The 57,671-nt window shown below is 59.9% G+C and carries 50 protein-coding genes (2 of these 50 cut by a window edge); 29 read left to right on the top strand and 21 right to left on the bottom strand.

What is annotated here, in order from left to right:
- Positions 1 to 160, bottom strand: the 5' end (the start) of a protein-coding gene (locus VSX58_RS18580; RefSeq protein ID WP_327619392.1) for an ABC transporter substrate-binding protein. It extends 1,433 nt beyond the left edge of the window; the window shows 160 of its 1,593 coding nt (coding positions 1-160); it begins with the start codon at positions 158 to 160; its stop codon lies beyond the left edge, outside the window.
- A 235-nt stretch (positions 161 to 395) separates the two neighbouring features.
- Between VSX58_RS18580 and VSX58_RS18575 the strand changes: the two genes are divergently transcribed.
- The 7 genes from VSX58_RS18575 (at position 396) to VSX58_RS18545 (ending at position 9,658) form a co-directional block, all read left to right on the top strand.
- Complete coding sequence (locus tag VSX58_RS18575) at positions 396 to 1,910, top strand: M81 family metallopeptidase (RefSeq protein WP_327619391.1); 1,515 nt, start codon at positions 396 to 398, stop codon at positions 1,908 to 1,910.
- Positions 1,911 to 2,376: 466 nt separating this feature from the next.
- Complete coding sequence (locus tag VSX58_RS18570) at positions 2,377 to 4,365, top strand: sigma-54-dependent Fis family transcriptional regulator (RefSeq protein ID WP_327619390.1); 1,989 nt, start codon at positions 2,377 to 2,379, stop codon at positions 4,363 to 4,365.
- Between the two features lie 157 nt (positions 4,366 to 4,522).
- Positions 4,523 to 5,602, top strand: coding sequence for an ATP-NAD kinase family protein (locus tag VSX58_RS18565; RefSeq protein WP_327619389.1), 1,080 nt, complete (start codon positions 4,523 to 4,525; stop codon positions 5,600 to 5,602).
- A gap of 147 nt (positions 5,603 to 5,749) precedes the next feature.
- Positions 5,750 to 6,676, top strand: coding sequence for a thiamine pyrophosphate-dependent dehydrogenase E1 component subunit alpha (locus VSX58_RS18560; protein ID WP_327619436.1), 927 nt, complete (start codon positions 5,750 to 5,752; stop codon positions 6,674 to 6,676).
- A 30-nt stretch (positions 6,677 to 6,706) separates the two neighbouring features.
- Complete coding sequence (locus VSX58_RS18555; RefSeq protein ID WP_327619388.1) at positions 6,707 to 7,726, top strand: alpha-ketoacid dehydrogenase subunit beta; 1,020 nt, start codon at positions 6,707 to 6,709, stop codon at positions 7,724 to 7,726.
- A 1-nt stretch (position 7,727) separates the two neighbouring features.
- Positions 7,728 to 8,849, top strand: coding sequence for an acetoin dehydrogenase dihydrolipoyllysine-residue acetyltransferase subunit (locus tag VSX58_RS18550; RefSeq protein WP_327619387.1), 1,122 nt, complete (start codon positions 7,728 to 7,730; stop codon positions 8,847 to 8,849).
- Between the two features lie 17 nt (positions 8,850 to 8,866).
- Positions 8,867 to 9,658 carry a lipoyl protein ligase domain-containing protein gene (locus tag VSX58_RS18545; RefSeq protein WP_327619386.1) on the top strand — a complete coding sequence of 264 codons (792 nt, stop codon included), beginning with the start codon at positions 8,867 to 8,869 and terminating at the stop codon, positions 9,656 to 9,658.
- A gap of 30 nt (positions 9,659 to 9,688) precedes the next feature.
- Here VSX58_RS18545 and VSX58_RS18540 read toward each other — a convergent pair whose 3' ends face one another.
- Both VSX58_RS18540 and VSX58_RS18535 read right to left on the bottom strand, forming a co-directional pair.
- Positions 9,689 to 10,468, bottom strand: a complete 780-nt coding sequence (locus tag VSX58_RS18540; RefSeq protein WP_327619385.1) for an acetoin reductase — start codon at positions 10,466 to 10,468, stop codon at positions 9,689 to 9,691.
- A 59-nt stretch (positions 10,469 to 10,527) separates the two neighbouring features.
- A complete protein-coding gene (locus tag VSX58_RS18535) occupies positions 10,528 to 11,583 on the bottom strand; it encodes a 2,3-butanediol dehydrogenase (RefSeq protein WP_327619384.1) in 1,056 nt (351 codons plus the stop codon).
- Positions 11,584 to 12,004: 421 nt separating this feature from the next.
- Between VSX58_RS18535 and VSX58_RS18530 the strand changes: the two genes are divergently transcribed.
- The gene (locus VSX58_RS18530) at positions 12,005 to 13,606 is read left to right on the top strand and encodes an EAL domain-containing protein (RefSeq protein WP_327619383.1); all 1,602 of its coding nucleotides are present in this window, start codon (positions 12,005 to 12,007) and stop codon (positions 13,604 to 13,606) included.
- A 41-nt stretch (positions 13,607 to 13,647) separates the two neighbouring features.
- Here the strand turns inward: VSX58_RS18530 and VSX58_RS18525 are convergent, their stop codons facing one another.
- The 7 genes from VSX58_RS18525 to VSX58_RS18495 all read right to left on the bottom strand — a co-directional run bounded on the left by VSX58_RS18525 (position 13,648) and on the right by VSX58_RS18495 (position 19,598).
- Entirely contained in the window at positions 13,648 to 14,187 is a 540-nt protein-coding gene (locus VSX58_RS18525) for a HutD/Ves family protein (RefSeq protein ID WP_327619382.1), read from the bottom strand.
- Between the two features lie 83 nt (positions 14,188 to 14,270).
- Positions 14,271 to 15,077 (bottom strand): N-formylglutamate deformylase, encoded by an 807-nt coding sequence (hutG, locus tag VSX58_RS18520; RefSeq protein WP_327619381.1) that lies wholly within the window; start codon positions 15,075 to 15,077, stop codon positions 14,271 to 14,273.
- Between the two features lie 16 nt (positions 15,078 to 15,093).
- Positions 15,094 to 16,476, bottom strand: a complete 1,383-nt coding sequence (locus VSX58_RS18515; protein ID WP_327619380.1) for a formimidoylglutamate deiminase — start codon at positions 16,474 to 16,476, stop codon at positions 15,094 to 15,096.
- 43 nt (positions 16,477 to 16,519) lie between these two features.
- Positions 16,520 to 17,266, bottom strand: a complete 747-nt coding sequence (locus VSX58_RS18510) for an amino acid ABC transporter ATP-binding protein (protein ID WP_327619435.1) — start codon at positions 17,264 to 17,266, stop codon at positions 16,520 to 16,522.
- A gap of 32 nt (positions 17,267 to 17,298) precedes the next feature.
- Positions 17,299 to 17,970 carry an amino acid ABC transporter permease gene (locus tag VSX58_RS18505; protein ID WP_327619379.1) on the bottom strand — a complete coding sequence of 224 codons (672 nt, stop codon included), beginning with the start codon at positions 17,968 to 17,970 and terminating at the stop codon, positions 17,299 to 17,301.
- A 64-nt stretch (positions 17,971 to 18,034) separates the two neighbouring features.
- On the bottom strand, positions 18,035 to 18,784 hold the full coding sequence (locus VSX58_RS18500; protein WP_327619378.1) for a transporter substrate-binding domain-containing protein: 750 nt from the start codon (positions 18,782 to 18,784) through the stop codon (positions 18,035 to 18,037).
- Between the two features lie 52 nt (positions 18,785 to 18,836).
- Positions 18,837 to 19,598 (bottom strand): IclR family transcriptional regulator, encoded by a 762-nt coding sequence (locus VSX58_RS18495; protein ID WP_327619377.1) that lies wholly within the window; start codon positions 19,596 to 19,598, stop codon positions 18,837 to 18,839.
- A 442-nt stretch (positions 19,599 to 20,040) separates the two neighbouring features.
- Between VSX58_RS18495 and VSX58_RS18490 the strand changes: the two genes are divergently transcribed.
- From VSX58_RS18490 to VSX58_RS18460, 7 genes are all read left to right on the top strand, one after another.
- On the top strand, positions 20,041 to 20,901 hold the full coding sequence (locus tag VSX58_RS18490) for a MurR/RpiR family transcriptional regulator (protein ID WP_327619376.1): 861 nt from the start codon (positions 20,041 to 20,043) through the stop codon (positions 20,899 to 20,901).
- Positions 20,902 to 21,080: 179 nt separating this feature from the next.
- Entirely contained in the window at positions 21,081 to 22,418 is a 1,338-nt protein-coding gene (locus tag VSX58_RS18485; protein ID WP_327619375.1) for an aspartate aminotransferase family protein, read from the top strand.
- Between the two features lie 10 nt (positions 22,419 to 22,428).
- Complete coding sequence (locus tag VSX58_RS18480; protein ID WP_407654893.1) at positions 22,429 to 22,977, top strand: carboxymuconolactone decarboxylase family protein; 549 nt, start codon at positions 22,429 to 22,431, stop codon at positions 22,975 to 22,977.
- A 285-nt stretch (positions 22,978 to 23,262) separates the two neighbouring features.
- Positions 23,263 to 24,015, top strand: coding sequence for a glutamine ABC transporter substrate-binding protein GlnH (gene glnH, locus VSX58_RS18475; RefSeq protein ID WP_327615401.1), 753 nt, complete (start codon positions 23,263 to 23,265; stop codon positions 24,013 to 24,015).
- Between the two features lie 61 nt (positions 24,016 to 24,076).
- Positions 24,077 to 24,733 (top strand): glutamine ABC transporter permease GlnP, encoded by a 657-nt coding sequence (gene glnP, locus VSX58_RS18470; protein WP_327615402.1) that lies wholly within the window; start codon positions 24,077 to 24,079, stop codon positions 24,731 to 24,733.
- A gap of 2 nt (positions 24,734 to 24,735) precedes the next feature.
- Positions 24,736 to 25,458 carry a glutamine ABC transporter ATP-binding protein GlnQ gene (gene glnQ, locus VSX58_RS18465; RefSeq protein WP_327619434.1) on the top strand — a complete coding sequence of 241 codons (723 nt, stop codon included), beginning with the start codon at positions 24,736 to 24,738 and terminating at the stop codon, positions 25,456 to 25,458.
- Between the two features lie 34 nt (positions 25,459 to 25,492).
- A complete protein-coding gene (locus tag VSX58_RS18460) occupies positions 25,493 to 26,521 on the top strand; it encodes a C45 family peptidase (RefSeq protein ID WP_327619373.1) in 1,029 nt (342 codons plus the stop codon).
- 37 nt (positions 26,522 to 26,558) lie between these two features.
- On the opposite strand, the gene VSX58_RS18455 is transcribed toward VSX58_RS18460, so the two are convergent.
- The 3 genes from VSX58_RS18455 to VSX58_RS18445 all read right to left on the bottom strand — a co-directional run bounded on the left by VSX58_RS18455 (position 26,559) and on the right by VSX58_RS18445 (position 31,775).
- Positions 26,559 to 27,989 carry a carbohydrate porin gene (locus VSX58_RS18455; RefSeq protein WP_407654891.1) on the bottom strand — a complete coding sequence of 477 codons (1,431 nt, stop codon included), beginning with the start codon at positions 27,987 to 27,989 and terminating at the stop codon, positions 26,559 to 26,561.
- 45 nt (positions 27,990 to 28,034) lie between these two features.
- Complete coding sequence (locus tag VSX58_RS18450; protein WP_327619372.1) at positions 28,035 to 29,291, bottom strand: MFS transporter; 1,257 nt, start codon at positions 29,289 to 29,291, stop codon at positions 28,035 to 28,037.
- 357 nt (positions 29,292 to 29,648) lie between these two features.
- Complete coding sequence (locus VSX58_RS18445) at positions 29,649 to 31,775, bottom strand: alpha-galactosidase (protein ID WP_327619432.1); 2,127 nt, start codon at positions 31,773 to 31,775, stop codon at positions 29,649 to 29,651.
- 327 nt (positions 31,776 to 32,102) lie between these two features.
- On the opposite strand from VSX58_RS18445, the gene VSX58_RS18440 reads away from it, so the two are divergent.
- Positions 32,103 to 33,035 carry a LysR family transcriptional regulator gene (locus VSX58_RS18440; RefSeq protein WP_327619371.1) on the top strand — a complete coding sequence of 311 codons (933 nt, stop codon included), beginning with the start codon at positions 32,103 to 32,105 and terminating at the stop codon, positions 33,033 to 33,035.
- Here VSX58_RS18440 and VSX58_RS18435 read toward each other — a convergent pair.
- A complete protein-coding gene (locus tag VSX58_RS18435; RefSeq protein WP_407654892.1) occupies positions 33,023 to 34,051 on the bottom strand; it encodes an ABC transporter substrate-binding protein in 1,029 nt (342 codons plus the stop codon). The genes VSX58_RS18440 and VSX58_RS18435 overlap by 13 nt on opposite strands.
- A 418-nt stretch (positions 34,052 to 34,469) precedes the next feature.
- Here VSX58_RS18435 and VSX58_RS18430 point away from each other — a divergent pair, with 418 nt between their 5' ends.
- From VSX58_RS18430 to VSX58_RS18395, 8 genes are all read left to right on the top strand, one after another.
- The gene (locus tag VSX58_RS18430; protein ID WP_327619369.1) at positions 34,470 to 36,047 is read left to right on the top strand and encodes an ABC transporter permease; all 1,578 of its coding nucleotides are present in this window, start codon (positions 34,470 to 34,472) and stop codon (positions 36,045 to 36,047) included.
- Positions 36,044 to 36,853 (top strand): ABC transporter ATP-binding protein, encoded by an 810-nt coding sequence (locus VSX58_RS18425; protein WP_327619368.1) that lies wholly within the window; start codon positions 36,044 to 36,046, stop codon positions 36,851 to 36,853. Before VSX58_RS18430 ends, VSX58_RS18425 begins: the two co-directional genes overlap by 4 nt.
- 13 nt (positions 36,854 to 36,866) lie before the next feature.
- The gene (locus tag VSX58_RS18420) at positions 36,867 to 38,672 is read left to right on the top strand and encodes an aryl-sulfate sulfotransferase (RefSeq protein ID WP_327619367.1); all 1,806 of its coding nucleotides are present in this window, start codon (positions 36,867 to 36,869) and stop codon (positions 38,670 to 38,672) included.
- A 223-nt stretch (positions 38,673 to 38,895) separates the two neighbouring features.
- Positions 38,896 to 39,699, top strand: coding sequence for an ABC transporter ATP-binding protein (locus VSX58_RS18415; RefSeq protein WP_327619431.1), 804 nt, complete (start codon positions 38,896 to 38,898; stop codon positions 39,697 to 39,699).
- Entirely contained in the window at positions 39,696 to 40,538 is an 843-nt protein-coding gene (locus tag VSX58_RS18410; protein ID WP_327619366.1) for an ABC transporter ATP-binding protein, read from the top strand. Before VSX58_RS18415 ends, VSX58_RS18410 begins: the two co-directional genes overlap by 4 nt.
- A 24-nt stretch (positions 40,539 to 40,562) precedes the next feature.
- The gene (locus tag VSX58_RS18405) at positions 40,563 to 41,810 is read left to right on the top strand and encodes an MDR family MFS transporter (RefSeq protein ID WP_327619365.1); all 1,248 of its coding nucleotides are present in this window, start codon (positions 40,563 to 40,565) and stop codon (positions 41,808 to 41,810) included.
- Between the two features lie 9 nt (positions 41,811 to 41,819).
- Positions 41,820 to 43,340 carry an ABC transporter substrate-binding protein gene (locus tag VSX58_RS18400; RefSeq protein ID WP_327619364.1) on the top strand — a complete coding sequence of 507 codons (1,521 nt, stop codon included), beginning with the start codon at positions 41,820 to 41,822 and terminating at the stop codon, positions 43,338 to 43,340.
- A gap of 33 nt (positions 43,341 to 43,373) precedes the next feature.
- Complete coding sequence (locus VSX58_RS18395) at positions 43,374 to 45,152, top strand: ABC transporter permease subunit (protein WP_327619363.1); 1,779 nt, start codon at positions 43,374 to 43,376, stop codon at positions 45,150 to 45,152.
- A gap of 28 nt (positions 45,153 to 45,180) precedes the next feature.
- Here the strand turns inward: VSX58_RS18395 and VSX58_RS18390 are convergent, their stop codons facing one another.
- Complete coding sequence (locus VSX58_RS18390; protein ID WP_327619362.1) at positions 45,181 to 46,485, bottom strand: LLM class flavin-dependent oxidoreductase; 1,305 nt, start codon at positions 46,483 to 46,485, stop codon at positions 45,181 to 45,183.
- Between the two features lie 558 nt (positions 46,486 to 47,043).
- Between VSX58_RS18390 and purB the strand changes: the two genes are divergently transcribed.
- Genes purB through VSX58_RS18375 form a run of 3 tightly spaced genes read left to right on the top strand, consistent with a single transcriptional unit; the run spans position 47,044 to position 50,402 of the window.
- Positions 47,044 to 48,426, top strand: a complete 1,383-nt coding sequence (gene purB, locus VSX58_RS18385; RefSeq protein WP_327619361.1) for an adenylosuccinate lyase — start codon at positions 47,044 to 47,046, stop codon at positions 48,424 to 48,426.
- Positions 48,423 to 48,965, top strand: coding sequence for a GNAT family N-acetyltransferase (locus VSX58_RS18380; protein ID WP_327619360.1), 543 nt, complete (start codon positions 48,423 to 48,425; stop codon positions 48,963 to 48,965). The genes purB and VSX58_RS18380 overlap by 4 nt, the downstream gene beginning before the upstream one ends.
- A 42-nt stretch (positions 48,966 to 49,007) precedes the next feature.
- Positions 49,008 to 50,402, top strand: a complete 1,395-nt coding sequence (locus VSX58_RS18375) for an MmgE/PrpD family protein (protein ID WP_327619359.1) — start codon at positions 49,008 to 49,010, stop codon at positions 50,400 to 50,402.
- 6 nt (positions 50,403 to 50,408) lie between these two features.
- Here the strand turns inward: VSX58_RS18375 and VSX58_RS18370 are convergent, their stop codons facing one another.
- Genes VSX58_RS18370 through VSX58_RS18360 form a run of 3 tightly spaced genes read right to left on the bottom strand, consistent with a single transcriptional unit; the run spans position 50,409 to position 52,982 of the window.
- Entirely contained in the window at positions 50,409 to 51,170 is a 762-nt protein-coding gene (locus tag VSX58_RS18370) for an amino acid ABC transporter ATP-binding protein (protein ID WP_327619358.1), read from the bottom strand.
- Positions 51,163 to 52,089 carry an amino acid ABC transporter permease gene (locus VSX58_RS18365; protein WP_327619357.1) on the bottom strand — a complete coding sequence of 309 codons (927 nt, stop codon included), beginning with the start codon at positions 52,087 to 52,089 and terminating at the stop codon, positions 51,163 to 51,165. Before VSX58_RS18365 ends, VSX58_RS18370 begins: the two co-directional genes overlap by 8 nt.
- Positions 52,089 to 52,982, bottom strand: coding sequence for an ABC transporter substrate-binding protein (locus VSX58_RS18360; RefSeq protein ID WP_327619356.1), 894 nt, complete (start codon positions 52,980 to 52,982; stop codon positions 52,089 to 52,091). Before VSX58_RS18360 ends, VSX58_RS18365 begins: the two co-directional genes overlap by 1 nt.
- A 249-nt stretch (positions 52,983 to 53,231) precedes the next feature.
- Between VSX58_RS18360 and VSX58_RS18355 the strand changes: the two genes are divergently transcribed.
- Positions 53,232 to 54,692 carry an AMP nucleosidase gene (locus VSX58_RS18355; RefSeq protein ID WP_327619355.1) on the top strand — a complete coding sequence of 487 codons (1,461 nt, stop codon included), beginning with the start codon at positions 53,232 to 53,234 and terminating at the stop codon, positions 54,690 to 54,692.
- A gap of 32 nt (positions 54,693 to 54,724) precedes the next feature.
- Here VSX58_RS18355 and dksA read toward each other — a convergent pair whose 3' ends face one another.
- Positions 54,725 to 55,144 carry an RNA polymerase-binding protein DksA gene (gene dksA / locus VSX58_RS18350; protein ID WP_327615695.1) on the bottom strand — a complete coding sequence of 140 codons (420 nt, stop codon included), beginning with the start codon at positions 55,142 to 55,144 and terminating at the stop codon, positions 54,725 to 54,727.
- Between the two features lie 75 nt (positions 55,145 to 55,219).
- Between dksA and VSX58_RS18345 the strand changes: the two genes are divergently transcribed.
- Positions 55,220 to 55,459: a hypothetical protein gene (locus tag VSX58_RS18345; RefSeq protein ID WP_327619354.1), complete on the top strand. Its 240-nt coding sequence runs from the start codon at positions 55,220 to 55,222 to the stop codon at positions 55,457 to 55,459.
- Here the strand turns inward: VSX58_RS18345 and VSX58_RS18340 are convergent.
- Positions 55,456 to 56,661 (bottom strand): CobW family GTP-binding protein, encoded by a 1,206-nt coding sequence (locus VSX58_RS18340; protein WP_327619353.1) that lies wholly within the window; start codon positions 56,659 to 56,661, stop codon positions 55,456 to 55,458. The genes VSX58_RS18345 and VSX58_RS18340 overlap by 4 nt on opposite strands.
- Positions 56,662 to 57,213: 552 nt before the next feature.
- Positions 57,214 to 57,671, bottom strand: partial view of a glycine betaine/L-proline transporter ProP gene (proP, locus tag VSX58_RS18335; protein WP_327619352.1) — the final stretch only. 1,045 nt of this gene lie beyond the right edge of the window; 458 of the gene's 1,503 nt are visible here — the last part of the coding sequence; its start codon lies off the right edge, out of view; it ends in the stop codon at positions 57,214 to 57,216.

The following is a 57,671-nucleotide window of genomic DNA, read 5'->3' as shown; positions in this document are numbered from 1 at the left end:
CGATATAGGCCGTGGTGATATTGGGATCCAACGCGCGCAGGCTGGCGTGCATCACGGCATTAACGGTTTCGGCCTGAACTACTGTCGAACTGAACCCTAGCGATGCAGCCATTAACGCATAACGGACATAACGCCGTAGCGGTAATCTCGAACTGGTCATGTAAAGCTCCTGGATCAATTGATGGAAATGGCGTTATCCTCTGACAGGACATTGTCGACAATCGACGATATAGACAAAAGCAATTATCGTTCCAGCTTTCAAACCTGATTCCTGCCGATAATTTGCGCGCTACCGGTGCAATTTTGCTCACCTGATTTCGCTATTGCGCACCGGCGCGGTGCAACCGCGCCGCCACATCGGGCGGGTATCAATCCAATACTGCGAGGAGAAGACATTGCGTATCGTATATGGCGGTTTTGAGCATGAAACCAACACCTTTGCCCCCAGCCCCGCCGACTGGCGGATGTTCGAGCAGGGCGGCGGCTGGCCGGGGTTGACGCAAGGCGATGCGGTATGGCCGGCTATACGCGGCAAGAATATTCCCGCCGCCGGCTTTGTCGCCCAGGCGCTGGCGCACGGCGATGAAGCGATCCCGACGGTATGGGCGGCGGCCAGCCCTTCCGGTCCGGTCACCCGCGACGCTTTTGAAGGGATATCCGATCTGATTCTTGCCGGTATCCGTTCGGCGCTGCCCGTCGACGCCGTTTATCTGGATCTGCACGGCGCGATGGTGGCCGAACACCTCGATGACGGCGAGGGCGAGCTGCTGCGACGGGTGCGGGCGCTGGTGGGGCCGGACGTTCCCGTGGTGGCCAGCCTGGACCTGCATGCCAACGTCACTCAGGCCATGCTGGATAACGCTGATTATCTGGCGGCCTTCCGCACCTATCCTCATGTGGATATGGCCGACACCGGCGTGCGCGCCTGGGATCTGCTGATGCGTCATCTGGCGACGGGCGGCAAGCCGGCCAAAGCCGTACGCCGTATCCCGTTTCTGATTCCCATTAGTTGGCAATGTACCGATATTGCGCCTGCCCGCGAGCTGTATCAGCAGTTGGCGGCGCTGGAAACGGCGCAGACGCATCTCTCCTTCGCCATGGGCTTTCCGGCGGCGGATTTTGCCGAATGTACGCCGGCGATCTGGGCCTATGCCCCGGATCGGGCGCAGGCGGAACGGCTGGCCGATACGCTGTTTCAGGCGGTGTGCGCAGCCGAATCCCGCTTCACAGATAAAACCTACACGCCGGATGAGGCGGTGCGCTATGCCATGAGTCAGGCGGCGCAAGGGGCGCGTCCGATAGTGATCGCCGATGCCCAGGACAACCCCGGGGCGGGAAGCAATTCCGATACCACGGGAATGCTGCGGGCGCTGGTGCGGAACAAAGCGAACCACGCCGCCATCGGTCTGATGGTGGACCCGGCGGCGATGAAGGATATCGAGGCTGCCGGCGCCGGCCATAGCGTCACCCTGACGCTGGGGGGACACTCTGGCCTGAAAGACGACGAACCCTTTACCGCGGATTTCTTTATTGAACGCATTATGTCCGGCCGTTTCAAGGCCACCGGCCCCTATTTCGGCGGCTTCGATATGGATCTCGGCCCCAGCGCCTGCTTAAAGATCGATAACGTCCGTGTGGTGGTCGCCAGCCACAAGGCGCAATTGGCCGATCAGGCGATGTTTCGTTTCGCCGGTATCGAAACCACCGAGCAGGATATTCTGGTGGTCAAAAGCGCGGTGCATTTCCGGGCCGATTTTTCCACTATTGCGGCGCAAATTATCGTCGCCGCCGCGCCGGGTTTTATGCCCGTGGATCTGACGACGTTGCCCTGGCGGCATCTGCCCGACGGTTTGCGGTTAATGCCGATGGGCCTCCCCTTTAACACGGGAAAATCCCATCAACCCGGATAAATAATTTCTGTCAGCACCGCAAGGATTTTGCGCATATCCGCCATCGTCGAGTTCGGCGACGGTCGTCGCCTGCGCCCGACATGGAGCGGTTCACTCGCCGCCGCGCCATATCTCGGCGCGGGGTCGCGCAGGTAAAGCGCTCGGGCGAATGACGCCGCATCCCATCCGCGCCTAATGAAGACGCGCCGACGTCAATAGAGAAAATCATACGGCGTCACGCCGTTTTACCAGAGAATATTCTGCTTCCCGAGCGTCCGCCCCCCCGGTTCAGGCACATTAGTCTGAGCTGCATCACGTCGTTTCCCGCCCGCTGTTCCACCCTTTGCATTCGATCACAGAAAAAATGGCGCAGATGAAATAGGCTTAGTGTTAATTTTTTGTTAACAGTCTGTACGATAACGATCGCCGCGGCCGCCGTTATTAGCGCATACGGCGGGCGAAGCGGTAAATTCAGGAGTACAGGACGGTGAACCAGCATCAGCGCAAACATATCGATACGGTGGTCGAAACCACTAGCGGCAAGGTCTCCGCCAGCGCTACGCGGCGCTACGATCAAAGGATCCGCGAGTCATGGCGGCGCTGCGTCGACGACTATGGCCTGGACCCCTGCCGCATGCAGGATGCGCGTATCCTCACGACCGGCGAACTGCGCGCGCACCAGGAGAACCTCGAGGAGTTCCGGCGCATCGCCCACCACGGCATAGAGCGGCTGTTTCACCAAATCGCGCCGGCCGGCTACGTCGTGCTGTTAAATAACGCCAAGGGCATTACCGTTGACTATCTCGGCGACGCCAACGCCGAAATCAGCCTGCAGCGCGCGGGGCTGTTTCTCGGCGCCGAATGGTCGGAAACCTATGCCGGCACCTGCGCCGTGGGAACGGTTTTAGCCACGGGAGAGGCGCTCACCGTTCATCAGGATGACCATTTCGACGCCACCCACATTCCGTTGACGTGCACCGCCGTACCGCTGTTCGACCCAAAAGGGCCGCTGCACGCCGTGCTGGATATTTCGGCGCTCAGTTCGCCTCAGCCTAAATCCAGCCAACAGTTGGCGATGCAAATCGCCGGCATCTACGCCGGCCAGATTGAAAACGCCTATTTTGAACACCTGCACCGCGGAGACTGGATACTGAAGCTCAGCGCCGGCTATCCGTTCGTCAATATCAGCCCGGACTATTTGATCGCCTTTGACGACGACGGAAAGGTCGTGGGCCACAATCATCATGCCCAGCGCCTACTGCTGGATGAGCTGCAACTGCCGCCTCCGCCGCCAGACGGCGCTAGCCCGGCGCTGGGCCGGACTTTCGAGCAAATTTTCGACCTCGATTTCGACCGGCTGCCGCACTATATCAATACCCGCGGCGCGCAACAGCGCACCATCCGTCTGGCCAACGGCCGTCGCCCGCTGTTCCTCACCGCGCAGCAGCCCGCCGGCCGCCGTCACGGACGTGCGGCGACGCCGTCCGCCGCGACGGCGCTTCCCGCGCCGTTAAGCGCGCTCAGCGGCGGCGATCCGGCGCTACAGGTGCAGTTGCAGCGCGCGATGAAGCTGGTCGATACCGCGGTTAATCTGTTCATCCACGGCGAAACCGGCTGCGGCAAAGAGTATTTGGCCAAAGCGCTGCACCAGTCCAGCCGCCGCCGCCAGCGCCCTTTTATCGCCGTTAACTGCGCCGCCATTCCCGCATCGCTGATTGAAAGCGAACTGTTCGGCGCCATGCCGGGCAGCTTCTCCGGCGCCGGCCACAGGCCCAGACGCGGTCTGATTCAGGAAGCCGACGGCGGTACCCTGTTTCTGGATGAAATCGGCGATATGCCGCTGGAAATGCAAACGCGCCTGCTACGGGTGCTGGCGGAACGCGAGGTGCTGCCCGTCGGGGCGACGCGTCCGGTTCCGGTCGATATCCGAGTGATTTCCGCCTCGCACCAGGCGCTGGAGCGGCTGATTGCCGAGGGGCGCTTTCGCGAAGATCTCTATTACCGCCTGCACGGGGCGCGCATTACCCTGCCGCCGCTGCGCGAGCGCCGCGACGCGGACTGGCTGATCGACACCATTTTGTCGGACGGGCGCTGCGTGATCTCCGCCCAGGCCAGAGAGCGCCTGCATCAGCACCGCTGGCCGGGCAATCTGCGCGAACTGCGCAACGTGCTGGAGTACGCCTGCGCCGTCTGCGACAGCGGCTGCATCAATCCGGACGATCTGCCGGAAGAGATTTGCCTGCCCGCCCGCGCCGCGCCGCCGGCGATGATGGCCGATGAAACCGGCGAAACCGCTGACGCGGAAAAAACGCCCGTCTCTCCCGAAGGCATGCTGCTGATGCAATACCTGCGGGCCGCCCGGTGGAACCACAGCGCGGTGGCGCGTCAACTGGGGATCAGCCGCATGACGCTTTACCGCCGTATGCAGCGTTTAGGCATCCGTTCGCCCAATCAGTCGGCGTCCTCCCGCGGCTAATACTGTCTCAGCCGGACGGGTGACACCTGTATCATTCCCGCGCCCGCTAACCTTTCCCCGATGGCGAAAATCAAATAATGCATTGATTTTATTAATTAATTAAAGTTGGCCCACTATTTGCCATAGCCATGGTAATTGATGACAAGAGGTTTTCCCCATGTCTGATTACGCCAATGCGCCTACGGCTGACGCCTCCCCATCGGCGGGCTGGGTCGGCATTATCGCCAACCCGGCCTCCGCCCGCGATGTCCGGCGCGTGGTCGGCCATGCCGGCAGCCTGACGCTATCCGATCGCGCCAATCTGCTATTTCGCCTGCTGGCGGCGCTGGGCGCCTGCGGGATCCGCGAGGCGCGCATGATGCCAGACCGGGAGGGGCTGCAGGCGACGATGACCCGCATGCTGAGCCGGCGCTGCGACTTCCCGCTGCCCCGGCTTAGCTGGCTGGCGATGGAGCCCAGGTCCACGGTGAACGACACCTTCCAGGCCGCGCGCCTGATGCGCGCCTCCGCGGCCAGCGCCATCCTGGTGCTCGGCGGCGACGGCACCCACCGGGCGGTAGCCAGGGAGTGCGGCGCGGTACCCATCGCCGGGATCTCCACCGGCACCAATAACGCCTGGCCCGAACCGCGCGAATCGACGATCGTCGGCCTGGCGATCGGCCTGTACGTCAGCGGCAAGGTGCCGCCGGCGCGGGCCTTGCGCTGGAATAAATGGCTGGATGTCTCCATCAACGCCAACCGGCCGGACGCGCGCCGCGATATCGCCATCGTCGATGCCGCCATTCTGGCGGAACGCCTGGTGGGAAGCCGTTCGATCTGGCATACCGACCGGCTGTCGCAGCTCTACCTCAGTTTCGCCGAACCGCACGCCGTCGGACTCTCCGCCATCGGCGGCCTGCTGATGCCGGTGGCGCGCGATGAGCCCGGCGGACTCAAACTGACGTTCGGGCCGGGCGGGACGGTGGTTAACGCGCCCGTCGCGCCGGGCGTGCTGCGCCCGATTCCCGTCGCCCGCTGGCGGCCTATCGCCGGCGGCGCGGCGGATTCCCCGCTATTGCGGCGCGGCGTTATCGCCCTTGACGGCGAGCGCGAACTGCTGTTCGGCCCGCAGGATAAGGTCCGGGTGTCGCTGCGCGAACAGGCTTTCCGCGCCATCGACGTCAACGCCTGTCTGCATTACGCCGCCGCAAACGCGCTATTGCGGGACGCCGCCGGCGATAAAGGCAGCCCGCTTTAACCCCCCACTGTTTGGAGATTGACTATGAGCAATTCGTCTATAAGCAATCCATCGATAAACGACCCGGCGCTAAACGGCGCGGATACCCCTCCTCGCTCGGCGTCCCCGCCGCTGACCCGCGAAGCGCTGCTGGGCGCCTACCGCCTGATGCGCACCATTCGCGAGTTTGAAGAGCGCCTGCACGTCGATTTTTCACGCGGCGATATCCCCGGTTTCGTCCATCTGTACGCCGGCGAGGAGGCCACGGCGGTGGGCATTTTGTCCCAGCTGAGCGACGGCGATCGCATCGCCAGCACGCACCGCGGCCACGGCCACTGCATCGCCAAAGGCGTGGATGTCGGCGCCATGATGAAAGAGATCTATGGCAAGTCCGGCGGCGCCTGTAACGGCAAAGGCGGATCGATGCACATTGCCGATCTCGGCAAAGGCATGATGGGCGCCAACGGCATCTTGGGCGCCGGCGCGCCGCTGGTTTGCGGCGCGGCGCTGGCGGCCAAATTTCGCGGTAAAGGGGAGATCGGCATCTCCTTTGTCGGCGACGGCGCCGCCAACCAGGGCATGTTTCTCGAAAGCCTGAATCTGGCCGCCGTGTGGAACCTGCCGGCGATCTTCGTTATTGAGAACAACGGCTACGCCGAAGCCACTTCACGCCACTACGCCACCGCGGTGGACAGCTACGTGGATCGCGCCGCCGGCTTCGGCATTCCCGGCGTCACCGTCGACGGCACCGACTTCTTCGCCGTGTATGAAACCGCCGGCGAGCTTATCCGCCGCGCGCGCGAAGGCGGCGGCCCCTCGCTGCTGGAGTGCAAGATGGTGCGCTTCTTCGGCCACTTCGAAGGCGATGCGCAAACCTATCGGGCGCCGGACGAGCTGGAGTCGATTCGCAAAAATCAGGATTGCCTGAAACATTTCATCGCCCATGTGCGGCAGAGCGGAACGATTACGGCCGAGGAGCTCGGCGCCATCGATGGCGAAGTGGCCGCGCTGATCGAACAGGCGGTGCAGGCGGCCAAATCCGCCCCGGATCCCGGCGATCGCGACCTGCTGACCGATGTTTACGTCAGCTACTGAAGATGACTTTCACTCAACAGGAGAACGGATATGGCTCGTAAACTGAGTATGAAACTCGCCATTAACGAGGCAATCGATCAGGAAATGGCCCGCGATCCCAGCGTCATTATGCTTGGCGAGGATATTATCGGCGGCATGGGCGCCGATGGCGAAAAAGACGCCTGGGGCGGCGTGCTCGGCGTCACCAAAGGACTGTACGCCAAACACGGCGAACGCCTGCTGGACGCCCCGCTGTCGGAATCCGCCTATGTGGGCGCGGCGATAGGCGCCGCCGCCTGCGGCATGCGCCCCATCGCCGAACTGATGTTCATTGATTTTATGGGCGTCTGTTTCGATCAAATCTTTAATCAGGCCGCCAAGTTCCGCTATATGTTCGGCGGCAAAGCGCAAACGCCGGTGGTGATCCGCGCCATGGTCGGCGCGGGCTTCCGCGCCGCCGCGCAGCACTCGCAAATGCTGACGCCGCTCTTCACCCACATTCCGGGGCTGAAAGTCGTTTGCCCCAGCAATCCCTATGACACCAAGGGGCTGCTGATTCAGGCTATCCGCGACAATGACCCGGTGATCTTTTGCGAACATAAGAATTTATACGGTTTTGAAAGCGAGGTGCCGGAAACCCCCTACGCCATTCCCTTCGGCGAAGCCAGCATTCTGCGCGACGGCCGCGATGTCTCCATCATCGCCTACGGACTGATGACGCATCGGGCGCTGGACGCGGCGGCGCAGTTGAGCAAACAGGGCATCGATGCCGAGATCGTCGACCTGCGCTCCCTCTCTCCGCTCGACCTCGATACGATTCTGGAGACCGTGGAAAAAACCGGCCGGCTGGTGGTGGTCGACGAGGCGCACCCGCGCTGCAATATCGCGGCCGATATCGTCGCCCAGGTGGCGCAGCAGGCGTTCGGCGCGCTGAAAGCCCCGCCCGAAATGGTGTGCGCGCCCCATACGCCGGTGCCTTTCTCGCCGGCGCTGGAAGATCGCTACCTCCCCAGCGCGGCGCGCATCGTTGACGCCGTACAACGTACCCTCAGCCATAAAGGACGACATTGATATGAACGATCACGCTATTATTCCGCTCGTCATGCCCAAGTGGGGGTTGTCGATGCGCGAAGGCACCGTTAACGAATGGCTGGTCGACGAAGGCAGCGGCATCACGCCGGGCATGCCCATTCTCAATGTGGAGACCGATAAAATCGCCAGCGCGGTCGAGGCCACGGATAGCGGCGTGCTGCGGCGTAAGGTGGCGCAGCCCGGCGATGTACTGCCGGTAAAAGCGCTATTGGGGGTGCTGGCCGCGCCGGAGGTCGACGATGCGGCGATCGACGCTTGGATCGCCGCCTGGATCCCGCCGGCCGATAGCGGCGAGGATGACGAGAGCGAACGGGAAAGCGCCGCGTTCATCGAGGTCAACGGCCTGCGCATCCGTTACGCCAGCCGGGGAGAAAGCGAACAGACGGTGCTGTTTATCCACGGTTTCGGCGGCGATCTGGATAACTGGCTATTCAATATGGACGCGCTGGCCGAAGATTACCGGACGGTGGCGTTCGATCTGCCGGGACACGGCCAGTCCGCGACGACCCTGCCGGGTACGCAACTCGCGCCGCTGGCCGACTTCGTCGCCGCGTTTATGGACGCGCTGGCGATCCCCTCGGCCCATCTGGTCGGCCACTCGCTGGGCGGCGCGATTGCCGCGCAATGCGCGCTGCAGCACCCTGCCCGCGCTCGCTCGCTGGCGCTGATCGGCAGCGCGGGCTTCGGCGAGGAGATCAATCCGCGCTACGGCGAGGGATTTATCAACGCCCAGTCGCGGCGCGAACTGAAACCGGTCATCGAACTGCTGTTCGCCGACCCGTCCCTGGTCAGCAGACAGATGCTGGACGATCTGCTGAAATACAAACGGCTCGACGGCGTCGCCGAGGCCCTGAACGCGCTGCACCGCAGCCTGTTCGCCGACGGCCGGCAGTCGACGCTGCCCGGCCGACGGCTGGACGCATCCGCCGCTCCGTTGCTGTTGATTTGGGGCGCGGAAGATCGGATTATTCCCGCTCGGCATGCCGCACAGGCGCCGGCCAACGCCCGGATCGAAATTCTCGACGGCGCCGGCCATATGCCGCAAATGGAAAAAGCGGCCGAGGTCAATCAGCTGCTTTTGCAACATCTGCGTAGCCTGTAAGGAGATGGAGGTAAAGAATGCAGGAATCCTCGACCGCGGCGCAACGCTGCGGTCATTTTCACTGGCTGCGCCATGAGCTCTTAACCTGCGACGATCCGACAAGCGCGGAGAGCGACCTGCTGACTCACGCCGATGCCGGCGCGGCCGTCGCCAAGATTTGGCAGGCGCCCCGCTCGCTGGTGATCCCGAGAAGCTATACCCGTTACCCGCGGCTGGAGCAGGTGCGTCAACGATTCGCCGAACGGGGATGCCCGGTCTTTCTGCGCCGCTCCGGGGGCGGCCTGGTGCCGCAGGGGGCCGGCATCATCAATCTCAGCCTGGCCTACCCGTTGCGGCAAAGTCTGGGCGAGGCGGCTATTCCGGTCTATCTCCACCTGTGCGACATTCTGCGCGCGGCCCTGCGCTCTTGCGGCGTGCGCGCGCATTGCCAGGCGGTGAGCGGTTCATTCTGCGACGGCCGTTTTAACCTGGCCTGCGGCGCGGGCGCCGCCGCGCGCAAAATCGCCGGCACCGCGCAATATTGGCAGCCGTTGCCCCCGGGCGACGACGGGCCGCGGCGCCACCGGGTACTGGCGCACGCGGTGCTGCTGGTGGCGGTGGATCTGCCCGAAGTGCACCGCTGGTGCAACGATTTCGAACGCCTGCTGGGCAGCGGACGCGTTTACGATGCGTCGAAAACCATCGATATGGCCCGGATGCGCCGGGATGAGATTTCGCCGCCCGACCTTTGCCTGCGGGTGGCGCAGGCGCTTGGCCGCTGCGTCAGCCGGCGGGCGGCGCCTTTTGCCGAGCGCCGCCCGCGTCCGTAGGCCGCGTTCGGCGCCCTGCGGTCGTCCGGCTCAGCGGTAAACCATGCCGCCGTCGCTCAGGATCGACTGCCCGGTGATGTAATCCGCGTCTTCGCCGGCGAGAAACGCCGCCAGCGCGGCGACATCCTCCGGCGTTTGCGCCCGCCCCAGCGCAATGCCGTCAATAAACTTGCGATAGGTTTCGCCCTGGGCCGCCCCGGTTATTTCCGCGAACCGGCGGTCTATCTCCACCCACATATCCGTACCCACCACGCCGGGACAATAGGCGTTCACCGTAATGCCGGCGCCGGCGTACTCTTTCGCCGCCGACTGCGTTAGCGCCCGTACGGCGAACTTTGTCGCGCAGTAGACGCCCAGCATGGCGAACCCTTCATGCCCGGCGATGGAACAGGCGCTAATGATTTTCCCTTTGCGGCCCAGCGCCTGAAATTTCGCCGCGGCGGCCTGGATCCCCCACAGCACGCCATTAATATTGACGCCGATGATGCGCGCGACCTCCTCTTCGGTGACGCTCGCCAGCGGATTCACCTGGGCAATCCCCGCGTTGTTGATCATGACGTCAAAACCGCCGAGGACGCCGGCCGCATGATCGATGGCGGAGTAAACCTCATCGCGACGGCTGACGTCGGCGACAAAGAGGGACGCGTCCCGGCCCAGCGCGCTAATCTCCCGCGCCACCCGCTCCAGCTTTTCCTCATTCATATCGACGAGCGCGATCCCGGCTCCTTCGGCCGCCAGCCGCAGGGCGATGGCGCGCCCGATGCCCTGCGCCGCGCCCGTTACCAGCACCACTTTGTTGTTCAGTTTCATCGTTAGCTTTCTCCTGTGCAATCGTGCAAACAAACGGTGAGAGACATGGCGCACGCGCGCTACGCGGGCGGCTGCACCAGAATTTTCACATGCTGCTTTTCGCGCACCAGCGCCTCAAAGCCCTGTTCCACGATATCGTGCAACGGAATTTTCCGGCTCACCAACCTGTCGGCCTGAAAATAGCCGCGGGTCATCAGCTCCATCACCGCCGGAAAAACGTTGCGATAGGCGATAATGCCTTTCACCGAACGCTCGCTGAGCACCAGGGTATTGGGGTGGAACGACGCCGCCTGTTCCCAGATGGAAACCACGATGGTCTCCCCTTCATAATGGGTGCTGTTGATGCATTGCGAGAGCACCTCGGAGACGCCGGTCACTTCAAAAGCCACATCGACGCCGCCCGAGGTCAGCTCGCGCAGGCGGGCCACCGCATCCTCGCGGGCGGGGTCGATAACCACTCTGGCCCCCAGTTCGACGGCCTTGGCGGCCCGCTGCGGCGAAAGCTCGACGGCGAATATTTCGCCGGCTCCGGCGGCCCGCAGCGCCTCAACGATCAGCAGGCCGATCGGCCCGGCGCCGAACACCGCGGCTTTATCCCCGGCCTTCAGGCGGCTCATGCGCACGGCGTGCAGCGCCACCGCGGCCGGTTCAACCAAGGCGCCCTGTTCGTATGACAGGGAATCGGGCATACGATGCACCCGCTGCGCTTCGACCACCGTATAGGTTGCGAATCCGCCGCCGCCCCCGGAGAGGCCGTGAAAGCCTAACTGGCTGCAAAGGTTATATTTATTCTCCCGGCAGGCCGCGCACTGTCCGCAGGCGAGAATCGGCTCCACCACCACCCGATCGCCGGGCCGGCAGTTTGTTACGTCGCCGCCGACCTCAACGACTTCGCCGGAAAACTCATGGCCGAGTACGATCGGCGCGCGATCGCGGCTTAACGGATGGGGATCATCGGTCGGAATGAAAATCGGACCGGCGACATATTCGTGCAGATCGCTGCCGCAAATGCCGGTCCAGGCCACTTTTATCTTCACCTTTCCCGACGCGACAACGGGCTCCTCAATGTCTTCGACCCGGATATCACGGGCCTGATACCAACGCGCTGCTTTCACATATGCCTCCTGTCGAATAGAAATAGCCTGAAAGGCCGACATCACCGGCGTCATGCCGTCGGACGGAAACCGACTTACGCCGAGAGTGCGAAAGGCGTGCCAGATTTTATCTGATAATATTATTTGTTTTAAATCAAATGGTTGAAATCAATTCCGGCAATAAACGGCAGGCCGCAGGCGGGGTAATGGAACAGGTGTAACAGGTTACAGCGGCAGCAGGCGTGTGACAGGCGAGATCCGCGGAACAGCACGCCGGAAAGAGGCTTAACGCGCGCCGTCCACGGCTTTTCCAGCCAGGCATGTTATAATATTCACCATCTGAGGCCGTATGGTCCTTGCCGGGCGGCTATTTCGGCCGGCTCTGCGCGCCATCGGGACGGATCGCTCCCGACGACGCAAAAAACGAAACAGTCGAGATATAATGGAAATCAACGATCGCCAGCGCCCCCCCGGAAATGCGTTTCTGCTTATCGCCGCTTGGCTACTCCCCACTCTGCTGGGCATTGTCTTCAGCTACATCACCGCCAGACAAGATGTAACGCGAGATCTGCAAATAACCAACCAAATCATCATGCATCAGGCGGAGTCGATCAGCCGGCAGGCCTGGGATATGGTGAACGAACTGATGGTATTAGAGGGGCAGCCCTGCGAGCGTATTTTCCCCGACCTGATATACCAGGGCACGCTGTCCGCCTACTTTCGCTCGGTGGGGCTGATGCAAGGCCCGCAGATGTATTGCTCCTCCGTTTCCGGCGACCAATCCATCCCGCTGAGCCAGATTATTCTGCACCCGCTGCCGACGCCGATTCCCGAAATCTGGAACATCTCGCTGCCGAAAACCAGAAGAGTCCTGGAGCGCCCGGCGGTGATTTTCGCCCGGCAACGCTCCAGCTCATTCGGCGCCTTCGCCATCGTTGACGCGCAGTATTTGATCGACTTTATGAACGCCATGGGGAATACCCGGCAATATCTGCTGAGCATCCGCTTCGGCGACGGCTATAAAATCGAGGAAGGGCGGAAAATCGCCGATGATAATCCGCTGATTGCGCCGATGTCCGCCACGATCGCCTCATCCCGTTACGCCATTACGGTCAACTCGGCGCTGCCGGCCTCGGAGCTGATCGCATCATGGCGGCGCGCCTTCACCGCCTTCCTGCCGCTGGCGCTGATTTTATCCGCCATCTTCACCGCCATTATTCATTCGTGGCGGAAACGGAAAATGTCGCTGCGCGACGAGCTGCGCAAGGGCATGCTTAACCACGAGTTCGCCGTACATTATCAGCCGATTTACGATATCAAGGCCCGCAGCTGCGTCGGGGTGGAGGCGCTGATGCGCTGGTACCGTCCCGGAGGCAGGAGCATCAGTCCCGATATATTTATTCCCGCCGCCGAAAACGAGCATTTAATTATTCCGTTGACGCGCCATATGTTTAGGCTGCTGGCCGCCGATATCAAACATTGGCAAGTGCCGGAAGGGTTTCATCTGGACGTGAATATCGCGGCCGAGCATATTCAGCACCCCGATTTCGTGGACGACATCCGCCGCTTCGCGGCGATGCTGTCGCCGCATAACATACGGATCACGCTGGAGATCACCGAGCGCAGCCTTATCACCAACACCCAGGATGCGGTGGAGAAACTGACGCTCCTGCGCCGGGAGGGTTTCATCATCGCCATTGATGATTTCGGCACCGGCCACTGCTCCTTATCCTACCTGCAAATGTTTCCGCTGGATTATCTCAAGATCGACAAAGCCTTCGTCGGAACCATCGAGTCGGCCCATAACGATACGCCGGTGCTCGACGCGATTATCGGCCTGAGCCGCAGACTGGCCCTGGATATGGTGGCGGAAGGGGTGAATACCCGGCATGAGTACCGCTACCTGAAACAGAACGGCGTGAAATATTTGCAGGGGTACCTCTACGCCCGGCCGATGGACAGCCGGACCTTTATGGCGTGGCTGCGGGGGCGAAAAGTACGCGCCGACAGGCACGGCCCCACCCATCATCGTATTGGAACTTAGCGCCTCCGGCGCCCCAACGGGAACCAAACGCCACAAACGTTTCAGTCATAGGCGATGGCGGCAAACAGCAGATGCGCTTCCCCAGATGCCGGGCGGATATCGACGGCGCGGCCGTTCCACCATGCGCCCTGCCCGCGCGTGAACGACATACTCCCCGCCTGCCAGCGCCCATCTATCACCCAAAAAACCCCGGCGTCGGCCTGCTGCGGCTGTCTGGTGGCGATCACCGTCGCCCGGCAGACCCCGCGGCGCGTCATGATATTGAAGTCCAGACTCTCCGGCCCGGATAACCGGGCGTTCACCTCCGCTTCTCCGGCAAAGGCAAAAGGTTCGAACAGCGCCAATTGACGGTCGAACGCCCCCGGCGACGCCAGCGCCACCCCCTCGCCTTCCAATAGGGTAATCACCCTGTCTACCCCAGGGAAAAAAGAGAAAGCGCCGCTGGAGGCAATACTGGCGATACTGGCGCGCCAAGCAAACTGCGCCGACCGGGGCGGAAAGCTGATGATTTCCCGCGTTTCCCCGCCGCCATTACGCCAGCGCGTCACCGGCAGGCTATCGGTATCATAAACGTCGATCATGGATTATGCCCTGTTGAGTGCGGGACGACGCCGCCGTCCCGGCGATCGGTTCAAATGTGCGGAACGGATGTTCCGCATCGCGGCTACCGGCCCTGACGGGCAAACGCCAGCGCCGACTGCAGCATGGCTTGGAGATGGGTCTGTAGCGCCTGGGCCTGGCGCGGTTGCCAGCGCCAGGGCGGCGTTTCATCCATATAGCCGCACTGCGCCAGCTCCATCTGCACCGCGTGTACGCCTTGCCCCGGCTGACCATAGTGCCGGGTGATATATCCACCGGTATAGCGTCCGTTCTCTACTTGCGTAAAAGGCGCCGCGGCCTGAGCGATTGCCGCGATACGCTGCTGCAACTCGGGCGCGCAGCTCGCGCCTTTATTGGTGCCGAGATTAAAATCAGGCAAACGCCCGTCAAAAAACTGCGGCAATACTGAACGGATGGAATGGGCGTCCCACAGCACCACGCTCGGGAAGCGGGTTTTCATGCGCAGCAGCTCCTCGGAGAGCTTATCGTGCCAGGGCTGCCAGTAGCGGCGACGACGCGCCTGCACCTCATCGGGAGACGGCGCGGCGCCCGGCAGATAAACCGGTCCGCCGTCAAACCGTGTCTCCGGACACAGCCCGGTGGTGGCCTGTCCCGGATAGAGGCTGGAGCCGTCCGGCGGACGGTTAAGATCGACCACATAGCGTGAATAGGTGGCCTGAAGCCATGACGCGCCCATTTGCCTGGCAAAAGCATAGAGCCGCTCTATATGCCAATCGGTATCGGGCACATCTTGCGCTTCGGGCGTCAGGGCGCCGGCCATCTCGTCGGGCAGCCAGACGCCGGTATGGGGCATGGTGATAAATAGCGGTTCGCTGCCCTGATGAAAAATAAACGGCGCAGGGGTCGTCATGATATTAATCTCCCGGTCAAATTTGTTGCAATAGCTGCCGACGCACATTGACGAACGCCGCCAGCGCCGACGGATGCAGCGGGTGTTGACGATCGACCCGCTGCCGACCGCCGGTCCATACCCGCCTTACCGCCGAGCCGCGCGAGCTGCCGAACAGATGGCCGGCCAGAATGTTGTCCGCGGGTAGCAGCGCCAGCGCGACGTGTTCGTTGTCCAGTTCCACCAGATCGGCGCGCTGACCGGCGGCAAGTCCGGCCACGTTGCGTCCGCTGGCCTGCGCCCCGCCATGCAGCGCCCCAAGATACAGGCTGGCGGCGACATCGCTCTGTTGTTGGTCGGCGCAGACATTGCGCTGGCGGAACTGCAACCGCTGGGAATACTCCAGCATCAACAGTTCTTCAGCGGCGCTGACGGCGACATTGCTGTCGGAACCGATTCCCCAATTGCCGCCATACCGACGCCACAAAGGAAAATCGAACATGCCGTCGCCCAGATTAGCCTCGGTGGTCGGGCACAGTCCGACTACCGCGCCGCTGGCGGCGGCGCGCCGACACTCCGGTTCTGTCATATGGGTGGCATGGATCAGACACCAGCGGCGATCGACCGGCTGGTGTTCCAGCAACCACTCGACGGGCCGCAGACCGCTCCAGGCAACGCAGTCATCCACCTCTTTGCGCTGTTCGGCAACGTGGATATGTATCGGCGCATGCGCATCCATCTGTTCAATGCCGGTCAGCAATTGCGTCAGGACATGGGCGGAGACAGCGCGCAATGAATGCGGTGCGACGCCCAGCCGTACCTCGCCATCGCGCGTCTGCGCCAGCAGCTGTTGCCATAAGCGAAGGAACTGCTCGGTGTCGTTGATAAAACGGCGCTGCTTCGCCTCCGGCGGCTGAGCGCCGAAACCGCTATCCTGATAGCACACCGGCAGCAGCGTCAGCCCGATGCCGGTGCGCGCCGCCGCGTTGATCAGACTGCGGGACAGCGCCGTCGGATCGGCATAGGGTCTACCGTCGGGCTGATGGTGAACATAGTGAAACTCACACACCGAGGTATAACCCGCCTCCAGCATTTCGCTGTACAGCCAGGTGGCGACAATTTCAAGCTGCTCCGGTGAAATCTTCGCCGCAAAGTCATACATCAGGTTGCGCCAGCTCCAGAAGCTGTCCTGCTTCTGCCGCCGGTACTCCGTCAGGCCGCTAAACGCGCGCTGAAAAGCGTGCGAATGCAGGTTGATCATGCCCGGCAGCAGCCAGCCGGCCTGTTCGACGTCGGGCGGGCGGCGACAACCCGAGACAACTTGGAGGATCACGCCCCGATCGTCCCATTCGAGCAATACGTCGCGCTGCCAGCCATCATTAAGCAACGCATGTTGGGCAAAAAGTTGATTCGCTATCATGGTGGTTCGCTACCTGGTGAAGAAAAGAGATCGGTCTCGCGCCTCAGTGCTGGGACAAGACCGACTGAAGAAACCTTTGGGTGCGCTCGCCGCGCGGCGAACCGAAAATCTGCGCCGGCGTTCCGGATTCAATAATGCCGCCGCCGTCCATCACCACCACCCGGTCGGCGACCTCACGCGCAAATCCCATCTCATGGGTGACGACAATCATGGTCATGCCCTCCTGCGCCAGGAGTTTCATGACCTGTAGCACTTCGCCCACCAATTCGGGATCGAGCGCCGAGGTGGGTTCGTCGAACAGCATCACCGTCGGCGACATCGCCAGCGCCCGGGCAATCGCCACCCGCTGCTTCTGTCCGCCCGACAGGCTGCCCGGCATCGCCTGCGCCTTGGCGGACAAACCGACTTTTTCCAGCAGTTGCATCGCCTGCTGGCGAACGGCGGCTTTGCCCATGTCCCGCAGCATCAGCGGCGCCACGCAGATGTTCTCCAGCACCGATAAATGCGGAAACAGGTTGAAGGATTGGAACACCATGCCGACATCTTTGCGTAATTGGTTAAGCTGCGGTTCGGCCAGCATCTTCCCGCCGCTGATCAGCGGCCGCCCGCACAGCGTAATGTCTCCCTCTTCCGGGTGTTCAAGACCGTTGCAGCAGCGCAGGAAAGTGCTCTTTCCCGAACCGCTGGGGCCGATGATCACCACGACCTCGCCGGGGAAAACGTCAAAATCAATGCCGCGCAGCACCGTATTGTCGCCAAAGCGTTTACCAAGATTGCGGATGGTGATCAGCGCGGATGTCTCTACAGATTGCCGGTCGGTCATTACTGCACCCCCTTCATATGATGACGTTTCTCAAAATAACGCAGCGCCACGACGGAAATGCCCGTCAGGATAAAGTACACGCCGGCCACCACCAGATAGGTTTCCAGGTCGCGGTAAGAGTTGCTGATCACCGTCGTGCCGGCCTGCATCACATCCTGAATGGTGATCAAGGAAACCAGCGCCGAGTTCTTTATCAGGGCGATAAATTCATTGCCCAGCGGCGGGATCATACGTACCAGCGCCTGAGGCAGGATGATTTTGTACATAGCCTGTACGCCGGACATCCCCAGCGAGCGCGCCGCTTCGTTCTGACCGCGTTCGATGGAGGTAATCGCTCCCCTGACGATTTCCGAAATATAGGCGCTGGAATAGAGCCCGAGGCCGATCACGCCGCAGAAAAAGGACGGCAGCATCACGCCGAAACGCGGCAGGCCGTAATACCAGATAAACAGTTGCACCAGCAGCGGCGTGCCGCGGATCAAGGTGACATAGGCGCTGGAGAGCGCATACAGTACGCGGCGCTGCGGGTTAAGCCGGGCGATGCCCACCAGAAGACCGAGCGAACACCCCACCAGGAGCGCGCACAGGGTAATTTCGATAGTCACCAGCGTGCCGGCCAGCAGGGCGTCGCTGCTGGCGAATACCGGCGCAAAGTTCAGATCTAGATTCATAAAAAGTATCCTGCGGTACGTGGTGGTTCTGCGGGCGTCATACGCCGCCCGCGGCGGCTAGGCATCAGCGAGTGGGAAACCATTTATCCATCAATTTCTGGTATACGCCGTTGGCCTTGAGCGCCTCGATGGCGCCATCGATATCATCGCGCAGCTGCGGCAGGTCTTTACGCACCGCGATGCCGTACTCTTCGGACGTCAGCTGATCCGGCAGAATCCGTACCCCGCCTTTGGTGCGCGCATATTGGAAGGCGGCCGGCTTGCCGGTCACCGCGGCATCGACGCGGCCGATACTGACCAGGTTGAACATTTGCTGATTTTTCTCCACTTCCACCAGGCGCACCTCCGGCATATTGCCGTGCAGCCATGCCACCGACTTGGTGCCTACCTGAACGCTGGCGCTTTTACCTTTCAGGTCGTCATGGTTTTTGATCGCGGCGTTATCTTCTTTCACCACCACCACCAGCCCGCCGGTCAGATAGGGTTTGGTGAAGTTCACCACCTGAGCCCGTTCCGGCGTGATATAAATGCCCGATACCGCAATATCGGCCCGCTGCGAGGTCAGGCTGGGGATCAATCCTTTGAAATCAACGTTTGTCCACTTCACCGGCCGATTCAACTGCTTGCCGATGGCCTCTACCAGTTCGATATCGAAACCGCTGAACCGGTTATTTTCCATAAACTCCAGCGGTGGGAAAGTCGCATCCGTGACGGCTTTAATCGGTTCTCCCTGTTGCGCAAAAGTCATAGCGGAAACACAGGACAGTCCAATGGCGAACAGGGTGTTTAACAAAGCTCGACGGGTAACAGACATATATTTTTTCCTCTGGTTAAACGACGCGATGGATCCCCGATGGGCCACTGCGTCAAAAATCTTTTAACTGCCGGTGAATACGTTCGACGGCCGCGGCCGTCAGGTCAATCAAATCCGCCTTCTTGCCGGATACCCGCAGCGAAGGCGCCATCAGGCTCAACGCGCCGAGTAACTTACCGTTGGTCGTCAATAACGGGAAACTGACGCCCCAGACACCGGCATCCACCTCACTGTCGCTGTCGGCGTATCCCCGTTCGCGGATCTCATCCAGTTGCCGCGCGACCGCGGCGCGTTGCTCGGGATGAGGAAATTCCAGCGGCAGGAGATGGCGCAGCTCAGCCTCCGGCAGATGCGCCAACAGGCACTTCGCGGTCGCGCCGGCGCGCAGCGGCACGCTGCGCCCCTTCTCGAAAGAACAACGCAGCGACTGCGTCGCCTCAATCATGCTGATGCAGACGGCCTGCCGGTTAACCGCCACGGTGATGGCGACCGTCTCCTGCGATGCGTCGGACAACCGGCGCATATCCTCCTGCGCGCACTGCGTCAGCAAAGCGGTTTCATCAAACCCCATCGCCAATTGCAGGCTCACCGGCCCCGGCGCGTACAGTCCCCCGGTTTCCATAACGAACCCCCAGCGACGCAGGATCGCCAGTTGACGATACAGGGTGCTTTTGGCCAACCCGGTCATTTTCATCAGTTCGGTCGCGCTGGCCGGCCGGCCAAACTGCGCGATAGTTTTCAGGATCATCAGCACCCGCTCCTGCGCGGTGATGATCTCCTCTCCCTGATCGACGGCTTGAGAAACTTTCAGCATGGTGGATCCCCGGTATACGAATCAGTGAAATCAGGTGACGGGCATCACCCTGATATCGCTAAAGCAGAGGTCATGCCATAATTTGGGAAATTAATTCCCATATAATGAGAACATTAATAAATACAATTAATTAAGTTAGATAAAAAATCAAAAAAAGGATCAAAAAACGGAGATGAGTCGTAATGAAAAAAAACTTCCCGCCAGCCGATCGCAGGCGATGGCCTGCAGTTGCACCATATTGATGAACCAAAAGCACCAAAATGGAGCACGGCAGCCAAATCCCGACATAGGCTTTCACTGCCTTTAACCCACAGGCCGCATGCCGGAGGATGCGCCTGGTATGCAACCATAGCCAAATAAGTGGTAAATTTTGCTATATGCCACCTGCGGTTATGTCAGAATTTACCGCGCCAGGTTCCACACCAAGGGAGAATCCCGCTTAATGAGTATCCAGCAGGCCATCGCCGACAGTTATCCGCTATTAACGCCCGAACTGCAGAGAGCGGCGCAATTCACGTTGCAACACGCCAATGAATTGGTGGTGCTCTCGATGCGCGCGTTCGCCAGACAGGCGGGGGTACAGCCCGCCACCTTGCTGCGCCTGGCGAAAAAGCTGGGCTTCGCCGGCTGGAACGAACTGAAAAACGCCTTCATCGCCGATATGGGGCTCGGCAACGAACCCTACGGCAAGAAAGCGCAAAAGCTGATTGGCCAGCGCGAGGATAACGCGCTGTATGAGGCGATGTTTAAATCCCATCTCGCCAATCTCGCCCATACCGAATCCGTCAACGCCGAGCTGATGAAAAAAGCGGTGTCCATCCTGGATAAGGCCGGGAACGTTTATATTTGCGGCTTTCGGGCCAGCTTCCCCATCGCTTATTCGCTCTACTACATCTACCGCCTGTTCAAAAAAAATGTGTTTCTGATCGATGGGCAGGCCAGCAATATCGAAATGTTTACCCGCGATCTAGAGCCGGAAGACGCCATGCTGGTCATCGGCTTCGCGCCCTATTCGAAAGAGACCGTCATGGTGTTCAACGCCGCCAGGCGGGCGGGCTGCCAAACGGTATCCATTACCGACGCGCTGATCTCCCCCCTGGCGCTGGAGGCGGACGCCCCGCTCCTTTTTCATACCGACAGCCCCTCCTTCTTCCCTTCCATCATTTCCGGCGTGGGCATCAGCGAATGTTTATTGGCGATGCTGGTGGCGAAACACGGACAGCAGGCGGTGAAAGGCATCGAGAACGCGGAGAGCCATCTGATCGATACCGGCGCTTATATCATGCCGGGCAAACGCCAATAGCCTTTTACGCCCGCCCGTCGCCATAACCGGCGCATGCTGAACCGCCCGGCGCAGCGGCCGCGGATCGCCGGCCGCCGCAAATGATACAAACGAATTAATTTTATATTGACTGGAAACAATTGAATCATGCAAGATGAACCCACGGCATTCCCCAACGAAATTCGAGGTTTCACAACGCCATGAGCCATATTATTCATCGTTCTCTTCTCGCCACGCCGATCGCGGCGGCCTCCGCCCAAGGCGCCTATATCACGGATATCAACGGAAAACGTTATCTGGATGCCTGCGGCGGCGCGGCGGTATCCTGCCTGGGCCACGCGCACCCGGATGTGCTGGCGGCGATGCACCGGCAAATCGATAAGCTGGCCTACGCCCACACCAGTTTTTTTACCAGCGAGGCCGCCGAACAATTGGCGGACAACCTGATCGCCAACGCCCCGGGCGCGCTGAATCACGCCTATTTTGTTTCGGGCGGGTCGGAAGCGGTGGAAACGGCGCTCAAAATGGCCAGACAGTATTTTGTCGAGATCGGCCAGCCGGAACGCACCCTGTTTATCGCCAGAAAACAGAGCTATCACGGCAACACCCTGGGCGCGCTGGCCGTCGGCGGCAACGAATGGCGCCGTAAGAAGTTCGCCCCTTTGCTGATGGATGTGGCGCGCGTTTCCGCCTGCAACGAGTACCGCGACAAAGGCGCGCAGGAAACCCAGGCGCAGTACACCGCAAGATTGCTGCAAGAGCTTGAAGACGTCATCATCGAAAACGGCCCGGAAAAAATCATCGCTTTTTGCGCCGAAACCGTAGTCGGCGCGACGACCGGCGCCACGCCGCCGACCCCCGGCTATTTCTCCGGCGTGCGTAAAATTTGCGATAAGTACGGCATTCTTTATATCGCGGATGAGGTGATGTGCGGTATGGGGCGCACCGGCACGCTCTATGCGTTTGAACAGGATAACGCCGTACCGGATCTCGTCACCATCGCCAAAGGTCTCGGCGGCGGTTATCAGCCCATCGGCGCGGTGCTGACGACAAGCAAAATCGTCGATGCCATCAAGAGCGGCAGCGGTATGTTTCAGCACGGGCACACCTATATTTGCCACCCAACCGCCGCCGCCGCCGCGCTTGCGGTGCAGCAGGTTATCCAACGCGACAATTTATTGGCGGATGTCAGAGCCCGCGGCCAATACCTGCAGGCTCATCTGCGCGAAGCCCTGGGCGGGTTCGATCACGTCGGCGATATTCGCGGCCGCGGATTATTCGTCGGGATCGAACTGGTCAAAGACCGCGCGACGAAAGAAACCTTCGATCCGGCCGATAAACTCCACGCCGCGCTTAAACGCAACTGCATGGCGCAAGGGCTGTTGGTCTACCCGATGGGCGGAACCGTCGACGGCCAATATGGCGATCATATTTTAATCGCGCCGCCGTTTATCATTAGCGAAAGTCAGTTGGATTTCGTGGTGGAAACCTTAGCCGCCGTTATCCGCGAAGAGACCGGACGGATAGGAGCGAAATAAGATGGCGCAAATAAACCGCATGCCGGCCATTGATTCAACGCGTTGGGACGCCGAACAAAAAAAATTGGCCGAGGAAATTATTAACGGGCCGCGCGGCGCGTTGTTACCCCCTTTCGAACCCCTATTACGCAGCCCGGAACTGATGAGCCATGCGCAAAAAATGGGCGAATACCTTCGTTATCGCAGCGCGATAGGACCGCGCCTTTCCGAACTGGCCATTCTCATTACCGCCAGAAATTGGTCGCAAGAAGTAGAATGGGCTATTCATGCGCCGATAGCGGAGCGGCAGGGAATTTCCAAACAGGCGATTATTCGGATAAATAATAATCAAACGCCCGCATTTGATTTAGAAGATGAAAAAGTGGTTTATGCATTTTGCCAAGAGATTCATGAGAAAAAAATCGTCAGCGACGACACCTGGAATAAAGCGATAACGTTATTTGGCGAACGTGGCGTAATTGACCTTATCGGTATTAATGGTTATTACACCTTTTTGTCGATGATTATGAACGCATCGCAAACGCCGGCGCCGGAAACAACGCATTCACTATTAAAATAAAAATAATAAGCGCCATCACTAAATGGCCAAAAATAGTGCATAAATATAATACACGCCAGGGAATTCATTATTTTAGTGCAACCGATGTATCATTTTGGTGATGCGATAAAACCGACGAAACGCGGCCGTTCCCGGAATGAAAGAAAAAACATAAATTACTTTATAATCAACATGATACATCTCGTTTTTGCGATTAAAAATACCAAAGATAGTTCATCTTGGCATACCTTTTGCTTTATCTATATTAGTACGCAAGTTACCGTTTTCTTACAATGAGGTATTACTATGAACTTTTTCAGCAAATCACTACTCGTTTCCGGCGCGATTCTGATGAGCAGCTTCGCTATTTCCGCACAGGCGCAAGACAAATTGCTGGTTGGCGTTGACACCGCCTTTGTGCCGTTCGAGTTCAAACAGAATGATAAATACGTGGGCTTTGATATCGATCTTTGGGATGCCATCGCACAAAAAATAGGCGTGAGCTATGAGTTAAGGCCGATGGATTTCGGTGGTTTAATCCCCGGGCTGCAATCAAGAAATCTGGATCTCGCCATGGCCGGCATTACCATTACTCCGGCGCGTAAACAGGTGGTGGATTTCAGCGACGGCTATTACGATGCCGATCTGCTTATCGCCGTTAAATCCAATGACGATTCAATCACCAAGTTCAATGATTTAGCCGGAAAAAAAGTAGGATTGAAACAGGGAACCGCCGCGGCGAATTATATGAAAGCCAACGTAAAAGCGAATTATGTCGAGTTCCCGAATATCGACAATGCCTATCTGGATCTACAAGCGGGTAATATTCAGGCCGTTGTGCACGACAGTCCTAACGTGCTTTATTATGTAAAAACCGCGGGCAACGGAAAAGTCAAATCGACCGGTGAAACCGACAGTATGCTGCCGCAGCAATATGGTTTCGCTTTACAGAAAAACAGTAAATATACCGCAGAAGTCAATAAAGCCCTGGCTGAATTAAAACAAGACGGAACTTATAATAAAATTTATATAAAATGGTTTGATAAAGCGCCGAGATAATCATTGATTCAGACCGGAGTATTCTCCGGTCAATATTAAGCTGTTGAATTGAGAATAAAGTATGAATTTTGAATTTAAATACGTATGGGAAGCCATTCCCATACTGCTGCAAGGGCTGGAATTAACCTTATTTATCTCCGTTATCGGGTTAATCGGCGGTTTTATCATTGGGTTAATCGCCGGCGTCTGCCGGGCGCTGGGCGGCAAAATAGCGAAAGCCATCTCACTGTTTTTCGTTGAGATTATTCGCGGAACGCCCATTATGGTTCAGGTTATGTTCATCTATTTCGCGCTGCCGATGATCCTGCCCGTCCGTATCGACCCGATCACCGCGGCGGTGGCGACCATTATGATTAATTCCGGCGCATATATCGCGGAAATTACCCGCGGCGCCATCCTGTCCATTAATAAAGGATTTCGCGAAGCCAGCCTGGCGATGGGGCTGTCGCAGCGCGATACCCTGATTCACGTCATTATGCCGCTCGCATTGCGCCGAATGATTCCGGCGCTGGGCAATCAATGGATTATCAGCATAAAAGATACCTCTCTGTTTATCGTCATCGGCGTGGCGGAATTAACCAGGCAGGGCCAGGAGATTATCGCCGGGAATTTCCGCGCGCTGGAAGTCTGGACCGCCGTCGCCGTGCTTTATCTGCTGGTCACGATATGCCTGAGTATTGTTCTTAAAAGGTTGGAAAAAAGGATGCATATACTATGAGTATTGTTGAATTCCAAAAGGTGTCGAAAAATTTCGGCGATACCCAAGTGTTGCATGATATCAACCTGAAAATCGAAAAAGGCGAAGTCGTCGTGATCATCGGCCCTTCCGGCTCGGGCAAATCGACGCTGCTGCGCTGTATCAATAAGCTGGAGGAGATCTCGTCGGGGGCGCTGCTGGTCGCCGGAATGCATATTACCGACGAACACGTCAATGAATGCGCTATTCGCCGCGAAGCGGGCATGGTGTTTCAGCAGTTCCATCTGTTTCCGCACCTGACGGCGCTGGAGAATGTTATGTTCGGCCCGATACGCGTGCGTAAAAGCAGTAAAAAAGAGGCCGAGGCTCTGGCTCAACAGCTATTGGCCAAGGTCGGTCTGGCGGAGCGCGCGAACCACTACCCTTCCGAACTGTCCGGCGGCCAGCAGCAGCGGGTGGCCATCGCCCGGGCGCTGGCGGTAAAACCGCAGATGATGCTATTCGACGAACCGACCTCCGCGCTGGATCCGGAACTCCGCCATGAAGTGCTTAAGGTGATGCAGTCGCTGGCGGAAGAGGGAATGACCATGGTTATCGTCACCCATGAAATCGACTTCGCGCGCAAGGTGGCCTCGCGCCTGATCTTTATCGACAACGGCACCATCGCCGAAGACGGGACGCCGGAAGAGCTGCTGACCGCCTCCAAAAGCGAACGCCTGAAAACGTTTCTGCAACACGTATCATAACTGCGGGCAACGCCCCTGTAGGTAAGAGAACACCATGAAGAGTATGACTATCGCCGGCGATCGCTACCAGGTCGGTTATCAATTGGGCGTGCTGGGGCGCCGGGCCTATGAGGAGAAGGTGCGGGCCACCGGCCTGTGGCAAAAAATCGCCGCGCTGCGGCAGTCGCCTCAGGCGTTAAGCATGCAGGCGATGACGCGCGACCGTTTTCCCGAATGCTGGCAAGAGTTGGCGGGGCTGGCGGCCGGCCTTGAGCGTTCGCTCGATGAGGTCTTCGCCTGGAACTGCCGCGGGGACCTGCTCCCCTCCACGTCCGACGGCTGCAGCACGGTGATGGGCAGAACGGCGAAGCGCGAGCCGATCGTCGCCCACAATGAAGACGGATTCCCGCAGCTTAGGGAGGATTGCGCCATCGTCGCTATTCGGCCCGAGCGCGGACGCGCGTTTACCAGCTTCTACTACCCCGGTTCGATCTGCGGCCACACCTTCGCCGTTAACGAGCGGGGATTAGTGATGACGATCAACAACATTCGCGCGCAGACACGGCCCGTCGGCTATCCACGGCAGATTCTCGCCAGGGCCGCGCTGGATGCGGATACGCTTGACGATGCGCTCGCTATTCTGACGCAGGAGAAACGCGCCGGCGCCTTCCATCATACGCTGGCGCAGTGCGGCGATCCGCGCTTGATCAGCCTGGAAGCGACCGGTTCGGGCTTCGCCATACGCGAAGTCGCCGGGACGCACGGCCATGCCAACCACCTGATAGAGCCGGAGATAAACGCGCAGGAGCAAATCATCACCGCCAGCTCCGCCAGCCGCCAGCAGCGGCTGAACGCCTGGCTGCATCAACGCGCCGACGCGCCGCTCGAATCGTCTGAAGCGTTGGCGATATTAAGCGACCGCCAGAACGCGGCGCTGCCTATTTTTCGTCAGGACCCGGCCGACCCGGATGAGGAAAACACGCTGGCGACCGCCACTTTCGTGCTTTCTTCCCAGGCGGTTGAATGGCGCGTTTATACCCTGGATCGCCATAACGCGGCGCTGAGCGGCGCGGTTCGCCGCTGAACGCGCCCGCCGTTCCTGACGCGTTCGCGCCGGCGGGTTAGAACAGATATTTAAATCTTACCCGCAGGCCGTAGCGCTCATCATCACCGCCATTAACCAGCTGGTTGCCGCTCTCTTTACGCAGCCATGAGGTATAGGCGCCGAGGTACAGGTTGAAATTTCGCATATCGAAAACATCGGGGATCAGATAAGAGGCGTGCAGCGTATGGATATCGTACTTGCCGGGGTTGGTCAGCGGCCCGTCGAGCCCGCTGTCCACGGTGCTATTAAGGTTAAACGCCTGAAGATCGTTGTGCGCGAAAATATAACCCAGCTCGAAACGGCGCCACAATCCGTTCACGCCGATGGTCAAATCCTGTTCATCGCTGGCATCCAGATATGCGCTATTCAGGTTGATTTGCAGGCCGTTTTCCGGATCCTTCGCCAAGCTATTCCAGCCGAAAGTCGCGCCGTAGCCGGTACGGCGCGACTGATCCCGCCACGCCCCGCTGCCGTCGCTATAGCCGTAGGCATTACGTACCACATTGGTTTCCACGGCGACGGCGGCAGATAGGTTTTCGCCCTTCCAGGCGGCGACGGGACGCACATAAATAACGTTTTTCTTATTCTCCAGCGCATTGCCGTGATACTCGCCGTCGGCATACAGCGAGGTGCCGTCCTCAAACAGCGTGTTGACCTCTAGATACCAGTCGCCCAGCGATTTGCTCAGCATGATATTGCCGCCGTCGCTGCTGCGCCCGCGTCCCTCTTTCATCATATAGATATAGCCGTAACCGTCGGCGTAGAGATCGTTGGCGGTATTACCGGAATACTCGATGAAGGTGTCCTGATTCAGCGGGTACATGTCGTAAGCCTCGAAACGGCCTATTTTCGCCTGCCAGTCGTTCTCTTTGCCGAAGAAAAACGCCGCATCGTCAAGCCCCATCGACCCGTTCATATTCGCCAGCGGCTGAACGCGGAACCCGGCAAAATCGCCGTTGTCCTGGCGGCGATAGCCGTCCAGGCCTATCAGGATCCGGCCGTTGACGTCCCAGCGTTCGGAGGCGCCCGGTTTCCAGTTTTTATTATCGGCGCTGGTTTTTACCGACGTCAGTTGGCCGGAGTTGCTGGCCGCATCGGCGTTGAATTCCACGTCGCCATACAGTTTCAAATCGCCGAAACCGTTTAAGGTTAAGGTCGGCGTCGTGGCTTGCCGCGCGTCGGCGGGGACGGACGGCGGATTTTCCGCCGCCGGCGCGCGGGCGACCACGGCGACGGGTTGCGCGGCCGCCGCCGCTCCCTGCGGCTGCACGGCCAGGCTGCGCTTCAACTGCCGGACTTCGCTTTCGGCGTTCGCCGCGCGCTGCTCCGCAATTTTCACCCGCCGCTCCAGCAGCGCGAAACGCTCTTCGACGCTGAGCGCCTGCGCCCAAACAGAGGTAGACCCCATCAGCAGGCTAATGCCGATGGTCAAGGTAGCCAGTTTCATTTTCAAGTAACCTTTATTTATTATTCGCCGGATCGTTGTATATTTTTACTGTACGACGGCGTTTGCCGGTCTTTTTACCGCGCCAGATAATGTAAACGCCGAGATTATGGTGAACGTCAGCGCGATACATCCCAACACCAAATAGGTATCGTTAAAGCCGATACGGTCATATAAATTGCCGGCCATGGAAGATAAAAATATCGACATTAATTGTTTTGAAAACTGAAAGCCGACCAAATAAATCGTTGCCGAAAGTCGGGCATCGAAAGTATTGGATATATATTTAAAAATACCGACCAGCAAGAAAGGCACTTCAAACGCATGCAGCATTTTGAGGATCACCACTTCCACGATCGAGGTGGCGAAAGCGGAGCCGAAAATACGAATCGACATAATGGTGCCGGCCAGCAGCAATGAGTTTTTCGCCCCGATACGATTAATAATCCACGGCGTTAAAAACATCACCAGCGCGTTAGCCGCTTCGCCGGCGGTGGTGACGAAACCGAAGACCCGATTGCCCTGCTCCGCCGTTGCAAAGAACGATTTAAAAAAGTTGGCGAACTGCTGGTCGAAAACATCGTAGATACAGGCCACGCCTAATACATACAGCACCATCAGCCAGAATTTACGCAGTTTAAATAAATTAACCACCAAATTCATACTAAACTGCGGCGCGTTGGCGCCCAGCGCATTCATCACCTTAACCGTCTGATTATTAGTGGTTTTAGCCATAAACAGCAGCACCGCCAGGATAACGGCGGCGCCGGACCCCATCCAGAAGACGATATCCGGATTCACGCTGAATAATATACCGGCGGTCGAGGCGCAGATCCCCCAGCCAAAACAGCCGAACATCCGCGCCTTGCCGTATTCAAAATCGCTTTGACGACTAATACGCTCGACATACGCTTCAATAGCGCCGGCGCCGGAGTTAAACACAAAACCGATATATAGCCCGCCCAATAAGGCGCCTAAGACAATATTCGCCTGCAGCGTCGGCGCGAACACAAAGAGAAAAAATGGGGCAAAAAATAACAAAAGCACGGTAATCACCCACAGCAAATGCTTTTTTATGCCCAATTTATCCGATAAGATGCCGAGAATAGGTTGAAATATAATGGCGAATAACGACAGACTGGAGAACACAATCCCGGTTTCCGTCTTATTTAAGCCGATTACCTCATGCAGCCAAATCGGAAGAAAGGGGAAACAGGTGGCCATGATAAAAAAATAGAGGAAAAAAAACGATCCGAATATCCAAAAGTTTCGATTATTAATGTAATAGCACGATGTGGTATCCATTTTAATATTCCATATTTAAATACGACATAAAACATCAATGCCGGCAGGAAATAATATTTATTTCCCGCGCATTGGTTGGTACTTATCTATACCCTCACTCATGCAGGCCCGCGGGGACGGATCCACAAGAGCGAATCGCGCGGCACCGCCGCGACGAATTCGTCGGAAATGAACTCGACCAGCCTGCGGCGAGAAACGAAACGTCGCTTATTCCTCCCCGCCGCTTGCCGAAGTCGAACGACCGCGGCGAGCGGCGACTCTGCCGGAAGCGGATTTGAACGCCGCCTGCGGCGGCCCGCAGGAGCGCGGAGTAAAACCAGCGCGCATGCGGCCTGAAATATGACGGGTATGCCGCGATTAAACCCGCGTCAGCTCAATCAGCAGCGCCGTTTCGGGCACGATGACCGGCAGCGCCAGCCCGGCCTGCATCAGCCAGTCGCCGCTGGCTTCAATCGGCTCAATCAGCCACGGCGGCAGCTCGCGCATCGTGCCGCCGCCGTCGCGCACGGTTTTAATCTCCTGGCTGTCCAGCAGTTTCACCTGATAACGCGCCTCCGCATCCAACCCCGGGAAACGCAGCTGGCCGGGCAGGGTATAATCCGGCATTTTCAGCTGCGCCATCAGGAATACCGCCCGGCTCCGATCCTGACTGACCACGCCGCTGACCTGCACCGCGTCATCCGGCATATCCACGCGCCAAACCGTGCCGGTATGCAACAGCGGACGCAGCTTCTTATGCAGGCTGATATAACGCCTGTAGCCCGACTTTTCTTCGGCATCCGCCTTTACCGGATCCAGCTCAATCCCCATATGGCCGAACAGTGCGGTTAAGCCGCGGAATTCGATGGTGTGCTTACGGTGCGTGGCGTGGCAGCGGTAATGGCCGATATGCTGGCCCATCACCTCCGGTGGGAAGAAATAACTCATGCCGCGCTGAATCGCCTGACGCTCCAATGCGTCGTTGTTATCGGAAGTCCAGAAGCGGTGCGTACGCTGCAATACGCCGTAATCAATGCGTCCGCCGCCGGAGGCGCAGGATTCGAATTCAATCTGCGGGAAGCGCTTACGCAGTTCGTCGATCAGGCGATAGAACCGGCGGGTTTGCGCATCCGCCGCCAGTTTGCCCTCGTGACCCGGCTGCACCAGCTCGCGGTTCATATCCCATTTCACGTAGTCGATGGGATGATTGCCGAACAGCCAGACCAGGCGTTCCAGCAGGTAGTCGAACGCCGCCGGGTTGCACAGATCCAACACATACTGATAACGACCGGTTGGCTGCCGATATCCCGGCAGCTGCAACACCCAGTCCGGGTGGGCGCGGAAGAGATCGGAATCGGGGTTGATCATCTCCGGTTCGACCCAGATGCCGAACTCCATGCCCAGCTTCTTCACGTGGTCAATCACCGGCATTAAGCCGTTCGGATATTTTTTCTCATCCAGATACCAGTCGCCCAGCCCGGCCCGATCGTGATCGCGCCCGCGGAACCAGCCGTCATCGATAATAAAGCGTTCCACGCCCAGCTCGGCCGCCTGCGTCGCCATCTGCATGATGTAGTCGGGATCGTGGTCGAAATAGATCCCTTCCCAGGTATTCAGATGAACGGGACGCGCCTTATCGGCCGGGAAACGGATGACTTCCTGACGCAGAAAGCGGTGATACTGCTGGCTCATACTGTTCAGACCGGCCGCCCCGCAGGTCGCGTAAACCCACGGCGTCGAGAACGATTCCTCCTGCGCCAGAGTTATTTCGCCCGGCAGGTATAGCGCCTCGGCCTGCACCACGCGGCGTCCTTCCGTTTTCACGTCGGCGCGCAGGCGGTGGTTGCCGCTCCATCCCAGATGCACTCCCCATACGGTGCCGTTCTGTTCGTTGAAACCGCTTTCTCCCAAGACCATCGCCGGAAAATATTCGTGCGAGGTTCTGCCGCGGCGGCTCTCCTGTAGATAACCGCCATGTTTCAACTGCACGCGATGCGGCTGAAACTCCCGCAGCCAGCGGCCGTGAAAAGCCATCACTTCCTCGGCGCGCTCCGGCAGCGGCAGAGTGACGGCCAGCCGCTCCAGTTGCCACGCCTCGTGATATAAGTTGGTTAGCGTATGCCGCATCCGCAACACGCCCGTCTCCGGGTGCAGACGCAGTTCGCTGGTGAGCCTCAGCCTGGCGATTGGATCTTCGCCGACCACCGTAAGCGAATGCGCGTCGGCGCTATAGCTCTGGGTCGTGAAGATAGGCGCGGCATGGTAGCCGGCATGGTGCCCCTCTATTCCCGGCGCGCCGAACTGCCCGCGCCCGTACTCCATGGCGAAAGTCAATGGCGTATCGACATCCAGCCGACCATTCGCCACCGGACGCTGTATCGTCGCCACGTCCTGAGAAGTGAAGCGCCGCAGTTTCGGCCCCCAGTATAAAATTTCCGCATTAGGCGCACAGCGCACAATGACGTCCGACGTATCGCTGGTTAAACGGACTATTTCACTACTCATCATTACACTCCATCGCTGTAACTTGATGAGACATACTTGATCCGAAACGTTTAGATGAACAACCGAAACGATTAGATTTTGTGATTAGGGTAGAAAAAATAGCGATTTTCCATAGCCAGGAGCGATACGCGAAAATGCCGTCGCGGATGGTCACCGCCGCCGCGCGCGAACGGTTCCGTTTATGGCCGGGAACGGCGCAGCGTTGCAGGACGACGCCGCGCCTGCCGAAAGCCGCAGGGCGGCATAAGTTATGCCTTTTTGTTCATTGCATTACGCCGCTATCCCGCCTATATCGAAGGAAAAATTACGCGGTCGGATAGTTAACGCATGCATCTGGATTTACGGCAATTACGCAATTTTCTTGCGCTGGCGGAACACGAGAGCTTTGTACAGGCGGCGCAGGCCGTCTGCCTGTCGCAGTCGGCGTTTAGCCGCAGTATTCAAGCGCTGGAGCAAACCCTGGGCCACCCGCTGATCGATCGGCAGAGCAAGGGGTTCGCCTTGACGTGGCAGGGAAAAAAACTGCTGCCTTGCGCGCGTCGGATGCAGGAGCTCTCCTGGGAATTAATCAATGATATGCAGCACCTCGATGAGGACGGCGGCGAGCTGACGTTCGGCTGCGGCCCGGCGCCGGCCATCGCGCTGATCCCGCGCGCGGTGGCGCAATTCCACCGGCTGCGGCCGCGGAACCGGGTGGCCTACAGCGTGGATAACTGGCAGTCGTTGCGCCAGCGCCTGCTGGCCGACGAATGGCCGTTTTTCGTCGCCGATACCTGGCACGCCGAGCTGGAAACCACGTTTCGCGTGCAGCCGCTGAGCCAGCAGCGCTGTTTTTTCATCTGTCACCGTTCGCACCCGCTGGCGCGGCGGGAAGCGGTCACGCCGGACGAACTGTTGCGCTTTCCGCTGGCTTCGCCCTATCTGCCGGTCGGCATGCGCAAGATTCTGGCGTCGCTGACGCGCCAGCCCGATTTCCGCCCGCAAATCCAGTGCGACCATAGCTACTCGCTGTACAACGTGCTCTCCCAGACCCAGGCCATCAGCTTCGCCAGCGAAGACGGCCTGGCGCTGGGGCGGCAAAGCCATCATCTGGTGGAAATTCCCCTTGCGGAAACGCCGCCGGAATGGGGCGAGATGCGCACCCGTTTCGGCATTATCTCCAGCCTGCAAAAGAGCCTTCCCCCGCTGGCGCAGCTGATGATAGACACGCTGATCGAACAGGACCGGCTGCGCCACGCCGAGGAGGGCTACCGCGCTTGACCGGCGGCGTCATAGTGCGGCCAGACCGGCGCCAGCCGCGGGTCCGCCAGCGCCTGATCGACAAATCCGCCGGCGAACCAGGCGTCGACCGGATAATCGCGGCGGATCAGTCCGGCGTCCTTAGCCCGCTGAATGCTGTCGGCAAAGCTGTCGCGCAAAAACGCATCCAGGCGCGGAGAACTCTGGAAATTGAGATCGTCCGGATTGAGCTCTTCCTCGAACAGCGCCTTTGGGATCTGGCTCTGCTCCGCCATCAGCGCGATATAGTCCGGCAGATGCGCGGGATCGGCGATCCAGCGCGCGTTTTCCACCAGTACGTCGACCAATTGCTGGGTCGCCTGCGGATAGCGCTGAATAAAGTCTTCGGTCGCCAGCACCGCCGCCTGCGTGGTATTGGCGCGCCCAAGCGCGCTGGCGCTCGTCACAATATTGATGCCCTGTTTGCGCAAGGTCAGCAGCCCGACGCCGCCCCACGCCGCATCCACCCGCTTGGCGGCCAGCGCCGCTTTACTGGCCGTCCAGTCCAGATTAATCACCCGGACGTCCCGCTCATTGAGCCCGGCGATTTTCAAGGCGCGTTCGAAAGAGAGCTGATCCGCCGTTCCCTTATAGACCGCCACGCGCTTGCCGCGTAAATCCTCAATACGCCGAATGCCCGACTCCGGCGTCGCCGCCAGATAGGAGTTCGAGCCGCGCGACCCCACCAGCACCCGAGTCGGCAATCCGCCCGCGCGGCCGATGATAGCCGCCAGATCGCCCAGGTAGACCACATCCAGCTGTTGGTTCGCCAGCGCCTCGTTAACTGCCGGACCCGCTCCCTTGAAAAATAACCAGTTTATTTTTATCCCCTGCGGTTCAAATACCGCCTCCAGCTGGCGGCGAATATGCGCCAGACCCAGCGGCCCGCGGATAAACGGCTTACTGCCCGCGCTCTGATCGGGCAGGCCGATGCGGATTTCCGCCGGCTTATTTTCCGCGGCATGAACGCCGGCGGCAAACAGCAGGCCGCTCAGCATAAGCGAACCGACAATGCGCCGCGCGACCGTGCGCCAGCGGCTTATTGCACTCTTCTTCATTACCCGACTCCATCAATAACAAACCGTCGCCATCAAACTAGCGAAACCCGGCGGCGCGCTTTAAATAACATTTCCAGCTTTTTTCAGTAAAAAAAAGCATATGGCGGGCGGGATCGGGCCGCGGCAGGGCGGCGGCGCCATCGTTCCCAGGCGTTTTATGCACCCAAACGGCTGGAATTTATGGAAAAACCGCCGCAGAGAGGACGATGCGATAACCAGAGAGGAGCGGTCGTCCGGCGCGCATCCCTGAGATATGCATTTTTTGCACCTCCGCTATCGGATTAATGCATTGGCTTTCGCGGCTAAAACCTGTTTTTTATTCCTTATAAATTCATTATGGCTAGTTTCAATAAAGAAAATGAATAAGGTTATTTTGCTGAAAATATCTCCGCTGACCTGGCCTACTCTGCCGAGAACCGCGTTTTATCCCCTGGCGCTACCGCTCGCCCTGTTTCTGCTGTGGTACATCGCCAGCCGGCAGGGGTGGATGCCGCCGCAAATTCTGCCGGCGCCGCTCGCAGTCGCCCGCACGGCGGCCGAGCTTTGGCGCGGCGACCTGCTGGCGCAGCTGCTCGTCAGTCTGCGTCACCTGTTCGGCGGCCTGCTGGTCGGGGTGCTTGCGGGTACGCTGCTGGGGGCGCTGATGGGCGCCTCGCCGCGCGCCTCCGGTCTGCTGCATCCGACGATCTATGCGCTGGCGCAAATCCCGACGCTGGGGTGGATCCCGCTGTTTATGGTGTGGTTCGGCATCGACGACGGCCTGAAGCTGGCGGTGATTGTTAAAGCGGTGATTGTGCCGGTCACGCTGCACACCCAGAGCGGCGTCGGCAATATTCCCCACGCGCTGCTGGAAACGGCCCGCGCCCTGCGTCTGCCCTGGCGGCAGCGGCTGATTCGCCTGACGCTGCCAGCGATGCTGCCGGTTTGGCTGATCGGGCTGCGGCTGGCGCTGTCGCAAGCCTGGGTATCGCTGATCGTGGTGGAACTGCTGGCGTCGTCGCAGGGTATCGGCTATCTGCTGGTCTGGGGACGCCAGTTATTTCAGTTGGATATCGTCTTCGTCTGTATTGCGGTCATCGGTCTGACCGGGCTGGCGATGGAGTGGGCGATCGGCCGACTGGAGCGCTGGCTGGTCTACTGGCCGCACCCGCCGGTCGGCCGTCTGAACGCCGCGCCCGCCCGCTGGCTGAGCGGGCTGCTCCTGCCCGTCGCGCTGCTGGCGCTCTGGCGCCACGCCAGCCTCTCCGGCTGGGTTGACGGCGCGCTGCTGCCGCCGCCGATCGACGTTCTGCATACGCTGATGCAGGGGATGCGCGACGGCGTGTTGGCGGACGCCATGGGGCACAGCCTGATGCGCGCGCTGGCCGGCGCGCTGGCCGGCGTGACCGCCGGTTTGCTGCTTGGCGTGGCGCTGGGACTGAGCCCGCGCGCCGATGCGCTGATTACGCCCACCGTCGCCACGCTGCGCCAGATCGCGCTGTTCGCCTGGCTCCCCTTACTCACCGCCTGGGTCGGCAACGGGGAAGCGGGCAAGGTGGTATTCGTCGCGCTGGCCTCTTTCTTTCCCATGCTGGTCGCCAGCCACCGAGGCGTCCGGCAGCGATCGCTCCAGCTGCAAGAGGTGGCGCAGGTGCTGCGCCTTTCGCTGGCGCAGCGGCTGCAGGCGCTGATCCTGCCGGGCGCGGCGCCGGCCATTTTCGCCGGTTTGCGCCTGTCGCTGATTTACGCCTGGCTTGGCACCATCGGCGCGGAATATTTTATGGCGTCAAATATCGGTATCGGCAGCCTGATGATTAACGCCCAGCAGCTGCTCGATATGCCCACCATCATCAGCGGCATGCTGCTCATCGGCGTCGCCGGCGCCCTCATCGACCGCGCCGGCCTCAGCCTGGAAAAACGCATGACCCGCTGGCGCACCACAGGAGAATCCGTATGAGCGTCATCGACATTAACCACCCGCCGGTGGTGCAGTTTGAAGGGCTAAAAAAGCAATTTAACGTCAAAGGCCGGCCGATGACGGTTATCGATGACTTTTCGCTCTCCATCCACGGCGGCGAACTGGTCGCCATCGTCGGCAGCAGCGGCTGCGGCAAATCCACGCTGCTGCGTATGCTGGTCGGGCTGGATAACGAATATCAGGGGCGCATTCTGGTGGACGGCCAGGCGGTGAGCGGCATCAGCCGCGACCGGGGGATAGTGTTTCAGGAGCCGCGGCTGTTTCCCTGGCTGACGGTACGCCAGAACATCGCGCTGGGACTGGCGCGGGAGAAGCGCGACAAGGCGGCGCGCGCGCGGCTGGTGGACCATTTTATCCGCCTGGTTCACCTTGACGATTTTGCCGACGTCCTGCCCGCCCAGCTCTCCGGCGGGATGGCGCAGCGCGTCGCCATCGCCCGCGGCCTGGTGGCCAATCCGCGTATTTTAATGCTGGATGAACCCTTCGGCGCGCTGGATGCCCTGACGCGTCAGCAGATGCAGCAGGAGTTGCGGCGCATCCATCAAACGGAAGGCACCACGACCCTGCTGGTGACGCACGATGTGGAAGAAGCGGTCTATCTGGCCGACCGCGTCGTGGTGCTGGCGCCGCGCCCCGGCCGTATTCTCCACATCGCCGACCTCGACCAGCCGCATCCCCGCCGGCGCGACGGTCAGGCTTTTCATCAACAGTGCAACGCACTGCTGGCGCTGTTGACGCGCCCCGCGACGCCGGCGGCGCCGGAATCCTCATCCACTACTTTCTGAATGGAGCTTTGCTATGGGACACCCTTCCGTTTACCCCACCGGCACCACCATCTATAACCCGGAGAAGGCCTGGGGCGGTTATACCGTCTTTCAGGCGCTGGAAAGCGGCGCCGTGCTGATCGATATGAACGGAACCGAACTGCGCCTGTGGGAAGGCCTGCACGGTTTTCCCAATAAAATCCTGCCCGGCGGCTACATTCTGGGCCACAGCGGCGAACGCGATCCGCGCTACGGCATGCAGGATATGGTCGATCTGATCCAGGTCGACTGGGAGGGCAATATCGTATGGAAATTCAACCGTTACGAACAGATCGCCGACCCCGATCTGCCCGTCGAGTGGATGGCGCGCGCCCATCATGACTACCAGCGCAGCGGCAGCCCGGTGGGCTACTATGCGCCGGGACTGGAGCCGCAGCCGATCGGCGGCAATACGCTGATTCTGGCGCACCAGAATGTGCGCAACGCCCGCATCAGCGACAAGCTGCTGCTTGACGACACCATCATCGAAGTGGATTGGCAGGGCAATATCCTGTGGCAGTGGCGTTGCAGCGATCACTTCGACGAGCTGGGCTTCGACGACGCGGCGAAAAGCGCTATCTACAATAACCCCAATATGCGCAAGAGCGGCGGCGGCATGGGCGACTGGATGCACATCAATTCGATGTCGGCGCTCGGCCCCAACCCATGGTTCGATCAGGGCGATACCCGGTTCCATCCCGATAACATCATCTGGGACGCGCGCGAATCCAACATTATCGCCATTATCGATAAACGAAGCGGCAATATCGTCTGGAAGCTGGGACCGGACTACCATACGCCGGAGTTGAAGCATTTGGGCTGGATTATCGGCCAGCACCACGCCCATATGATCCCCGCCGGACTGCCCGGCGCGGGCAATATTCTGCTGTTCGACAACGGAGGATGGGCCGGCTACGGCGCGCCGAACCCCGCTTCCGCCGACGGCGTTAAAAACGCCTGGCGCGACTACTCGCGGGTGCTGGAGATCAACCCGGTGACCCTTGATATCGTCTGGCGTTATTCGCCTTATGAAGCGGGGATCCCGCACCCCACCGACGCATTTCGCTTCTACAGCCCTTATATCAGTAATATTCAGCGCCTGCCCAACGGCAACACGCTGATCAATGAAGGGGCCAACGGCCGGATTTTCGAGGTCACGGCGCAGCACGATATCGTGTGGGAATATATCTCGCCCTACTGGGGGAAAACCGTCAACACCAATATGCTTTACCGCGCCTATCGCGTGCCCTATGACTGGGTGCCGCAGCTGGCGCGGCCGCAAGAGATCCCGGTGGAAGCGCCGGACAACACGCGCTTTCGTCAGCCGGGCGCGGCGCGGCCCGGATTCGCCAGCGTGATCCGCGTCGACGGCGTGCGCCCTTATAAAAAAAGCGGCGATGCGCTGTGCGTGGCCACCGACAGCGAAGAGCTGAAGCGCAGCCCCAGGCTGTTTAGCGTCGATCGTACCCGCTTCTCGCCGCTGGACGAGAGCGCATGGGAAAATCTTAGCCGCCGGGCGGCGCCGCAGCTGCTGCTGGTCGGCGCCGAACGCTGCGTCCACTGTAAAAGCCTGTACAAACAGCTGGAAACGCTGCTGGACGAAGAGGCGTATTCGCAGCTCGATGGCCGCTATCTGGACGCCGATCGTCATACCGAGCTGACGCAGCGCCTTGGGGTACGCGCGCTGCCCACCCTGCTGTGGCTGGAACAGGGCGAGGTCAAAGCGCGCCTCAACGGCGTTCAGCGCCCGGAGGCGCTGCGTGAGTGGCTAAGCAATCGCCAAAATAAAACCGTGGGCTAATATATTCCCCCTTGCCAGCTTGTCTCTCAGTCATATTTTTATGACAGGCTGGCTAAGGGTTTCGTGCGTGGTAAACGACGCCATTCCCTGTCCGCGCGGCGATACGTCCGGCGCAGAAGGCTTGCGCAACCCCCGACATCCGCTAAATATTTCCTTTGCATCGTTTCGCCACATTTTGTTATGTTATTACATATCAATTAACGTAACGCAGCGTAGTGTCATGATGACAAACAGCGACAGACCGGCGGATACCGTATTAGAGGTGGTGAATCTCGGTCTATCCATCGGCTTAGAGCGCAAAATCAGCGATGTGAGTTTCAGCCTGCGCGCCGGCGAGAAGGTTTGCCTGATCGGCGCCTCCGGCTCCGGTAAATCGTTAACCGCCAAAATGGTGATCGGTACGCCGCCGGCGAACTGCCGCATCAACGGCGAAATCCGGGTCAACGGCGAGAACGTGACGCATCTGCACGCCCTGGCCCGGCCGGTTTGCGCACGCGTGTCCGCCGTCTTTCAGGACTCCGCCACGGCGCTCAACCCGCTGATGCGGCTGGGTAAACAGTTATCTCTGGCGTTGGGCGCCTCATCGCAGGCCGAACTCGCGATGCTGCTGGATGAGATGGGGCTGGGCGATATTCCCAATCTGCGGCAACGCTTTCCATCCGAGCTGTCCGGCGGACAGCGCCAGCGCATCTGCATCGCCCTGGCGCTGCTGGGGCGCACCCGTTTACTGGTCGCCGACGAACCGACGACCGCGCTGGACGTCATGACCCAGCGGCAGGTCTTACAGGTGCTGCAGGAGCGGTGCGCACACCCTTCCGCGCCCGCTCTGTTGTTTATCACCCATGATATCGCCGTCGCCGCGCAGCTTTGCCGGCGCGGACTGGTGATGGAACAGGGCCGTCTGGTTGAATCCGGCAGCATGGCGCAACTGCTGGACGCGCCGCGGCATCCTTATACGCGGAGTCTGGTCAGGGCGGCCCGCCATGCCAATCTGTTGCCCCCCGATACCGGAGTCCTTGCCGGATGAATCGACATCTGCACGACGTTTCGACGCCCTTTCTAAGCATGGAGCGCGTTAGCCATTATCGCGCCGCGCCGCGTTTTCCGTGGCAAAAAAACCGTCCCGACGGCGCGATCCTCCGTGAGCTGTCGCTCCGTCTGCAGCGCCATGAACGCGTGGGTTTGGCCGGCGTATCCGGCTGCGGCAAATCCACGCTGTTGAAAACGCTACTGGCGTTGGACACGCCGGACAGCGGCACGATACACTGCGACGGCCAGCCGGTGCGCCCCGGCTCCGTACGTTCGCTCCTGTGGTATCGCCGCCGGGTGCAGTACATTCCGCAGGATCCCGCCGGCTCGCTGGATCCGCGCCGCTCGGTCGCCTCGCTGATTGCCGAACCCTTGAAACGGCTGCGCTACGGCGCGGATATCGCGTCATGCGTCCGGGACGCGATGGATCAGGTAGGTCTGAGCGCCGGCCTATCGGCGCAACCCGCCGGCCTGCTGTCGGGCGGACAGGCCCAGCGCGTGGCGATAGCCCGCGCGCTGGTGACGCGCCCCGATTTTCTACTGGCCGACGAACCCATAAGCGGACTGGATTTACCGCTGCGGGAACAGATAAAAAGCCTGCTGCAACAGGTGACGTTGCAAAATAATATGGGATTGCTGATGGTGTCGCACGACATCTCAATGATCGCCGGTTTGTGCGAACGTATGCTGGTCATGGACGATGGACGCATTATCGAAGATCGCCCGACCGCCGATGTGCTGACATCGCCGCGCCACACGCAGACCCAGCGGTTATTGGCCGCCGTCCCCTCGTTAACCACGCCGTTTCACGCCGCCGCCGAACGCGCGGCGCGATGAAAATAAGAATTAATGGATAATTCTATGTCGGACCTCGCCAACAACCGCGCCGCTCAGCCCTACCCGCCGTTATTGCTGGGCAGCCAGCTGGTTTTCAATATCGGCTTTTATGCCGTGGTGCCCTTTCTCGCCATCTTCCTGCGTGACGATATGCTGCTTTCCGGCTGGGCGATCGGACTGATTATTGGCTTGCGCACCTTCTCACAGCAGGGGATGTTCTTAGTCGGCGGCGCGCTGGCCGACCGCTTCGGCGCTCGGGGCGTCATTTTGTGCGGCTGCGCGGTGCGCATTGCCGGGTATCTGTTGCTGGCGCTGGCGGACTCGCTGTGGCCGGTTATCCTGGGCGCCTGCCTGACCGGCGTGGGCGGCGCGCTGTTCTCGCCGTCTATCGAAGCGCTGATGGCGCAGGCCGGCACCTACAGCGAAAAACAGGGGAAACGCAGCCGCTCGGAATGGTTCGCACTGTTCGCTATCTGCGGCGAGCTGGGCGCGGTGCTGGGTCCGCTGCTCGGTTCGATGCTGGCCGGATACGGTTTTCAACGGGTCGCCTTGGCGGGCGCGCTGATCTTTCTGCTGGCGCTGTTCATCCTGTTTTTCAGCCTGCCCGCCGCGCCGCGCGCGCAATCCGCCTTGCATATCGCGCCCTGGTGGCAAACGTTCCGCCAGCGGCGTTTTGTGGCGTTCATCGTGGCCTACAGCGCCTACCTGTTCAGCTATAACCAGCTCTATCTGGCCCTGCCTGTGGAGCTGCATCGCGCCGGCGGCGGCGAAAAGGATCTCGGGCCGCTGTTCGTGCTGGCTTCGCTGCTGGTGATTGCGCTACAGCTGCCGCTGGCGCGCTTTGCCCGGCGCCAGGGGGCGGCCCGTATGCTGCCGCTGGGATTCGCCCTGCTCTCTGCCTCCTTCCTTAGCGTCGCGCTGTTTGCGCCCATGACGCCGCCGGAAGGCTGGCTGCGGTTACTGCCGGCGCTCTCCCTGATTACGCTGTTGACGCTGGGACAAATGCTGATCATCCCCGTTGGCATGGATCTTATTCCGCATTTCGCCAATAACCATAACCTCGGCGCCCACTACGGCGCGCTGGCTTCGATGGGCGGAGTGACGGTATTGGCGGGCAATTTTTTGCTCGGCGCGCAGCTTGATTATGCGCTGACGCCATCGCCGCGGGCGGCGATCCCCTGGCTGATGCTGGCTGCCGTTCCACTGTGCAGCGCATTGGCGATGGTGCCGATTTGCCGGCCGTTTAAACGCTCACACTTGCTAAAACAATAGGACTCTCTGATGAATGCACGCCCTTTACGGCCGCTTTGCGCGCTGCTTGGCGCCGCCGCCGCCCTGCTGCTTTCCGGCTGTTTCAACGAGCCGGATGAAAAACCGACCGCCGATAGCGGCGACCGCCTGAGAGTGGCGATGCTGCAGCCTCCCCGCTCCGGATTGACGCCGCTCAGCGACGACGCGTTCAAACTGTCGCGCTGGAGCACCGCGGAGACGCTGGTGGTGCTGGATAAGCTCGGCGAAGCCCGGCCGGCTCTCGCCACGCAGTGGCGGCGAATCGATGATAATAGCTGGCGCTTCGAACTGCGCCCGAATGTTCGTTTCCATGACGATAGCGCGTTGAACGCGGCTACGGTGGTCAATGCGCTCACGATCGCCGCGACCGCCGCCCCGAAACCCCGTATCCTCGACGGCGTTCAGTTGACCGTCGCGGCGGACGGCGACAGCGCGGTCATTGTGTCGACCGCCACTCCCGATCCGCTGCTGCCGCAGCGCCTTTCCAGCCCGCAGTTGGCGATATTGTCCCCCCGCGCCTATGGTAAAAACGGCGTGGTGAATCCGCAAAACGCCGGCAGCGGCCCCTTCGTGCTGCGCAGCGTAAACGGCACCAGCGGCGCCACGCTGGACAGATTCGACGGCTATTGGGGCGCTAAAGCGCAGGCCGGCGGCATCGACGTCAGCTTTGTGCCGGACGGCGCGGCCCGCGCCGCCGCGCTACGGACCGGCGCCGCCGATATCGTGGAGGCGATACCGGTGTCTCAGGCGCCGCTGCTGGATCAGAAACTGGTGCATGAAGTGCCGATGCCGCGCACCAATACGCTTTATCTCAATACCCGGCAGGGGCCGATGCGGGATCCGGCGTTGCGCGCGGCGGTGCGCAACGCGCTGAACCGCCAGCAACTGGTGGATAGCGTGTATGAAAAACGCGCGGACGTCGCCCAGGGTCTGCTCGGCCCGGCGCTGCCGTGGGCCGCCGCGCTGCGCCAGCCCGTCGCCGACCCGGTAGCGGCCGCGTCGCCCAACGGCGCGAGCATTACGCTGGCGACATTCAGCGATCGCGCGGAGCTGCCCGAAGTCGCGGTATACCTGGCGCAGCAGCTCACCGCCGCCGGTTTTACGGTAAAGCAGGTGGTGCGCGAATACGCCCAGATTGAATCCGATGCGCTGGCGGGCAAATTCGACGCCTTTATTTTGTCGCGCGCCACCGTACTGGACTCCGGCGATCCAGTCGCCTACCTCTACAGCGATTTCTCCTGCGAAGGCTCTTTCAATATCGCCCACCTCTGCCGCCCGGAGATCGATAAGGCTTTGCAACAGGCGGCCGCCATTCCGGCGGGCGATGAACGGCGCCGGGCGATAATGCGTGCGGAAAATCTGATTTTAGCCAGCGACGCGGCTATTCCGATGCTGCACGAACGCGTTATTCAGGGAGAAAGCGCGCAGGTAGTCGATGCGCTGCGCGATCCGCGCGAGCGCGCCTTGATCGACAGCGCCACCCGCATCGATGCGAATAAAAAAGCCGAATAGCCCATTCGGCGCGGTAACGAGTAACAATGAGTCATGAGTGAAACCTTATATTGTCGCACCTGCGCCGGGGTCGGCCGCGTCTTGCCTCCCCGCTACGGCATGCTGCTCCCGCTGTTCTCCCGCCTGCTGACGCTGGCGGGCATCGTGGCGCTGATCGGCGTATTGCCGTGGCTGTCGGGGCAAGATCCGGCGCTGGCGTTGCTGCGCGCGCGCTCGGGCGAACAGGAGGCCACGGCGGAAACGCTGAATGCGATCCGCCAGTCGCTGGGGCTGGATCAGGGACCGCTGCGGCTGCTGGTCAACTGGCTGGGCGGACTGCTGCGCGGCGATGCGGGGAACTCATGGGTTTCGGGACGTCCGGTTCTGCCGGGAATGTTGCAGGCGGCGGGGGTGTCGCTGACCCTGATGGCATCGGCCGCGTTGGTGGCCTTTTCGCTGGCGGCGCTGCTGTGCGCCAACACCTTTAGACAAGGACTGCGCGGGCGGATACGCCGCTCGAACGGTTTTTTTGCCGCCATGTTCACCGCGCTGCCGGAATTTCTGCTGGCGTCGTTCCTGCTGATCATCGGCGCGGTCTGGCTGCAATGGTTCCCGCCCTACGGCTGGAACGGCGCGCACTATGCGGTATTACCGTCGCTGGCGCTGGGCGTTCCCGCCGGCGGCTATCTTGGCCGCATTATCGCCGATGCGCTCTCGGCGACATTCAGCGAAAGCTGGCTGACGACCTGGAACGTCGCCGGGATCGGCCGCCGGCATATCGCGCTGGCGGTGCTGAAGCGCACGCTGCCGGGCGTGATGCCGCTGGTGGGGTTGGTTTTAGTCTCCTTAACCGGCGGCGCCATCGCGGTAGAAAAAGTGTTCGCCATTCCGGGGCTGGGGCGCGCGACCCTGGGCGCCGCGGCGGCGCAGGATCTGCCAGCTCTACAGGCGGGCGTGCTGATTTTACTGATTATCGCGTCGATCGCCGGCATGGCGGCCGGCGGCGTGCGGCTATTGATACTTGGCCGCGCGCTGAGCAATGGCGCGATGCCGGTGCCGGCCGAGAACCAAGTGACGGTATCGCGCCGCGCCGTCTGGCTGCCGGCCGTCTGCCTGCTGCTGCTAATCGTATTGTCGATCGCCGGTCTGCCGCACGACCCCTACGCGTCCGCCTTCTTACGTTTGCAGCCGCCCTCGTTGACGCTGCCGTTCGGCGCCGACGCCATGGGGCGCGACCTGTTGGCCCGCGTCGCCCACGGAACGCTGAATACCTGTACGCTGGCGCTGATGGTTTCTCTGGCCTGTCTGGCGCTTGGCCTGTTTGTCGGTCTGTTTCCGCGCCTGTTTATCGGCCCTATCGAAGTCGCAAACGCCTTGCCGCCGGTCATCGCCGGTTTGCTGGTGGCGGCGATCAATGGCCCGACGGCCACGGGAGCGGCGATCGCGGTTACCGCCGTCAGTTGGGCGCCGCTGGCGGCGCACACCGCGGCGCTGGTATCCGAAATCGGCGCGCGCCCCTATATTCGCATGCTGCCGGTACTCGGCGTCGGGCCTGTGCGCCGCAGCCTGTTCTACGTCTTACCGGCGCTGGCGGGGCCGTTATTCCGTCACGCCATGCTGCGTCTGCCGGGTATCGCGCTGGCGCTGGCTTCGCTGGGGTTCCTGGGATTGGGGGCGTCGCCGCCGACCCCCGAATGGGGGCGCGTGCTGGCGGAAGGCATGCCGTATATCGAACGGGCATTCTGGGGCGTGCTGGCGCCCGCCGCCGCGTTGAGTATCCTGTCGATACTGGCGGTCAGCGCCGCCAACCTGTCCGGCCGCGCCAAACCGTAGCCGGCCTGGGGCGGGTAAGATAGGTTGATTATCGCGCGGCAGGCAGCCCCAGCTTCTCGCGTAAGGTGCCGGCGGCGTACCGCTGGTGAAACAAACCGCGTCGCCGCAGCTCGGGAATCACCAGCGCGACAAAGAGATCGAGCTGCTCGGGCACAATGGCTGGCATAATATTGAACCCGTCGGCGCCGCGCCGCTCCAGCCACAGCTGAAAATCATCCGCAATCTCCTGGGCGCTGCCGACAACGACGCGATGCCCGCGGGATCCGGCCGCAATCGCCGCCAGCTCCCGCAGCGTAAGATGTTCGCGCTGCGCCAGCTCGGTCAGCAGTTTCACCCGGCTCTGATTCCCTTCGACCGGCGGAATATCCGGCAGCGGCCCGTCCAGCGGATAGGCGTTAAGATCGATGCCGAAGCGGGCGGAAAGCTGATCGATGCCGTTTTGAATATCCACCAGCGCGTTAAGCCGCTTCCAGGTGGCCTGCGCTTCATCGCGGGTACGGCCGACGATGGGCATCACCCCCGGCAGAATCAGTACCTCTTCCGGGTTGCGGCCGACCTGGGATACCCGCTGTTTTTGCCGACGATAAAAATCCCGCGCCTCTTCCAGCGACGCCGCCGCGGTAAACACCACGTCAGCGTTGGCCGCCGCCAGCGCCTGGCCGTCCTCCGAGGAGCCCGCGGCGACGATCAGCGGTTTCCCCTGCGGGGATCGCGAGATATTAATCGGCCCCTGAACCTGAAAATGTTTTCCCTTATGGTTAATCGGCTGAATTTTCTCATCGACGAAATAGCGTCCGCTGGCTTTATCCGGCTGAACCGCGCCATCCCGCCATGCGTTCCACAGCTTAAACGCAACTTGCAGAAACTCATGCGCGCGTTCATAGCGCTCGCGGTGGCGCGGCATATCCTCCAGGCTGAAATTTCGCGCCACGTCGCGGGAATAGGAGGTCACCACATTCCAGGCGGCCCGGCCTTTGCTGATATGGTCGAGAGAAGAAAAACTTCGCGCCAGCGTGAACGGATCGCTAAAGGTCGTCGACGCGGTAGCCGCAAGACCGATATGCTCCGTATTGACCGCCAGCGCCGCCAGCAGCGTCAGCGGCTCCAGACGCGCCATGGTGGAAGGCAGCCGGTGAACCGACGTCGCCAGCGCGTCGCCGACAAAAAACAGATCAAACGTTCCCTCTTCCGCCTTTTTGGCAATCTGAATCAACCATTCGATATCCGTGGGCGAGCCGCTGCGCTCGCTGAGGCGCCAGCCGCTGACGTGGTGGCCGAGAGACTGAACAAAGAGCCCAAGACGCAGCATGCGGGGCGAAATAACAGACGACATAATCTTTCCCTTTTGACGGCGATTGCGCCACCGGCGCAAACTTTCATAGCGGAATTAGCGGATGACTCTATTTCTCAAACGGAAATAACGACGCTTATTTGACCGACGGATAAAAACGTGAAAAGCCGCTCACTCTCCTGCGACTTTATAAAAACCATCGCCATAATAATTACCGACACCTGCCCGCTACAATATTACAACCCTATTTTACTTACTCAATATAATCTGCCGCTTCGTATTTATTAATATCGGGAAACCATAGATAAATATTAAATAAGGAAACGCTTGCTTAATAAATAAAAAATACCGGATGATGAGTTTTAAACATTCGCGCTATCTACCCTAAATAATTCGAGCGGCGAAAAAATCAACGCATCCGCAGCTTGCTGTATGACGGATATATATCCTAAATAATTCGAGCTGCAGGAAGGCGGCAAGAGAAGGAATCCCGATGAGCTTACACAAGTAAGTGATTCTTGTGACTGAACGCAGCCAACGCACATGCAGCTTGAAGTATGACGGGTATAAATATTTAACTTAACCGGAGCGGCAATATCGATGGCCTCCCATCCCATAGATTATCTCTTGATCGGCAATAATTTCGGCACCCCGGAAATGCGCCAGATTTGGTCGGAGCAAAACCGCATGGCTCAGCAGATCGCCGTGGAGGTCGCGCTGGCGCAGGCGGAGGGGGAGTTGGGAATCATTCCGGCCGCGGCGGCGGCGGCGATTCAAACGCGCGTCGATCCGCAACGGCTTGATGTCGCGCATATCGCGGCGCAGGCCGCGCGGATGAAGCACTCGTTCATGCCCACGCTGGACGCGCTGGCGCAACAATGCGGCGAAGCCGGAGAATACATCCACTACGGCGCGACCACGCAGGATATCATTGATACGGCGACCGTATTGCAACTACGCCAGGCGCTGAAAATTATTCAACGCGACTGCATAGGGATTGCGCAAACGCTTTACCGCCTGGCGGACGAGCATCGGCGCACCCCGATGGCGGGACGCACCCACGGCATGCAGGCGCTGCCCACCACTTTCGGGTTTAAAGCCGCCGTCTGGCTCGATGAGTTTCTGCGCCACCTCGCGCGCCTTGGGGAGAGCGCCGCCCGCGTACTGACGGGAAATATCAGCGGCGCGGTATGCACCTATGCGGCGATGGGCGAACAGGGGCCGGAGATAGAACGGCGCGCGCTCGCCAAACTGGGCCTGGCGACGCCGAATATCGGCTGGCAGAGCGCGCGCGACCGTTTCTCGGAGTTCGCCGCCGTCGCCGTGATGATCAGCGGTACTCTCGGTAAGATCGGCAATGAGCTTTATAATCTGATGCGCAGTGAAATCGCCGAGATCGAAGAGCCGTTCAGCGCCGGGAAAATCGGTTCGACCACCATGCCGCATAAGCGCAACCCCGCCGCGTTGGAGGGGCTCGCCAGCCTGACCGCACCGTTGCGTAAAAGCGTCGGGCTGATTTTCGAATCTATGCACGTGGAGCATGAGCGCGACGCCATGAGCTGGCGCGCGGAGTGGATCGCGCTGCCGGAGATCTCTATTTACCTTTCGGCGCAGTTGCAAAACGCCCAGCAGATCCTCAGCGGCCTGAAGGTCAATAAAGCGCGTATGCTCAGCAACCTGCAGCTGCACGGCGGCCTGCTGCTGTCGGAGAAGGTGATGTTTGAGTTGGGGAAAGTCCTCGGCAAACAGACGGCCCACCATCTGGTGTATCAGTGCGCAATGGCGGCCCATGAGTCCGGAGAGCCGTTTAAAACCGCCCTGCTGCGTGATGAACGCATCGCCCGCCATATCACGCCCGACAATCTTGACCGCTGGCTCGATCCGACGGAGTATTTGGGCAGCGCGCCGCAAAAAGTGGCGCAGGTTTTGCGCTACGCCGACCATAGCGGGTTACTCGCGGCCGGGGCCGAGGTACCGGCATGAGCGAACAATATCGTCAGTTGACCGCCGCTGACGCGCCTGAATATCTGGCGTTAATGCGCGCCGCCTATGCCCCCATTCGCGCGTTAGGCATCCATTTCGACGCGGCCGAAACGAATCTGTCCCTCGTCACCCGGCACCTAGGCGAGCACGGCGTATACGGCCTTTATGATTCCGGCGCGCTGATCTCATCGCTGACGCTGCGCTATCCCTGGGGGCCGCTGCCGGGGCCTTTCGGCCTGCCCCATATCGGCTGGCTGGGCGCGCATCCCGATTTTCGCGGGCAAAATAAAGGGAAACGCATCCTTGACTGGGTGGAACGGCATATTCTGCGGGAACAACTGCGCGCGCCCGCCGTATCGCTGGGCACCGCCATAAACCATCCGTGGCTCAAGACGATGTATTTAAAACGCGGATTTATTCCGCAGCACGAGGAGGATTTAGGCAAAGGCCATATCACGCTGTTTATGAAAAAAATCCTTGATGAAGAGAGCCACGCCAGATGGCTCCAGCGTCACTATCCGGCGCATTCGCCCGCATAAAGCCGACGGCGCAGAAGAAGATATCCGCAAGGCGCGACGCTCATGACGATCTCCGAACCGCAACGCCCGGCCGGGCGGCAAAATCTGGCTGAGCTAATCCTGCGCCGCCGGCCCGACGCCGACGCCAGAGAACGCGCCCGCGCCGGCGTGCTCGACTTTCTTAGCGTAGTTCTGCCGGTGGTGCAGAATCAGGTTACGGACGGCGCGCTACTCCCCCTGCGGCGGGTTTATCCCGGCCATGATCCGCAGACGCTGGCGTTACTGCTGGGTTACTGCGGTCATGCGCTGGATTTTGATGATTTCCACCCTGATTTCCGCGGCCACCCGAGTACGGTGATATTACCCGCGCTCCTGGCGTTCGCCGGGCAGCGCGATGCCGTCGCCCCCGAACGATTTCTGGATGCCTACGTCACCGGCGTGGAGATGGCCGGCAGGCTGGGCCTGGCGGCGGGAGCGCGGCATTATCTCCAGGGGTTCCACAGTACCGGAACCTTGGGCGGACTGGCCGCCGCCGCCGCGCTGGCCAGGCTCATCCACGCCGATGCACCGCAAACGCTTAACATGCTGGGCATTGCCGCAAGCCAGGCGGCCGGGCTGCGTTTTCAGTTCGGCTCGGCGGTTAAACCGCTGCACGCCGGCTTAGCCGCCCGGGCGGCGGTCAGCGCGGCGCAGTTAACGCTGGCGGGATTTGCCGGCAAACATGACGCCGCCCTCGACGGTTTTCTGCAAACCTATGGCGGCGCTCAAAGCCGCCCGGAGGCGCTGTGCGAAAACTGGGGAGCGCCCTGGCGGATCGTCGCCCCCGGAATCGAGTTCAAACCCTGGCCGACCTGCAGCGGAACGCACAGCGCGGCCGACGCCGCCCTCGCCCTGCGGAAGCAGTGGCGTCAGGCTACGGGGCTGCCCTTTAGCGCGCTGACGGAAGACATCGCGCGCATCGAGGTCGCCTTTCCCCCCGGCGGCGATATCGCCGCATTCGTGCGCCGGCCGCAAACCGGCATCGACGCCCGCTTCAGCCTTGAATATGTGATTGCTCAGGCGCTGCTGGAGGGCGATCTTCCCCTGACGCGATTTGACGAGAACCCTGTCGATCGCACGGTTGCGGCTCTCGCCGCCCGCGTCGTTCGGGTGGAGGATCGGCTGGCGCCCGCGGATGCGTTGAACCCCGCGGCGCGCTTTCATCAGGTCACGCTGTGGCGCCGCAGCGGCGAGAGGCTGCAATCCCGGGTAACGCGCCGGCAAACCCTCGCCGCGGGGGTCGATCCGGCGGAAAAGCTCCAGCGCACGCTGCCGAACGCCACCGCCGCGCAGCGGCAACGCTGGATAGCGCTAAGCCGCCTTGAAACGCCGTCGGCGCTCAGCGAGCTGCTCGGCGTCTTTAGCGACTGGCTGAAAACCGCGCCGACGACAGTGAGCGCGTCTTGCCGGGAGCGATAGCGCGGGTTACAGCACGGTAGCAAGGAAATTCGTTACGCGGCTATTCGTTCCGTTCTCCAGCACCTCGCGCGTGGATCCGGAAGCAATAATTTGTCCCTCCTCCATAAACACGATGTTGTCCGCGACCTCCCGGGCAAAACCGATCTCATGCGTCACAATCACCATCGTTATGCCTGAATGCGCGAGCTTTTTGATCACCTGCAACACTTCGCCGACCAGCTCTGGATCCAGCGCCGACGTCGGCTCGTCGAACAGCATAACCTCCGGATCCATCGCCAGCGCCCGGGCTATCGCCACCCGCTGCTGCTGTCCGCCCGAGAGCTGCTGGGGCCAATCATTTTCGCGGCCGGCCAGCCCTACCTGCCGGAGCAGCCGGCGGGCTTTCGCTACCGCCTGCGGGCGGCTGACTTTTTTTACCCGCACCGGCGCATCGATAATATTCTGCAGCACGGTACGATGAGGAAACAGATTGAACTGCTGGAAAACCATGCCGATACGGCTACGCTGCCGGGCTATATCTCGGTCGCTCACTTCATACAACGCCTGCCCTTTTTGCTTATACCCGACCAGCTCGCCGCCAATGCGGATCGTCCCGCCATCGAGCTTTTCCAGATGATTAATGCAGCGCAGCAAGGTGGACTTGCCCGAGCCGGATGGACCGAGAATGGCGGTTACCGACCCGGCGGCCACCGTCAGGTCCACGCCATCGAGAATGGTTTTTCCGGAAAAGCGCTTGGTGATATCGCGTAATTCTATCGCCTCAGCCATCGCTGACCCTCCGCGAGTTAACGGCATAAAACGGCAGCCTGGTCTTAATCCACTCACGTTTTTCCTGGCGCTTCACGCCGCGCTCGAAATAGCGTTCGACATAATACTGGCCGATTGAAAGCACCGAGGTAAGCAGGAGATACCAAAGCGTGGCGACCAGCAATAACGGGATCACCTCGTAAGTCCGCTGATAAATGATTTGCGCGGAGTAGAGTACATCCTGCAAAGAGATAACCGACACCACCGCGGTGGTCTTTAGCTGGCCGATCACTTCATTCCCGGCGGGCGGCAGGATGGCGCGCATCGCCTGAGGCAGTACGGTGAAGCGGAAAATCTGCCCGCGCGTATAGCCCAGCGCTTTGGCCGCCTCAATCTGTCCGGCGCCCACGCTTTGGATCCCGGCGCGTATAATTTCCGCGGCGTAGGCGGCCTGATGCATAACTAAAGCGATCACAGCGGCGCTGAACGGGCTGATCAAATCGTTGGACGATACGCTCCAGATCTCTCCGCCCCCCGGCAACGCCAAAGAAACCGTTGGGTAAAGCGCGCCGATGTTGTACCAGATAAACAGCTGCACCAGCATCGGCACGCCGCGGAAAAACCAGGTATAGCCCCAGCTGACGGCCGCCAGCACCGGGTTCGACGACAAACGCATCAGCGCCAGCAGCGTGCCGCCGGTGAATCCCAGGACAACCGAAATCGCCGTTAATTGCAGGGTCATCAGCACCCCGTTGACGATCGACTCTTCGGTAAAGCTGGCCGCGACGACGTGCCACTCAAAGCGCGGGTTATTTAAAACGGAATGCAATAGCCCCGCCAGCAATAACAAAACCAGCAAGGCGCTGAACCAGCGCCCGTAATAGCGTTTGCCGATAATGCGCAGCGCCTGCGGGGAGGTCGATGAAGACGCGCTCGCCATTAGAAAATCTCTGCATTACGCTTCGACTGCGGCACCGCGCCGTAACCGATCGACCAATGGTCGAGAATTTTCTGGTAGGTGCCGTCTTTTATCAGGGAATTTAAGGCCGCCTGAACGCTCTCTTCCAGCGGAGAGTCTTTCGGGAAGGCGATAGAGACCGGCGCATCATTCACCGTGATCTGGCCGCTCACCGTCAGTGCCTGAACCTTATTCGCCTGCCAGATAAGTCCCTCATAAGGCCCGAAAAACATCGGCACGCGTCCGCTGACTACCGCCTGAACGCCGGACGGGCGATCGGGGAAAACCGCGACTTTCAGCGTCGGCTTTCCCTGCGTTTCACAGGCTTTGCTCGCCTCATGCAAACGGTGCAACTGCGTGGTGCCGGCTCCGGCGCCGATCTCTTTGCCGCACACCTCGGTTAATTGCGTAAACGGCGCGATATTCGCATCTTTGCGAGTGATAACGCCCAGGCGCGAGGCATCGAAATAGCTGACGAAATCAATTTGCTCCAGCCGCTTAGGCGTGGCGTTGATATTGGAGAGCGCCACATCGTAGCGGGATGACTTTAACCCCGGAATAATATTGTCGAACCCTCCGGTATCATGCCACTGCACCTTCACGCCCAAACGTTCGGCCACCGCCGTCATAATGTCGATTTCCCGACCGGCGAGGGTTTTATTGTCTTCCTGATAAAAGGTGGTCGGCGGGGTATTGGGGTTGGTTCCGGCGATAATATAGCCGCGCTGTTTAATATTCTCCGGCAGACGCGCGCTTAACGCCGCATCCGCCTGAGTCTGAAAATGACTTTGCGCCGGAACATTCTGCTCCGCCGCCTGCACCAACGAAGAACTTCCCAGAATCCATGTTAATGCCAAGAAAGAGATCTTTTTCATTTAAAACACCCTGTTTTTTTGTCATAAAAATCGGCGTCATGACCCATTAACCGGATGCGAAAATACCGTCTTATCGCAAAGACATAACATTGTTTGTCATAATATGACGCTCGATATTGGTATATTGGGTGAGCGGCGATCGACAGGGAACCATAAATAGTAAATAAACTATGCTAAAAAACGTATATCCGTAGAAATCGAATCGATAGCACTATTTACGCGGCATCGGCACTTGACGAAGGAGAGAATATGCATAACAACGGATCCAGCGCACACCTCACGACCATAGAGGCGCTCGATAAACTGGAAGCGTTGTACGACAACGCGGTTTCAGCACTGCGTGATGCGATAGGGGATTTTATCAACCACGGTAAGCTACCCGATGTGAAAGCGCGCGCCGAGGGGCTTTTCGCCTATCCCGAGCTGCGCGTCAAATGGGACGGCATCGCGACCGGGCACCCGAAGCACCGCGCCTACGGGCGCTTTACCCGGCCGGGCAACTACGCGACCACCATTACCCGCCCGGTCTTTTTCCGCCACTATCTGCAAGAGCAACTGACGCTGCTGGCGGATGAGTACGCCGCCAGCATTGAAGTGGTTCCCTCACGCCAGGAGATCCCCTTCCCTTACGTGCTGGACGGTTCGGATCTTATCCTCGATCGCTCGATGAGCGCCGGGATCGCCAAACATTTCCCGACTACCGAGCTGTCTCAAATCGGCGATGAGACCGCCGACGGATTATTCCACGCCAGCGCCACTTCCCCGCTGTCGCATTTCGACGCGTTGAGAACCGACTTTTCTTTGGCGCGGCTACGGCACTATACCGGCACCGCGGTCGAACATTTTCAGCCTTTCGTTCTTTTTACCAACTATACCCGCTACGTGGATGAATTCGTGCTCTGGGCCTGCAAGCAGATTGCGGATGCCAACAGCCCGTATGAGGCCCTGGCCTGCGCCGGCGACATTTTGATCACCGCGGACACTCCGGAGCCGGAACAAACCGTCTCCGACCTCACCTGGAAAAAACATCAGATGCCGGCCTACCATCTGATTTCCCGCAGCGGTAAAGGCATTACGCTGGTCAATATCGGCGTCGGTCCGTCCAATGCCAAAACCATCTGCGACCATCTTGCCGTGCTGCGGCCGCACGCCTGGCTGATGATCGGCCACTGCGGCGGCCTGCGGGAGAGTCAGACCATCGGCGATTACGTGCTGGCGCATGCCTATCTGCGCGACGATCACGTGCTGGATTCGGTGCTGCCGCCGGATATTCCGATTCCGAGCATCGCCGAAGTGCAGCGCGCCCTTTATGACGCCACCAAGGCGGTCAGCGGCATGCCCGGCGAAGAGGTGAAACAGCGTTTGCGCACCGGCACGGTGGTCACGACCGACGATCGCAACTGGGAACTGAGATATTCGGCCTCCGCGCTGCGTTTTAACCTTAGCCGCGCGGTGGCCGTCGATATGGAAAGCGCGACGATTGCCGCCCAGGGTTACCGTTTCCGGGTGCCTTACGGCACGCTGCTCTGCGTTTCGGATAAACCGTTGCACGGTGAAATAAAACTGCCCGGCCAGGCTAACCGTTTCTATGAGGGCGCTATTTCGGAGCATCTGCAAATCGGCATTTGCGCCATCGATCTGCTGCGGGCCGAGGGCGACCGCCTGCATTCCCGCAAACTGCGCACCTTCAACGAACCGCCCTTCCGCTAACCCAGAGGCGGTATGCCCTGGCATGCCGCCGACTATCTTTTCTTGGATAATTCCTTGATTTCCTGAGTCTCTTTCGCATCAATGCTTAATTCCGCCGTCGGCCTCAGCAGCAGGCGGCGCAGCCCGATGGCATCCCCGGTCTCGGCGCAATAGCCATATTCGCCGGTGCGGATACGCTGCAGCGCCGCATCGATCTTCGGCAGCAAACGGCTTTCGCGATCGATCTGGCGGAACAGCATTCTCAGCTCTTCCTCTCTCGTCGCCTTATCCCCCTCGTCGCCGTACTGTTCGCTGAATTGGATGGCGCCTTTCAGTTCATCGATATGATTGAGCAGGCTAACGCGCTCATTGATCAGCCGGCTCTTAAAAAAATCCAGCTGCCGCTGATTCATATAATCTTCCGACGGCATGGCCAGAATTTGTAATTCTTCGTTTTGCGATGATTTAGGCATCTTTGCCTCCAAAGATAGAATCCACTATTTTGTTATGTTATAACAAACCAATATTATTGATGACAGGCAACCATAATGCAAAAGCGCGCCTACCTGCTGTTTCTTTTACTCGTCGCGGCGAAATCTCCCGCTTTTCAGGCCAAAATTGCGCCGCAGAGCCTCACGCTTTCCAACGGGATCCTCCCCTCGGCGAACATCTCTCATCCCCTGCCGACGATGGCTATGCAAACTATCCATCCGGGCGTGTGCAACGCCGTTTCCATCAATGGCTGCGGCTGTCCTTTCTGCGTACAGCTAAGAAACATCGGTCGCTAAACGCTATTCTTCAGTTTCGCGACGCGTTTCGGCCAGGGATCGTAAAATTCGCCGCCGCGCTGCCAGTGCGCGATTTCGTCTTCCGTCAAAAAACAGCTTCGCAGCGCCGCGACGAAACATGCCAACTGCTGACGTTGGCCGATGATGGTTAAGCGACAGCGGCGATCGCCAAAACGCCCCGGCATCAAGTCTAGCTGCTGTTGTAATATCTGCCTCTCGGATTGACTCAGTCGGCTATCGCGATGGTTGAGAATTCCCGCTTTCCAGTAGCTGACGAACTCCAGACCGATGGATCCGGCGGCCTGGTTCCACAGCAGCGCGAGATCGTCGCGCCCCGGCAGCCAAAAAAAACCCTTACTGCGGTGAATGCCGGCGCTGAGCGCCTGGTGATAGACCTGCCACAGCCGCTGCGGATGGAATGGGCGTTCGTCATCAATCACCCGCGACTCAAGATCGTAAGGCTGGCGAGCGCCGGTATTTAACGCTTCAACCTCCTCTTGCAGTTCGGCAATCAGTTTTTCGACGCGATGGAAGTCGTAATCGGGCCAGGAGAGCACGTCATCCAGCCTGATATTCCCCCAGCGCGCAGAGAGTATATTGACGTAAGGGTTCAATGGATGAATGGCCTGGGCGATATTTCGCACCGCCTCCGCCGACAGCCGATCGGCCTTCGTCAGCAGCAGCTGGCTGCAAAACATGATTTGTTCCGCCAGTAAGTTGTCGACGCCGCGCGTCCCACAGGCCAGATTTTGCCGCAGCCTGGGGATCAGCGCCGTTCCCGCCGCATAGTCCCGCTCCAGCATGGCGGCATCCACCAGCGTGACCACCCCTTTCAGCGCCACCGCGGGATGGGCGCGAAAATATTTGATTAACGGCAGCGGATGGCTGCTGCCGGAGGTTTCCAGCATGATATGGGCGGGCTGACCGCGCGCCAGCATATCGCGCAGCGCGCGATCCAGTTTGGCGAGGCCGCTGGCGCTGCTGATACTATCGGCCGAAATAGTGACGAAGTTGCTTCGCCGTTTATCGACGATTTCAGTATTGGCGATCAGTACGCCATCCACATCCAGCTCGCTCATATCGTTTACGACGACAGCGAGCGGTATGGCGCATTGGTGCGACTGGATCAGCAAACTTTTCAACAAGGTGGTTTTCCCGGCTCCCAAGAAGCCGCTCAATAGGGTTAACGGAATCTTATTCATACCTCATCCAATTAGCGCAGCGGGATGAAGGGCGGGTGGTATTGCCGGTCGGCAGATTCAAGCGCGGTATGGGCATCATGTGCGGGCTATGTCATCAGTGAGCAACATAAATGTTATGTTATAACATTTATGTTGCTCTTGCCATACGCGCCGTACGCTGCGCTGAACGCCGCCAAACCGGGAAGCGGTATTCAGAAAATGACAAATCGCGGATAAAAACTTCCGGAAACATTTTTAATATCGCCTGCGACGGCCTGGAAGGGCGCAGACGGGATGCCCGCGATAAAAAAACGCCGGGAGCGTTTTTCAACGTCGCTTTAGCGACGGCCTGGAAGGGCGCGGGCAGGGATGCCCGCGATAAAAAAACCGCCCTTACCGACCTAATGCCGGTCGTTTAAGCATCGAGATACACGGGGCGACCACAGGGGTGAGGCGTCCCTACGGGAACCTCCCCCTGTGTTTCCCCTAAAAACCGGCTTAAGTGAACGGCATTACCCTTACCGACCGGCGGATCGCATCCGGCGTTGGGGGCGGTGCAGCTCTCGGAAGGGGTTAATTAATTGCCGGATGCTGGTCGATCAGCATTTTTCTTTTCTTCTGCAATTCGGCGATCTGCTCATCAATATCTTCGATTTTCTGTTCAATATTGTCGTGGTGCTCCTGCAACAGCTCTTTCGCTTCAGCCCGGTCCGAGGCAGCCGGCGTCGCGCCTTTCAGCGGACGGTTAGCCGTCTCCTTCATTATTATCCCCGTAGCCAGACCGATGATGGATATCACCATCAGATAATAAGCCGGCATATAGAGATTCTGGGTTGATTCCACCAGCCATGCGGCCGCCGTAGGCGTGAAACCGGCCACCAGCACGGAGATATTGAATGAAATAGCCAGCGCGCTATAGCGAATATGCGTCGGGAACATCGCAGGCAAAATAGAGGCCATCACGCCGGTAAAAGAGTTAAGCAAAACGGCCAGAATCAACAGCCCGCAAAAAATAAGGCCGATCACGTCGC

The sequence above is a fragment of the Brenneria populi genome, from assembly GCF_036016195.1.
GTDB classification, from domain to species: Bacteria; Pseudomonadota; Gammaproteobacteria; order Enterobacterales; family Enterobacteriaceae; genus Brenneria; species Brenneria populi.
Note: the sequence above shows the minus strand (reverse complement) of the source record. Positions and strands in the feature narration are given on the sequence as shown.

Bases quoted from the DNA above. Each gene is read 5' to 3' on its own strand.
- VSX58_RS18435 (WP_407654892.1), bottom strand. From the start codon at position 34,051: ATGCTGAGCGGCCTGCTGTTTGCCGCCGGCGTTCATGCCGCGGAAAAT.
- VSX58_RS18485 (WP_327619375.1), top strand. From the start codon at position 21,081: ATGAGCCATATTATTCATCGTTCTCTTCTCGCCACGCCGATCGCGGCG.
- VSX58_RS18455 (WP_407654891.1), bottom strand. From the start codon at position 27,989: ATGAAACTGGCTACCTTGACCATCGGCATTAGCCTGCTGATGGGGTCT.
- VSX58_RS18530 (WP_327619383.1), top strand. From the start codon at position 12,005: ATGGAAATCAACGATCGCCAGCGCCCCCCCGGAAATGCGTTTCTGCTT.
- VSX58_RS18460 (WP_327619373.1), top strand. From the start codon at position 25,493: ATGAAGAGTATGACTATCGCCGGCGATCGCTACCAGGTCGGTTATCAA.
- VSX58_RS18375 (WP_327619359.1), top strand. From the start codon at position 49,008: ATGACGATCTCCGAACCGCAACGCCCGGCCGGGCGGCAAAATCTGGCT.
- VSX58_RS18405 (WP_327619365.1), top strand. From the start codon at position 40,563: ATGTCGGACCTCGCCAACAACCGCGCCGCTCAGCCCTACCCGCCGTTA.
- glnH (WP_327615401.1), top strand. From the start codon at position 23,263: ATGAACTTTTTCAGCAAATCACTACTCGTTTCCGGCGCGATTCTGATG.
- VSX58_RS18540 (WP_327619385.1), bottom strand. From the start codon at position 10,468: ATGAAACTGAACAACAAAGTGGTGCTGGTAACGGGCGCGGCGCAGGGC.
- VSX58_RS18365 (WP_327619357.1), bottom strand. From the start codon at position 52,089: ATGGCGAGCGCGTCTTCATCGACCTCCCCGCAGGCGCTGCGCATTATC.
- VSX58_RS18505 (WP_327619379.1), bottom strand. From the start codon at position 17,970: ATGAATCTAGATCTGAACTTTGCGCCGGTATTCGCCAGCAGCGACGCC.
- VSX58_RS18565 (WP_327619389.1), top strand. From the start codon at position 4,523: ATGTCTGATTACGCCAATGCGCCTACGGCTGACGCCTCCCCATCGGCG.
- VSX58_RS18425 (WP_327619368.1), top strand. From the start codon at position 36,044: ATGAGCGTCATCGACATTAACCACCCGCCGGTGGTGCAGTTTGAAGGG.
- VSX58_RS18415 (WP_327619431.1), top strand. From the start codon at position 38,896: ATGACAAACAGCGACAGACCGGCGGATACCGTATTAGAGGTGGTGAAT.
- hutG (WP_327619381.1), bottom strand. From the start codon at position 15,077: ATGACGACCCCTGCGCCGTTTATTTTTCATCAGGGCAGCGAACCGCTA.
- VSX58_RS18395 (WP_327619363.1), top strand. From the start codon at position 43,374: ATGAGTGAAACCTTATATTGTCGCACCTGCGCCGGGGTCGGCCGCGTC.
- VSX58_RS18525 (WP_327619382.1), bottom strand. From the start codon at position 14,187: ATGATCGACGTTTATGATACCGATAGCCTGCCGGTGACGCGCTGGCGT.
- VSX58_RS18500 (WP_327619378.1), bottom strand. From the start codon at position 18,784: ATGTCTGTTACCCGTCGAGCTTTGTTAAACACCCTGTTCGCCATTGGA.
- VSX58_RS18550 (WP_327619387.1), top strand. From the start codon at position 7,728: ATGAACGATCACGCTATTATTCCGCTCGTCATGCCCAAGTGGGGGTTG.
- VSX58_RS18410 (WP_327619366.1), top strand. From the start codon at position 39,696: ATGAATCGACATCTGCACGACGTTTCGACGCCCTTTCTAAGCATGGAG.
- VSX58_RS18420 (WP_327619367.1), top strand. From the start codon at position 36,867: ATGGGACACCCTTCCGTTTACCCCACCGGCACCACCATCTATAACCCG.
- VSX58_RS18360 (WP_327619356.1), bottom strand. From the start codon at position 52,982: ATGAAAAAGATCTCTTTCTTGGCATTAACATGGATTCTGGGAAGTTCT.
- VSX58_RS18390 (WP_327619362.1), bottom strand. From the start codon at position 46,485: ATGTCGTCTGTTATTTCGCCCCGCATGCTGCGTCTTGGGCTCTTTGTT.
- VSX58_RS18555 (WP_327619388.1), top strand. From the start codon at position 6,707: ATGGCTCGTAAACTGAGTATGAAACTCGCCATTAACGAGGCAATCGAT.
- VSX58_RS18400 (WP_327619364.1), top strand. From the start codon at position 41,820: ATGAATGCACGCCCTTTACGGCCGCTTTGCGCGCTGCTTGGCGCCGCC.
- VSX58_RS18340 (WP_327619353.1), bottom strand. From the start codon at position 56,661: ATGAATAAGATTCCGTTAACCCTATTGAGCGGCTTCTTGGGAGCCGGG.
- VSX58_RS18345 (WP_327619354.1), top strand. From the start codon at position 55,220: ATGCAAAAGCGCGCCTACCTGCTGTTTCTTTTACTCGTCGCGGCGAAA.
- glnP (WP_327615402.1), top strand. From the start codon at position 24,077: ATGAATTTTGAATTTAAATACGTATGGGAAGCCATTCCCATACTGCTG.
- VSX58_RS18370 (WP_327619358.1), bottom strand. From the start codon at position 51,170: ATGGCTGAGGCGATAGAATTACGCGATATCACCAAGCGCTTTTCCGGA.
- VSX58_RS18445 (WP_327619432.1), bottom strand. From the start codon at position 31,775: ATGAGTAGTGAAATAGTCCGTTTAACCAGCGATACGTCGGACGTCATT.
- VSX58_RS18440 (WP_327619371.1), top strand. From the start codon at position 32,103: ATGCATCTGGATTTACGGCAATTACGCAATTTTCTTGCGCTGGCGGAA.
- VSX58_RS18430 (WP_327619369.1), top strand. From the start codon at position 34,470: ATGAATAAGGTTATTTTGCTGAAAATATCTCCGCTGACCTGGCCTACT.
- VSX58_RS18545 (WP_327619386.1), top strand. From the start codon at position 8,867: ATGCAGGAATCCTCGACCGCGGCGCAACGCTGCGGTCATTTTCACTGG.
- VSX58_RS18355 (WP_327619355.1), top strand. From the start codon at position 53,232: ATGCATAACAACGGATCCAGCGCACACCTCACGACCATAGAGGCGCTC.
- purB (WP_327619361.1), top strand. From the start codon at position 47,044: ATGGCCTCCCATCCCATAGATTATCTCTTGATCGGCAATAATTTCGGC.
- VSX58_RS18450 (WP_327619372.1), bottom strand. From the start codon at position 29,291: ATGGATACCACATCGTGCTATTACATTAATAATCGAAACTTTTGGATA.
- dksA (WP_327615695.1), bottom strand. From the start codon at position 55,144: ATGCCTAAATCATCGCAAAACGAAGAATTACAAATTCTGGCCATGCCG.
- VSX58_RS18515 (WP_327619380.1), bottom strand. From the start codon at position 16,476: ATGATAGCGAATCAACTTTTTGCCCAACATGCGTTGCTTAATGATGGC.
- VSX58_RS18380 (WP_327619360.1), top strand. From the start codon at position 48,423: ATGAGCGAACAATATCGTCAGTTGACCGCCGCTGACGCGCCTGAATAT.
- VSX58_RS18560 (WP_327619436.1), top strand. From the start codon at position 5,750: ATGCGCACCATTCGCGAGTTTGAAGAGCGCCTGCACGTCGATTTTTCA.
- VSX58_RS18495 (WP_327619377.1), bottom strand. From the start codon at position 19,598: ATGCTGAAAGTTTCTCAAGCCGTCGATCAGGGAGAGGAGATCATCACC.
- VSX58_RS18490 (WP_327619376.1), top strand. From the start codon at position 20,041: ATGAGTATCCAGCAGGCCATCGCCGACAGTTATCCGCTATTAACGCCC.